At 70.1% G+C, this 57,063-nt stretch carries 53 protein-coding genes and 3 pseudogenes (2 of these 56 only partly in view); 29 read left to right on the top strand and 27 right to left on the bottom strand.

Features of this window, described 5'->3' with window-relative positions:
- Positions 1-676, top strand: partial view of a SpoIIE family protein phosphatase gene (locus ABH940_RS19490; RefSeq protein WP_370072759.1) — the 3' portion only. Its footprint begins 1,469 nt before the window's first position; only the last 676 of its 2,145 coding nucleotides appear in the window; the start codon falls outside the window, past its left edge; the stop codon is at positions 674-676.
- Between the two features lie 64 nt (positions 677-740).
- Here the strand turns inward: ABH940_RS19490 and ABH940_RS19485 are convergent, their stop codons facing one another.
- From ABH940_RS19485 to moaA, 4 genes are all read right to left on the bottom strand, one after another.
- Positions 741-1,724 (bottom strand): DUF2637 domain-containing protein, encoded by a 984-nt coding sequence (locus ABH940_RS19485; protein WP_370072758.1) that lies wholly within the window; start codon positions 1,722-1,724, stop codon positions 741-743.
- Between the two features lie 162 nt (positions 1,725-1,886).
- Positions 1,887-2,669, bottom strand: coding sequence for a hypothetical protein (locus ABH940_RS19480; RefSeq protein WP_370072757.1), 783 nt, complete (start codon positions 2,667-2,669; stop codon positions 1,887-1,889).
- An 89-nt stretch (positions 2,670-2,758) separates the two neighbouring features.
- Positions 2,759-3,547: a hypothetical protein gene (locus tag ABH940_RS19475; protein WP_370072756.1), complete on the bottom strand. Its 789-nt coding sequence runs from the start codon at positions 3,545-3,547 to the stop codon at positions 2,759-2,761.
- Positions 3,548-3,781: 234 nt separating this feature from the next.
- Complete coding sequence (gene moaA, locus ABH940_RS19470) at positions 3,782-4,810, bottom strand: GTP 3',8-cyclase MoaA (RefSeq protein ID WP_370105842.1); 1,029 nt, start codon at positions 4,808-4,810, stop codon at positions 3,782-3,784.
- Positions 4,811-4,940: 130 nt separating this feature from the next.
- Here moaA and ABH940_RS19465 point away from each other — a divergent pair, with 130 nt between their 5' ends.
- On the top strand, positions 4,941-5,567 hold the full coding sequence (locus tag ABH940_RS19465) for an NTP transferase domain-containing protein (RefSeq protein ID WP_370072754.1): 627 nt from the start codon (positions 4,941-4,943) through the stop codon (positions 5,565-5,567).
- 33 nt (positions 5,568-5,600) lie between these two features.
- Here ABH940_RS19465 and ABH940_RS19460 read toward each other — a convergent pair whose 3' ends face one another.
- Complete coding sequence (locus ABH940_RS19460; RefSeq protein ID WP_370072753.1) at positions 5,601-6,416, bottom strand: IclR family transcriptional regulator; 816 nt, start codon at positions 6,414-6,416, stop codon at positions 5,601-5,603.
- A gap of 157 nt (positions 6,417-6,573) precedes the next feature.
- Between ABH940_RS19460 and aceB the strand changes: the two genes are divergently transcribed.
- Positions 6,574-8,217, top strand: coding sequence for a malate synthase A (gene aceB / locus ABH940_RS19455; RefSeq protein ID WP_370105840.1), 1,644 nt, complete (start codon positions 6,574-6,576; stop codon positions 8,215-8,217).
- Positions 8,218-8,330: 113 nt separating this feature from the next.
- On the opposite strand, the gene ABH940_RS19450 is transcribed toward aceB, so the two are convergent.
- From ABH940_RS19450 to ABH940_RS19415, 8 genes are all read right to left on the bottom strand, one after another.
- Positions 8,331-9,284: a zinc-binding alcohol dehydrogenase family protein gene (locus tag ABH940_RS19450; protein WP_370105838.1), complete on the bottom strand. Its 954-nt coding sequence runs from the start codon at positions 9,282-9,284 to the stop codon at positions 8,331-8,333.
- A 94-nt stretch (positions 9,285-9,378) separates the two neighbouring features.
- Complete coding sequence (locus tag ABH940_RS19445) at positions 9,379-10,869, bottom strand: hypothetical protein (RefSeq protein ID WP_370072750.1); 1,491 nt, start codon at positions 10,867-10,869, stop codon at positions 9,379-9,381.
- 252 nt (positions 10,870-11,121) lie between these two features.
- On the bottom strand, positions 11,122-12,507 hold the full coding sequence (locus tag ABH940_RS19440) for an 8-oxoguanine deaminase (RefSeq protein WP_370105837.1): 1,386 nt from the start codon (positions 12,505-12,507) through the stop codon (positions 11,122-11,124).
- Between the two features lie 164 nt (positions 12,508-12,671).
- A complete protein-coding gene (pucL, locus tag ABH940_RS19435; protein WP_370105836.1) occupies positions 12,672-13,586 on the bottom strand; it encodes a factor-independent urate hydroxylase in 915 nt (304 codons plus the stop codon).
- Between the two features lie 4 nt (positions 13,587-13,590).
- On the bottom strand, positions 13,591-13,905 hold the full coding sequence (gene uraH / locus ABH940_RS19430; protein WP_370072746.1) for a hydroxyisourate hydrolase: 315 nt from the start codon (positions 13,903-13,905) through the stop codon (positions 13,591-13,593).
- Positions 13,906-14,003: 98 nt separating this feature from the next.
- Complete coding sequence (uraD, locus tag ABH940_RS19425; RefSeq protein ID WP_370072745.1) at positions 14,004-14,519, bottom strand: 2-oxo-4-hydroxy-4-carboxy-5-ureidoimidazoline decarboxylase; 516 nt, start codon at positions 14,517-14,519, stop codon at positions 14,004-14,006.
- A 136-nt stretch (positions 14,520-14,655) separates the two neighbouring features.
- Positions 14,656-15,036 (bottom strand): helix-turn-helix domain-containing protein, encoded by a 381-nt coding sequence (locus ABH940_RS19420; protein WP_370072744.1) that lies wholly within the window; start codon positions 15,034-15,036, stop codon positions 14,656-14,658.
- A complete protein-coding gene (locus ABH940_RS19415) occupies positions 15,033-15,341 on the bottom strand; it encodes a thiamine-binding protein (protein WP_370072743.1) in 309 nt (102 codons plus the stop codon). The genes ABH940_RS19420 and ABH940_RS19415 overlap by 4 nt, the downstream gene beginning before the upstream one ends.
- Before the next feature lie 146 nt (positions 15,342-15,487).
- Here ABH940_RS19415 and ABH940_RS19410 point away from each other — a divergent pair, with 146 nt between their 5' ends.
- From ABH940_RS19410 to ABH940_RS19370, 9 genes and pseudogenes are all read left to right on the top strand, one after another.
- Positions 15,488-16,342: a TIM barrel protein gene (locus ABH940_RS19410; protein WP_370072742.1), complete on the top strand. Its 855-nt coding sequence runs from the start codon at positions 15,488-15,490 to the stop codon at positions 16,340-16,342.
- Between the two features lie 46 nt (positions 16,343-16,388).
- Positions 16,389-17,309 (top strand): annotated as a pseudogene (locus tag ABH940_RS19405) (2-hydroxy-3-oxopropionate reductase); the annotation flags it as partial.
- A gap of 1 nt (position 17,310) precedes the next feature.
- Positions 17,311-19,086, top strand: a complete 1,776-nt coding sequence (gcl, locus tag ABH940_RS19400; RefSeq protein WP_370072741.1) for a glyoxylate carboligase — start codon at positions 17,311-17,313, stop codon at positions 19,084-19,086.
- A gap of 102 nt (positions 19,087-19,188) precedes the next feature.
- Complete coding sequence (locus ABH940_RS19395; RefSeq protein ID WP_370072740.1) at positions 19,189-20,343, top strand: glycerate kinase; 1,155 nt, start codon at positions 19,189-19,191, stop codon at positions 20,341-20,343.
- A gap of 278 nt (positions 20,344-20,621) precedes the next feature.
- Positions 20,622-21,965: an allantoinase AllB gene (gene allB, locus ABH940_RS19390; RefSeq protein WP_370105835.1), complete on the top strand. Its 1,344-nt coding sequence runs from the start codon at positions 20,622-20,624 to the stop codon at positions 21,963-21,965.
- A pseudogene (gene alc, locus ABH940_RS19385) lies at positions 21,962-22,987 on the top strand (allantoicase); the annotation flags it as partial. The gene allB and the pseudogene alc, both read left to right, overlap by 4 nt.
- Positions 22,988-23,287: 300 nt before the next feature.
- On the top strand, positions 23,288-24,748 hold the full coding sequence (locus ABH940_RS19380) for a catalase (RefSeq protein WP_370105833.1): 1,461 nt from the start codon (positions 23,288-23,290) through the stop codon (positions 24,746-24,748).
- Positions 24,749-24,892: 144 nt separating this feature from the next.
- Positions 24,893-25,681 (top strand): VOC family protein, encoded by a 789-nt coding sequence (locus tag ABH940_RS19375; protein ID WP_370072737.1) that lies wholly within the window; start codon positions 24,893-24,895, stop codon positions 25,679-25,681.
- A gap of 125 nt (positions 25,682-25,806) precedes the next feature.
- Complete coding sequence (locus tag ABH940_RS19370) at positions 25,807-26,562, top strand: IclR family transcriptional regulator (protein WP_370072736.1); 756 nt, start codon at positions 25,807-25,809, stop codon at positions 26,560-26,562.
- Here ABH940_RS19370 and ABH940_RS19365 read toward each other — a convergent pair.
- Positions 26,552-27,169 carry a TetR/AcrR family transcriptional regulator gene (locus tag ABH940_RS19365; RefSeq protein ID WP_370072735.1) on the bottom strand — a complete coding sequence of 206 codons (618 nt, stop codon included), beginning with the start codon at positions 27,167-27,169 and terminating at the stop codon, positions 26,552-26,554. The two genes, ABH940_RS19370 and ABH940_RS19365, sit on opposite strands and share 11 nt — an antisense overlap.
- 139 nt (positions 27,170-27,308) lie before the next feature.
- On the opposite strand from ABH940_RS19365, the gene ABH940_RS19360 reads away from it, so the two are divergent.
- Positions 27,309-28,823 carry an APC family permease gene (locus ABH940_RS19360; RefSeq protein ID WP_370105832.1) on the top strand — a complete coding sequence of 505 codons (1,515 nt, stop codon included), beginning with the start codon at positions 27,309-27,311 and terminating at the stop codon, positions 28,821-28,823.
- A gap of 71 nt (positions 28,824-28,894) precedes the next feature.
- The gene (locus ABH940_RS19355; RefSeq protein WP_370105831.1) at positions 28,895-29,773 is read left to right on the top strand and encodes a carbon-nitrogen hydrolase family protein; all 879 of its coding nucleotides are present in this window, start codon (positions 28,895-28,897) and stop codon (positions 29,771-29,773) included.
- Positions 29,774-29,776: 3 nt separating this feature from the next.
- Here the strand turns inward: ABH940_RS19355 and ABH940_RS19350 are convergent, their stop codons facing one another.
- Positions 29,777-31,447: a peptide-N4-asparagine amidase gene (locus ABH940_RS19350; protein WP_370072732.1), complete on the bottom strand. Its 1,671-nt coding sequence runs from the start codon at positions 31,445-31,447 to the stop codon at positions 29,777-29,779.
- 84 nt (positions 31,448-31,531) lie between these two features.
- Between ABH940_RS19350 and ABH940_RS19345 the strand changes: the two genes are divergently transcribed.
- Positions 31,532-31,996 carry a hypothetical protein gene (locus tag ABH940_RS19345; protein ID WP_370072731.1) on the top strand — a complete coding sequence of 155 codons (465 nt, stop codon included), beginning with the start codon at positions 31,532-31,534 and terminating at the stop codon, positions 31,994-31,996.
- 37 nt (positions 31,997-32,033) lie between these two features.
- Here the strand turns inward: ABH940_RS19345 and ABH940_RS19340 are convergent, their stop codons facing one another.
- From ABH940_RS19340 to ABH940_RS19315, 6 genes are all read right to left on the bottom strand, one after another.
- Positions 32,034-33,443, bottom strand: a complete 1,410-nt coding sequence (locus ABH940_RS19340) for a sugar porter family MFS transporter (RefSeq protein ID WP_370072730.1) — start codon at positions 33,441-33,443, stop codon at positions 32,034-32,036.
- A 180-nt stretch (positions 33,444-33,623) separates the two neighbouring features.
- Positions 33,624-34,805 (bottom strand): XdhC family protein, encoded by a 1,182-nt coding sequence (locus tag ABH940_RS19335; RefSeq protein ID WP_370072728.1) that lies wholly within the window; start codon positions 34,803-34,805, stop codon positions 33,624-33,626.
- Positions 34,806-34,905: 100 nt separating this feature from the next.
- On the bottom strand, positions 34,906-36,387 hold the full coding sequence (locus ABH940_RS19330; protein ID WP_370070385.1) for an NCS2 family permease: 1,482 nt from the start codon (positions 36,385-36,387) through the stop codon (positions 34,906-34,908).
- A 341-nt stretch (positions 36,388-36,728) separates the two neighbouring features.
- Positions 36,729-39,074 carry a xanthine dehydrogenase subunit D gene (pucD, locus tag ABH940_RS19325; RefSeq protein WP_370070397.1) on the bottom strand — a complete coding sequence of 782 codons (2,346 nt, stop codon included), beginning with the start codon at positions 39,072-39,074 and terminating at the stop codon, positions 36,729-36,731.
- A gap of 11 nt (positions 39,075-39,085) precedes the next feature.
- Positions 39,086-39,586 (bottom strand): (2Fe-2S)-binding protein, encoded by a 501-nt coding sequence (locus tag ABH940_RS19320; RefSeq protein WP_370070383.1) that lies wholly within the window; start codon positions 39,584-39,586, stop codon positions 39,086-39,088.
- Positions 39,583-40,503, bottom strand: a complete 921-nt coding sequence (locus tag ABH940_RS19315) for a xanthine dehydrogenase family protein subunit M (RefSeq protein WP_370105830.1) — start codon at positions 40,501-40,503, stop codon at positions 39,583-39,585. Before ABH940_RS19315 ends, ABH940_RS19320 begins: the two co-directional genes overlap by 4 nt.
- Before the next feature lie 267 nt (positions 40,504-40,770).
- Here ABH940_RS19315 and ABH940_RS19310 point away from each other — a divergent pair, with 267 nt between their 5' ends.
- The 9 genes from ABH940_RS19310 (at position 40,771) to ABH940_RS19270 (ending at position 49,105) form a co-directional block, all read left to right on the top strand.
- Positions 40,771-42,882, top strand: a complete 2,112-nt coding sequence (locus tag ABH940_RS19310; RefSeq protein ID WP_370070379.1) for a M3 family metallopeptidase — start codon at positions 40,771-40,773, stop codon at positions 42,880-42,882.
- 226 nt (positions 42,883-43,108) lie between these two features.
- Positions 43,109-44,686: a PucR family transcriptional regulator gene (locus ABH940_RS19305; RefSeq protein WP_370105829.1), complete on the top strand. Its 1,578-nt coding sequence runs from the start codon at positions 43,109-43,111 to the stop codon at positions 44,684-44,686.
- Positions 44,687-44,806: 120 nt separating this feature from the next.
- A complete protein-coding gene (locus ABH940_RS19300; protein ID WP_370070395.1) occupies positions 44,807-45,865 on the top strand; it encodes an ROK family glucokinase in 1,059 nt (352 codons plus the stop codon).
- A 183-nt stretch (positions 45,866-46,048) separates the two neighbouring features.
- Positions 46,049-46,264, top strand: coding sequence for a hypothetical protein (locus ABH940_RS19295; protein ID WP_370070375.1), 216 nt, complete (start codon positions 46,049-46,051; stop codon positions 46,262-46,264).
- Positions 46,248-46,760, top strand: a complete 513-nt coding sequence (locus ABH940_RS19290) for a DUF6879 family protein (protein WP_370070373.1) — start codon at positions 46,248-46,250, stop codon at positions 46,758-46,760. The genes ABH940_RS19295 and ABH940_RS19290 overlap by 17 nt, the downstream gene beginning before the upstream one ends.
- Positions 46,757-47,587: a helix-turn-helix domain-containing protein gene (locus tag ABH940_RS19285; protein ID WP_370105828.1), complete on the top strand. Its 831-nt coding sequence runs from the start codon at positions 46,757-46,759 to the stop codon at positions 47,585-47,587. Before ABH940_RS19290 ends, ABH940_RS19285 begins: the two co-directional genes overlap by 4 nt.
- A gap of 97 nt (positions 47,588-47,684) precedes the next feature.
- The gene (locus tag ABH940_RS19280; RefSeq protein ID WP_370105827.1) at positions 47,685-47,912 is read left to right on the top strand and encodes a hypothetical protein; all 228 of its coding nucleotides are present in this window, start codon (positions 47,685-47,687) and stop codon (positions 47,910-47,912) included.
- Between the two features lie 306 nt (positions 47,913-48,218).
- Positions 48,219-48,341 carry a hypothetical protein gene (locus ABH940_RS19275; protein ID WP_370105826.1) on the top strand — a complete coding sequence of 41 codons (123 nt, stop codon included), beginning with the start codon at positions 48,219-48,221 and terminating at the stop codon, positions 48,339-48,341.
- 113 nt (positions 48,342-48,454) lie between these two features.
- Positions 48,455-49,105 (top strand): MBL fold metallo-hydrolase, encoded by a 651-nt coding sequence (locus tag ABH940_RS19270; protein WP_370070365.1) that lies wholly within the window; start codon positions 48,455-48,457, stop codon positions 49,103-49,105.
- A gap of 10 nt (positions 49,106-49,115) precedes the next feature.
- On the opposite strand, the gene ABH940_RS19265 is transcribed toward ABH940_RS19270, so the two are convergent.
- Together ABH940_RS19265 and ABH940_RS19260 are read right to left on the bottom strand one after the other, a co-directional pair.
- Complete coding sequence (locus tag ABH940_RS19265) at positions 49,116-49,874, bottom strand: phosphatase PAP2 family protein (protein ID WP_370070363.1); 759 nt, start codon at positions 49,872-49,874, stop codon at positions 49,116-49,118.
- A 7-nt stretch (positions 49,875-49,881) separates the two neighbouring features.
- On the bottom strand, positions 49,882-50,538 hold the full coding sequence (locus ABH940_RS19260) for a DedA family protein (RefSeq protein WP_370070361.1): 657 nt from the start codon (positions 50,536-50,538) through the stop codon (positions 49,882-49,884).
- Positions 50,539-50,782: 244 nt separating this feature from the next.
- On the opposite strand from ABH940_RS19260, the gene ABH940_RS19255 reads away from it, so the two are divergent.
- Positions 50,783-51,169, top strand: a complete 387-nt coding sequence (locus ABH940_RS19255; protein ID WP_370070359.1) for a BlaI/MecI/CopY family transcriptional regulator — start codon at positions 50,783-50,785, stop codon at positions 51,167-51,169.
- A gap of 34 nt (positions 51,170-51,203) precedes the next feature.
- Complete coding sequence (locus ABH940_RS19250; protein ID WP_370105825.1) at positions 51,204-51,638, top strand: secondary thiamine-phosphate synthase enzyme YjbQ; 435 nt, start codon at positions 51,204-51,206, stop codon at positions 51,636-51,638.
- A gap of 201 nt (positions 51,639-51,839) precedes the next feature.
- Here the strand turns inward: ABH940_RS19250 and ABH940_RS19245 are convergent, their stop codons facing one another.
- Entirely contained in the window at positions 51,840-52,700 is an 861-nt protein-coding gene (locus ABH940_RS19245; RefSeq protein ID WP_370105824.1) for a serine hydrolase domain-containing protein, read from the bottom strand.
- An 88-nt stretch (positions 52,701-52,788) separates the two neighbouring features.
- Positions 52,789-53,151, bottom strand: a pseudogene (locus ABH940_RS19240) (serine hydrolase domain-containing protein); the annotation flags it as partial.
- Positions 53,152-53,288: 137 nt separating this feature from the next.
- Here ABH940_RS19240 and ABH940_RS19235 point away from each other — a divergent pair.
- Entirely contained in the window at positions 53,289-53,963 is a 675-nt protein-coding gene (locus ABH940_RS19235; RefSeq protein WP_370105823.1) for a Type 1 glutamine amidotransferase-like domain-containing protein, read from the top strand.
- Between the two features lie 134 nt (positions 53,964-54,097).
- Here ABH940_RS19235 and ABH940_RS19230 read toward each other — a convergent pair whose 3' ends face one another.
- Positions 54,098-55,087, bottom strand: coding sequence for a CehA/McbA family metallohydrolase (locus ABH940_RS19230; protein ID WP_370105821.1), 990 nt, complete (start codon positions 55,085-55,087; stop codon positions 54,098-54,100).
- A 612-nt stretch (positions 55,088-55,699) separates the two neighbouring features.
- Between ABH940_RS19230 and ABH940_RS19225 the strand changes: the two genes are divergently transcribed.
- Together ABH940_RS19225 and ABH940_RS19220 are read left to right on the top strand one after the other, a co-directional pair.
- Positions 55,700-56,527: an SGNH/GDSL hydrolase family protein gene (locus tag ABH940_RS19225; protein ID WP_370070393.1), complete on the top strand. Its 828-nt coding sequence runs from the start codon at positions 55,700-55,702 to the stop codon at positions 56,525-56,527.
- 29 nt (positions 56,528-56,556) lie between these two features.
- Positions 56,557-57,048: a VOC family protein gene (locus ABH940_RS19220; RefSeq protein WP_370105820.1), complete on the top strand. Its 492-nt coding sequence runs from the start codon at positions 56,557-56,559 to the stop codon at positions 57,046-57,048.
- Here the strand turns inward: ABH940_RS19220 and ABH940_RS19215 are convergent.
- Positions 57,012-57,063: the final stretch of a long-chain fatty acid--CoA ligase gene (locus tag ABH940_RS19215; protein WP_370105819.1), read on the bottom strand. Its footprint extends 1,838 nt past the window's final position; only the last 52 of its 1,890 coding nucleotides appear in the window; its start codon lies beyond the right edge, outside the window — the gene reads right to left on this strand; it ends in the stop codon at positions 57,012-57,014. The two genes, ABH940_RS19220 and ABH940_RS19215, sit on opposite strands and share 37 nt — an antisense overlap.

The raw sequence follows: 57,063 nt of genomic DNA, 5'->3' as shown, positions 1-57,063 counted from the left end.
GGGCTACCCGGTCACCCGCTTCGGCCTCGACCCCGGCGAGGTGCTGCTGCTCTGTACCGACGGCCTGGTCGAGACCCGCAGGATCGACCTCGACGAGGGTATGGAGCGCTTGCGGCGGGTGTTCGCCGCACGGGGCGCGGACCTCGGTGCGGGTCTGGACAAGGACCTCGGCGCGCTGGCCGACCGGATCGCCTGCGCGGCAGCGGACAGCCACGAGCGGGACGACGACATCGCCCTCCTGCTGCTCCGCTGGGAGGGCCCCGCGGACACCCGCGCCCGCCGGCAGCTGCGCCGCAGGATCGCCCAGGCCGACCTCGACCAGATCGCGGAGCTCCGCGCGGAGCTCCGCGACGCGGCGCGGCGGTGGGGCGTCGGCGACCTGTCCGACACGGTGGAACTGCTGACCTCGGAGCTGATCACCAACGCCCTCGTCCACACGGACCGCGACGCGATGCTGACGGCCCGTCTCTTCCACGACTCGGAGAGCGGGCGACTGCGCCTCCGGATCGAGGTGGAGGACGAGTCGGACCAGTGGCCCAAGCGCAGGACGCCTGGCGAGCAGGCGTCGTCCGGACGCGGGTTGATGCTGGTCGAGGCGCTGAGCGACGCCTGGGGCGTCGAGCCCAACGGCAGCGGTAAGCGGATGTGGTTCGAACTGCTGAGTGCGGAGCAGTAGTTGCAACCTCCAGGGGCAACTTCCCCACTGCCGAAGACGGACCGTACGCGCCAAGGACTTACCGTCAGCCGTAAAGCTTCTCCAGGTCCTTGAGCTTCTGCTCCAGCGAATCCCACGCGTTCGGGCGCTGCATGGTGACCGTGTCGTCCTCTGCGGTGAGGTCGTAGACCCCGCCGTTCCGGGCCTCGGGAGAGGCCACTATCGCGGGCTCCCCGGGGTTCGACTCCCGCAGCCCTGGCCTGGGCAACTGCGGGACCCGGCCGCGCGGCGCGCCGTTGTTGTTGCCGCTGCCGAGCGCGCGGAGCGGCTCGGCAGCGGCAGCCCCCCTGCGCGCGTCGCGTTCGCGGAGCTTCGTGCGGCGGTCCTCGCGGACCTCGTCGACGGCCTCGTCCAGGCTGCGGACGTTCTCCAGCAGCATCAGCGACCACGCCGCGTACGTCTCGCGCGGGGCGCGCACCCAGCGGACCACGCGGATCTGGGGGAGCGGGCGCGGCACCAGGCCCTGCTCGCGCAGCGCCGCCTTGCGGGTCTGCTTGAGGGCGCGGTCGAAGAGGATCGCCGCCGAGAGCGACATGCCCGCGAAGAACTGCGGTGCGCCGTTGTGGTCGATACCGCGCGGGGCGTGGACCCAGTTGAACCAGGCGGAGGCCGCCGCGAACATCCAGACCAGGCTGCGGGAACCGAGTGCCGCGTCGCCGTGGCTGGCCTCGCGGACCGCGAGCACCGAGCAGAACATGGCCGCGCCGTCCAGACCGAACGGGACCAGGTACTCCCAGCCGCCGGAGAGGCCGAGGTTCTGCACGCCGAAGCCGACCAGGCCGTGGAAGGAGAGCGCCCCGGCCACCGCCGCGCAGCAGAAGAGCAGCAGGTAGGACGCGGATCCGTAAACCGTCTCCTTGCGGAGCCGGCGTTCCTCGCTGCGTTCCCAGCTGTCCTCGGACTTGGCACGGCCGAGCCGGGACCGCAGCACCATCAGCAGCACCGCCACCAGCAGCAGCATGGCTGTGAGCGCGAGGAACCAGCCCAGCGCACTGTCGCTCATTCTCATCGTCGCCTCGTCTCCTCCCACCCCGGTAGGCGTCCGAGGCGGATCCATCCTTACGGAGCCCAAGAGTCGATCGTGTGGTTTTGGGACCGATACACCAGGACGAGTGACGATTGGCAACTGCCGTGTCTGATCGTGCTATTACCGCATTTCTCGACGGCGGGCTCAGTCGAAGGTGAGCCAGACCGGCGTGCCCGAGAAGGCCCGCACCAACCGCTGCGCCTGCGCGCGCAGTTGTGCAGCCTCCGCCGCCGGGGAGACCTCGGCGAGGGTGGCCAGCGCGGGCGCGATGCCGATGGCGAAGCCGGTCTCCTCGCGCAGCCGGAGCGACTCCGCATACCCGTGCCGGGCCCCGGCCGTGTTGCCGTCCTCCTGGGCGATCGCGGCCAGGTGCCGCCAGGTGTAGGAGAGCAGGTGCGCGTCCTGCTGCTGCTCCGCGCCGGCGTGGGCGCGGCGGTAGGCGGTGCGCGCGGAGGTGACGTCCTCCAGCAGGGCGTGGGCGATCAGGCCGCGGCGGAAGTCCAGCAGCGGCCGGGACGGGTCGTCCGGCGGCAGCAGCGCGGAGGAGCGGCCCAGCGCGGCCTTCGCCTCGTCCAGGCGGTCGTGGACCTTCAACAGCGTTGCGCCGTAGGCGAGGAAGCCACGGGCGCAGGCGGCCTCGGCCCGTTCGTGGTTGCTCCGGGCGACGGCCTCGGCGGCCCGCAGCGCGGCCTCCGCCTCGTCCCAGCCGTGTCCGGTGAAGAAGGCCGCCTCGATGAGCAGTTCGGCGCGCTGGATCGCGTCCGCGGGGCCGGTGCCGAGCAGGTCCGCCGCCGCCTCCCAGCAGCCGCGCGACCGCAGCAACCAGATCCGCTCGTCCGTGTCCCCACCCCCGCCGGTCGCCTGCTGATCACCTGTTGTCCGCCGGGCCGTACGCTGCTGGGTCGCTCGCCGTTCGGACAAGGACACGCCATCGCCCCTCACTGCGACCGTCGTCGATCGCCTTTGGTTGCCCTCGGTGACGGTCATTCAACACGCGGGCGGCGAGGCGCACCAGATCACGGGCGCGAGGAGTTGCGTACCAGTTCACGTGCGGCGGTGTTGACCGCCTGCGGCATGCCGGTGAGGTCCAGTTCGAAGAGCGCGACGAGCAACTGGTCGGCCCGGTTGCGGGCCTCCAGCGAGTACCCGGCCAGGGTGAACATGGCCGGCTGCAGCTCGTCCCCGTGGAGGGTGTTGAGCCAGAGGCACTCGACGGCGCGCAGGTCGGCCGGCTCGGTCCAGGTGTCCACCTGGGCCACGATGGTGGTGCCGAGCAGGCAGACGCCCTCGCGGTCCTGGGAGTCGGAGACCTCCAGCTCGCCGAAGCCGAGCCACTCCAGGTACCGGGCCGACGCCACCACGGCGTCGTCGGAGGTCCGCACCGGGTGCGGCAGGAACGGCTTCCGCGCCACCGCGCGCGGGTGCGGGCCGCCCTGCCCGGACTGGACCTGCGCGCCCAGCGACGGCGACGGCCGCCCCGGCGCGATCGGCGGCACCGGCGCCACGGGCGGCACCGCGCCGCTGACCGGCGTCGGCCGCCGCGCGGTGTCGACGGGCAGCCGCACGGTCGCGCCACAGTTGCACGTGAACTCGGGCTGCGGCCACTGCTCGGAGCGTCCGCAGGAGGGGCAGCGCATGCTCAGCCAGGAGTCCTCCCAGGAGCGGAACCGCACCTGGACCGGAACGCCGCCGCGCAGCAGCGGGATCTTCAACGCCGCCCCGCACGGGCACGGGAAGACGGGCGGCTCGTACGCGTGTTCCCGGCGGCAGGACGGACAGCGGACGGGCTTGGGTGTACCTGTCATGAGGGACCGTCCGTTTCGTTCGATGCGCCAACCGGGCGCCGTCACAACAGACTACGCACGGGACGCCGTGGGGGTTCCATGGTCGCCCATCCTCGGCGCGAGCGGAACGCGGAAGCTCGCCAGAATCACCTGACAACGTCATCCGGCATGTTCCAGGGCGCCCTTCGGCTCCGCTCGACCGCCGCGTCCACCACAGATTCGACCGCCGATTCGACCGGCGCTTCCACCCGGGCTTCAACCGCCGATGGCCGACATCGGGCGTGCCGGCTGCCGGAAGTCGGCGCTGTTGATCGCATGTCCCGGTCCCTTGCCCGCGACGCTGGCGCGCCAGGCGGCCTCGACCTCCGCGTCGTCGGCGCCGCCCCGCAGCAGCGCGCGCAGGTCGGACTCCTCGCTCGCGAAGAGGCAGTTGCGCAGCTGCCCGTCGGCGGTGAGCCGCACCCGGTCGCAGCCGCCGCAGAACGGGCGGGTGACGCTGGCGATCACGCCGACGACGGCGTCCGTGCCCTCGATCCGCCACTGCTCGGCGGGCGCGTTGGCGTCCCGGCCCGCGTCGGCGCGCGGCACCGGGCGCAGCGTGAAGACGCGCCCGAGCTCCTGCAGGATCTCGTCCGCGGTGACCATCCGCGCCCGGTCCCAGGCACCCTGCGCGTCCAGCGGCATCGACTCGATGAACCGGAGCCGGTAGCCGTTCTCGACCGCCCAGACGGCGAGGTCGGTGATCTCGTCGTCGTTGACGCCGCGCACCGGCACGGCGTTGACCTTGACCGGATCCAGCCCGGCCGCGTGGGCGGCGGCGAGGCCGTCGAGCACGTCGGCGAGCCGGTCGCGCCGGGTGATCTCACGGAACCGGTCCCGGCGCAGCGTGTCCAGACTGACGTTGACCCGGCTGAGGCCCGCGGCCTGCAGCGCGTGCGCCTGGCGGGCCAGCCCGATGCCGTTGGTGGTCAGCGACAGCTCCGGGGCGTCCGGCAGTGCGGTGAAGCGGCCCACCAACTCCGGCAGTCCGCGCCGCAGCAGCGGCTCGCCGCCGGTGAGACGCAGTGAGCGGATGCCGAGGCGGGACGTGGCGATCCGCACCAGCCGCAGCAGCTCGTCGTCGGTCAGCAGGTCCGGCTTGGGCAGCCAGTCCAGGCCCTCGGCGGGCATGCAGTAGGTGCAGCGCAGGTTGCAGCGGTCGGTCAGGGACACCCGCAGATCGGTGTGGACCCGGCCGAACCGGTCCAGCAGGGGTGCGGCATGGGTGGGGATCGTGCGCTGCATCGGCCCAGTAGAACCGCCGGACCGACCGCCGGTCCAGCGGGTGAAGCCCCGGTGAACGCCGCAGGTGCGCGAGCCCTCCTCGTACGATCATCCAAGCCCGCGCGGCGGTGCGGTTCGCCATGCTTGAGGCATGAGCTCCGGACTTCTCCTGGCGGCGGGCGGCGGTCGCCGCATGGGCAACCGACCCAAGGCGCTGTTGCCCTATCGGGGACGCCCGATGATCGAGCACGCACTGGGCGTGCTGCGGGCGGGCGGCTGCACCCGGCTCCGCGTCGTGCTGGGCGCGTCCGCGCAAGAGGTGTTGCGCACCGCGGAGTTGGGCGACGCGGAGGTCGTCCTCAATCCGGACTGGGCGTCAGGGATGGGTTCGTCGCTGCGGGCAGGCCTGGACGGCTTGGACAGCCTGGGCGGCATGGACGGCTTGGACTGCTTGGACGATGCGGGCATCGACGGGGTTCTGGTCGGCCTGGTCGACACCCCCGGCGTCACGGCGGAGGCGGTCCGCCGAGTCCTCGGCAGCGGCGCGGAGTTGGCCGCGGCGAGCTACGCGGGGGAGCGGGGCCACCCCGTCTACCTCGCCCGCCGCTTCTTCGCGGAGGCGCGGGAGGGCGCGGTCGGCGACGCGGGCGCGCGGCGGCTCCTGCGAGCCCATGCGGGGGAGTTGGTCCTCGTCGAGTGCGGCGACGTGGCAGCCCCGGACGATGTCGACACCCCGGAACAGTTCGCCGCACTCTCCCAGCGGGGCGCGGGGCTCTGAACCAGTGCAACGTCCCCGCGCCTGAAGGCTTGCTCAGCCGCTCGACATGAGCGCAGCGCCGAGGCGCGTAGCGATCTCCTTCATCTCCGGGATCAGCGCCCGCGCTCCCGCTCGGGATTCCAGGGCGCGCACCCGCGCCTCCGGGCCGGAGATGGAGAGGGCTGTCGGTGTCGGCGCGCCCGGGACGACGACGGCGATGCAACGCACGCCGATCTCCTGCTCCTGGTCGTCCACGGCATAGCCGTCCCGCCGGGCCTCCTCGAACTGGTCGAGCAGCGCCACCGGCGAGGTCACGGTGTGCACGGTGTGCGCGGCAAGCGGGCCGGTGCCGAGGACGGCGACGGCCTCGTGCTGGGGGAGCTGCGCCAGCAGCACCTTGCCGACGGCGGTGCAGTGCGGCTGCACCCTGCGGCCGACCTCGGTGAACATCCGCATCGAGTGCCGTGAGGGCACCTGGCCGACGTAGACGACCTCGCCCGCCTCCAGAACCGCCAGGTTCGCCGTCTCGCCGGTGGTCTCCATCAGCTCGCCCAGGAACGGCCGGGCCCAGCTGCCCAGCAGGCGACCCGCCGTCTCGCCGAGACGGATCAGGCGCGGGCCCAAGGTGTAGCGTCGAGCCGTGTCCTGACGGACGTACCCCTGCTGTACGAGCGTGCGGACCAGGCGGTGGATCGTGGGCATGGGCAGGCCCGAGGCCGTGGCCAGGTCGCTGAGCGTGCTGACGCCGCCGGCCTCGGCGAGCACTTCGAGCAGTTGGAAGGCGCGCTCGACCGACTGGACGCCGCCGGCGCGGTCGGCGGCGGTGGCACCCGGTGTGACCTGGGCGTCGAGCGGGGTGGATGACGTCACCACAACAGCCTTCCTGGCAGGGGGCGGCAAGCTAACTCAACAAAGTGTTGAATTTCTGTATCGCGGAAACTAGCCTCCACCTTACAGAAGCGAAGCGCACCGTCAGGGCGCTTTCGATCATCCGCATCTTCTGAGTCTGAACGAGGAGCCCGTGTCCATGGGTGCAGCACAGGAATCCGTCAGCGAACCTCCACTCGCCGGGGTCGAGGTCACCGGCCCGGACGTCGACCGTGGGGACGAGGTGCTGACCCCGGCCGCACTGGCCTTCGTGGCCGATCTGCACCGCCGTTTCAACCCCCGCCGCCGTGAGCTGCTGGCACTGCGGAAGGAGCGTCGCGCCCGGATCGCCGAGACCGGGACGCTCGGCTTCCTTCCGGAGACCGCGGGTGTCCGCGCCGCCGAGTGGCAGGTCGCCCCGGCGCCACGCGCGCTGAACGACCGCCGCGTCGAGATCACCGGTCCGACCGACCGGAAGATGGCGATCAACGCCCTCAACTCCGGTGCCAAGGTCTGGCTTGCCGACTTCGAGGACGCCACCTCGCCGAGCTGGCGCAATGTCGTCGAGGGCCAGATCAACCTCACCGACGCGCTCGCGCGGCAGATCGACTTCACCACTCCCGAGGGCAAGAGCTACGCGCTCAAGCCGGACGCCGAGCTGGCCACCATCGTGGTCCGCCCGCGTGGCTGGCACCTGGAGGAGGCCCACCTCACCGTCGACGGCGAGCCGGTGGCCGGCGCGTTCTTCGACTTCGGCCTGTACTTCTTCCGCAACGCCGCCCGACTGCTGGCCCGTGGCGAGCAGGACCCCAACTCCGGCCCGTACTTCTACCTGCCGAAGACCGAGAGCCACCTGGAGGCGCGCCTCTGGAACGACGTCTTCGCGCACGCCCAGGCGGCGCTCGGGATCCCGCGCGGCACCATCCGCGCGACCGTGCTGATCGAGACGATCACCGCCGCGTTCGAGATGGAGGAGATCCTCTACGAGCTGCGCGAGCACGCCGCCGGCCTCAACGCGGGCCGCTGGGACTACCTGTTCTCCATCGTCAAGAACTTCCGCGACGCCGGTGAGCGCTACGTTCTGCCGGACCGCAACAGCGTGGGCATGACCTCGCCGTTCATGCGCGCGTACACCCAGCTCCTGGTGCAGACGTGCCACCGGCGCGGTGCGCACGCCATCGGCGGCATGGCCGCCTTCATCCCCTCCCGCCGTGACCCCGAGGTCAACGCCGCCGCCCTGACGAAGGTCCAGGCGGACAAGGACCGTGAGGCCGCCAACGGCTTCGACGGCTCCTGGGTGGCCCACCCGGACCTGGTCCCGGTCTGCCGCACGGCGTTCGACGCGGTTCTGGGGGACGCGCCGAACCAGAAGCAGGTCGTGCCCGCGGGCGAGGTGACCGGCGCACAGCTGCTGGACATCGCGGCGGCGGGCGGCAGTTGCACCCGCGTCGGCCTGCACAACGCGGTCCAGGTCGGCATCCGCTACATCGAGGCGTGGCTGCGCGGTCTGGGCGCGGTGGCGATCTTCAACATGATGGAGGACGCCGCCACCGCCGAGATCTCCCGCTCGCAGATCTGGCAGTGGATCCACAACGACGTGGTGCTCGCCGACACCGACGAGAAGGTCACCGAGGAGCTGGTCCGTCAGCTCGTCGCCACCGAACTCGCAGAGCTCCGTGCCGAGTTGGGCGAGGAGACGTTCGCGGCCGGCCGCTGGGCCGACGCGGCGCGGCTCTTCGAGGAGGTCTCGCTCGCGGCCGACTTCGCGGACTTCCTCACGCTTCCGGGATACAGCCTGCTCTAGCCCTGCTGTAGGGGCCCGGCTGTAGTCCCGGTCAAGAACAGCGGCGTCTCGCGCATACCTGGGGAGGTCCTGCGCGAGGCGCCGCTTATATGCATGTCGTGAGACGGAAGCTCTCAGCGGCGCGGGTCGAGCACCAGCTTGCCCGTGGTGGCCCGGGAGCGGAGCGCCTCGTGCACCAGGCGCGCGTCCGACAGCGGGAAGGTGCCGCCGACCTGCGGCTTGAGCTCGCCCGTCGCGACCAGCCGCAGCAGCTCCGCCATCGGCTCCGCGTGCAGGTCGGCGCGGCCGAGCGCGTGCATCAGCCAGAAGCCCACGACGGCGCGCGAGCGGCCCATCAGCGCGGCCGGGCTCAGTGGCTGCGGGTCCTGACGGGACGCCAGGCCGTAGGTGACCAGTCGGCCGAACGGCGCCAGCGCGGCCAGCGAGGCGTCGAAGACCGGGCCGCCGGTCATCTCCAGTACGATGTCGACCTTCTGGCCGCCGTTGGCCTCGACCAGTCGCTCCTTGAGGCCCTCCGGGTCCGCGTCGAGCGCCTCGTCCGCGCCGAGGGAGAGGGCGAGTTCGCGCTTCTCCTTGGTCGACGCGGTCGCGATGATCCGGCCCGCACCGAAGCGGCGGGCCAGCTGGACGGCGAGCGAGCCGGTGCCTCCGGCCGCCGCGTGGACGACGACGGACTCGCCGGGCGCGATCCGCGCCGAGGTGCGCAGCAGGTTCCACGCCGTGAGGCCCTGGACGACCAGGGCGAGCGCGGCGGCGTCGGAGACCTCGTCCGGGACCTCGGTCGCCATCGGCGCCCAGGCGCAGGCGCGTTCGGCGTAGCCGCCGGTGGCGGTGAGCGCGACGACGCGGCGACCGTCCTGGTCCCGGCCGACGACCTCGCCGCCCGGGATCATCGGCAGCGTGCTGCGGGACAGGTAGGAGTCCTCCACGGCGTGGGTGTCCGCGTAGTTGACCCCGGAGCCGTCCACCTCGATCAGCAACTGCCCCGGCTGCGGCTCCGGATCGGGCACCTCGGCCAGGCGCAGGACCTCGGGGCCGCCGAACTCGGTGATCTGGATCGCCTTCATGTGCACAGACTCCCTACCTACCCGCAAGTAACTCAGTGGTGCCCAACATACTCGCTGGTATGTCGCGAGGGAACCGGTCTGTTGCCGAACCCGCTCACGGCAGCCCACAGCGGTCGAGCAGCTCGTGCAGCCTCGGTGCGGGCTGCGCCGGGTTGGCCGCGACACTCTCGGCGCTATCGGGCCGGTCGAGCAGGTCGACCAGCAGGTCCTGCGGCAGCAGCGGATTGGCGGCGAACTCGCGGCGCACCTGCTCGCTGCTGTCGTCGAGGAGGGCGAGCGGCGGCTTCGCCAGGGTGGGATCGGCGGCGGCGAGCGCACGCACCTCGGGGTCGGCGTGGTCGAGCAGGTGGGCCAGCCCGGTGCGCGGCAGCCGGGAGAGCGTGCGAAGGTAGGCGCGCAGGCGCGGCGCGGCGAGGAACGCCTCCAAGACGGTGGACGGCGGCGCGAGCGGATGGTTGCAGGCCAGCAGGATCCGCACGTCCGCGTCGGGGTCCTCGGCCAGGCGCGCGACGACGGCCTCCGGGAGCTGGTGACACGTCGCCGCGACCCGGCGGAGCAGCGGGTGCTCGGATCCGGCGCACGCCTCGTACCAGCTCGGGTCCGGTTCGAAGAACGCCTCGCCGACGTAGCCGACCTGCTCGGCCGAGTGACCGACGACCCGGTCGATGGCGTTCCGCTGCGGCCAGGTGCGCGGCAGCGGGTGTCGGGTCGCCCGGATCCGCACCGCCTCCTCCGGGTCGGCGGCGAGCTCGGCAAGCAGTGCGGGACCGAGATCGGCACGGGCCGCAACCCGCTCCCGCACCTCTGGGTTGGGACAGCGGGCCAGCCGGGCGACTGCGTCGGCGGGGGTGTGCGGGTTGTAGGCGAGCGCCCAAAGGTCCCGTCCCTCGGCGAGACACCGCTCGGCCACTGCGGGGGCGACGGCGTGGTTGGTGAGCAGCCACGACCGGTGGTGGCTGTTCTGCTCCCCGAGATCTGCCGCCATGGCGTCCGGGTCGAGCACGCGACTGTTCTCGTGTGCCGCCTGACGGACCGACGGATCGGGGTCCGCCAGCAGCGCCTCCCGCTGCTTCGGGGTGAGCCAGAGCCAGTGCCCGGTGGCGCGGGCGCGCAGCACGGGGTCCGGGTGGTCGGGCAGCCGACGGCGGAAGGCGTGCGGAATCTGCCCGGAGAACTCCAGGTCATCCCGGATCTCGTCGGCGGTCACCAGCCGGCTCGGGTCGTCGTTCCGCGCGGTGAGAAAGGTGATCAGCACGTCGTCCGGCAGCGGCTCGGCCGGTCCCAGGCGGGGGTGCGGCCCGGCGGCGAGGGATGCGCGGACCAGTGAGTCCAGGTCGTCGACCAGTCGGCCGCGCTGCGCAGCCGGAAGGTGCCGGTTGCGGGCCAGGGCCCGGCGCACGCCGCGGTCCCGGTGGACGACCGCCGCCTCGACGAAGTCCGCGGGCAGTGCGCGTTGCCCGCAGAGCAGGGGCCACACCTCGCGCGCTGCCGGGTCGAGCATCCTCAGCAGCACGTCCGTGGGAGCTGCGGGGTTGGCGGCGGCGCCGCGCAGCCAGAGCTCGGGGAGGGGGTTGGCAGGCGACACCGGCACATCATGACAAGTGATCGTTTCCCGCGCACTCGCGCATCCGGGCGATTTCCCGCAGGTGGGGCCCCTGGAGAACAGGCCCCGCACACGCCGGAGCCCCGGACCCTCGCCGTGGGTCCGGGGCTCCGGTCCTCCGCACGGCGAGCGTGCGGAGGAGCCCGGGCCGCGCACCGTCCCAGCGCGCGCCCGGAGTTCAGAGAGGTGGTGCCAGTTCAGAGGTGGTGCGAAGGGAGAGGCGACGCGGCCGGATCAGCCGCGCGAGGCGAGCTCCTTGGCCGCGTCGGCGCAGGCCTTGGCGATGCGGTCCTCGTTCACCCGGGTGAGCGTGCCGTTCTCGACGACCGGACGGCCGTTGACCAGCAGCAGGGAGAGCGGCGGCAGCGCGCCCATGACCAGCGCGGCGACCGGGTCGGCGATCGACGAGTGCATGATGCCGTCGACCTTCCACAGCGCCAGGTCGGCCAGCTTGCCGACCTCGACGGAGCCGATCTCGGCCTGGCGGCCCAGCACGCGGGCGCCGCCCATGGTGCCGAGGCGCAGCGTCTGGCGCGCGGTGAGCGCGTCGGGGCGGCCGTGGAGGCGGTTGATCAGCAGCGCGTTGCGCAGCTCGGTGCCGAGCTCGCCGGACTCGTTGGAGGCGGTGCCGTCGACGCCCAGGCCGACCGGTACGCCGGCCGCCAGCATGTCGGGGACGCGGGCGATGCCGGCCGCGAGACGGGCGTTGGAGGACGGGCAGTGCGCGACGCCGGTGCCGGTCTCGGCGAACTTCTTGATGTCGGAGTCGTTCATGTGGACGCAGTGCGCCATCCACACGTCCTCACCGAGCCAGCCGACCGACTCGAAGTAGTCGGTCGGGCCCATGCCGAACAGCTCCTTGCAGAACTGCTCCTCCTCGGCCGTCTCCGAGCCGTGGGTGTGCAGTCGGACGCCCTTGCGTCGGGCCAGCTCGGCGGCCTCCTTCATCAGCTCCGTGGTCACCGAGAACGGCGAGCAGGGGGCGATGGCGACGTGCAGCATCGAGCCGAAGGAGGCGTCGTGCCACTTGTCTACGGCCGCCTCGGAGGCGATCAGGATCTCCTCGGTCTTCTCCACCGCGTGGTCCGGCGGCAGGCCGCCGTCGCTCTTGCCGCGGGACATCGAGCCGCGCAGCGCGGTGAAGCGCATGCCGAGCTCGGCGACGCCCTCGATCGAGGCGCCGAGGATGTCACCGCCGTCCTGCGGGAACACGTAGTGGTGGTCCGAGGCGGTGGTACAGCCGGACTTGAGCAGCGCGGCGGCCGAACCCTGGGTGGCGGCGTGGACGAGCTTGGCGTCGATCCGCGACCAGGTCGGGTAGAGCGCGACCAGCCAGTCGAACAGGATGTTGTCCTGGGCGAGGCCGCGGGTGATCCACTGGTAGAAGTGGTGGTGCGTGTTGACCAGACCGGGGGTGACCAGGTGCCCCTCGGCGTTGATCCGGCGGACGACGTTGTCGAGCCATGCGGGGGCGGGGCCCTCGCCCACGGACTCGATCACGTTGTCGGCGATCACGACGTGGCCACGCGTGTACTCGGTGTCCAGCGCGTCCACGGTGGCGATCGCGGCGTTCTCGATGACGATGCGCTCGACCTGGCGGCCTGCGGTGGGATCGGTCATCTGTGGTGCTCCTCGGCGGCTTCGGGAGGCGCAGGGGCGTGGCTTCTCGGTGCCGCTGCCCGCTGCGCTCTCGCCCTTGGAAGGGATACCGCCGTCGGGTGGTGCTGCCCAGGGCGGGACGGCGGGAGAATCCCTGGGGTCGAGCTCTTCGGTTGTCGGGAGGGTCAGGCCACCGGGATGACCGGGGTGACGCCCTCGCGGTGCACGGAGCCCTCGATGAGACCGTACATCCGGTCTGCAGCGTAGTAGACCTCGTTGTCGTTCTCCATACCGAACGGGTCCAGATCCACGAGGAAGTGGTGCTTGTTCGGCAGCTCGAGGCGGACCTCGTCGACCTCGGAGCGGTTGTTCAGCACCCGGGTGCCCATGGAGTACAGGGTCTGCTGCAGCGAGTACGAGTAGGTCTCCGCGAAGGCCTCCAGCATGTGCTTGCGCACCTGCGCGTAGGAGCGGTCCCAGTTGGGCTCCGCCTCGTTGTCGACGCCGGTGAAGCCGAACTTCCAGCGCGCGGTGACCTGGGTGGCCAGGATCCGGTCGTACGCCTCCTTGAGGGTGGTGTACTCGTCCTTGATGTAGCCCCAGAACTCCGAGTTGGTGGAGTTCATCACGACCAGGTCCTTCAGACCGGAGATGATCTGGAAGCCGGTGCCGTCGTAGATGATCTCGGAGGTGCGGACCTCGGTGTTGCGGCGGACGAAGGAGTGGCCGACCTCCTGGCTGCCGATGAACCGGGCGTTGTTGTCCGGGATCGCGATGCGGTCCCAGACGTACTCCTCGACGCGGATCCGGGCGCGGTGGATCGACGGGGTGTCGTCCACGAAGTGGCGGGCCAGGAGTATGCCGAAGTTCTCCGGCGACTGGATGCCGAACTTCTTGGCGTAGGCGAACACGGTGTTCTTGGTCGTGTCCGTGGGCAGGCAGTTCGCGTTCGAGCCGGTCAGGTGGACGTCGTCCAGGTCGCCGGAGAGGGCGACGGAGACGTTCAGGTCCCGGATCTCGTGGCGGTTGCCGTTGCGGGTGATCCGTACGACGCGGTTCTCCGCCTTGCCGTACTGGTTCTGGCCGAGCACGTGGGCCATGGTTTTAGCTCCCTCGGTAGACGGAGTACCCGAACGGATTGAGCAGCAGGGGTACGTGGTAGTGGGCTTGGGCCGGGTCGACGTCGAAGACGATGACGACCTCGGGGAAGAAGGCGCCGGCGGTGGTGAACCGGAGACGCAGCACGGTGCCGGAGGTGAGATCCGGGACCGGAAGGTCCTTGCAGCGGCCGTCGGCGTCGGTGGTGGAGGCCCCGAGGGCCTTCCACGCGCCGTCGACCTGCTGGGCCAGCTCGACCGGGACGCCCTGCGCGGGCTTCCCGGAGCTGGTGTCCAGCACATGGGTGGAGATGGAGGTCATGTCGTCCTCACGGGATGGCCTGGGCGGTGGTGGCCGGTGACAGCCGGGGGCGGCGGCGTCGGGCCGCACGGCCCTGGACCGCCGGGGGTGGCGGACCGTCAGCTCTCGTCGAGCAGGCGGTCGATGCGAATGTCGTTGATCTTGCCGAGCTCGCCCCGGACGATCTCCCGCTCGGTGTCGGGGTCGTTCGGGAAGCGCTCGCCCAGCGCCGCGAGCATGGTCTCGGCGGTGCGACCGGTGGCGCAGATCAGGAAGACGTGGCCGAACTTCTCCTCGTAGGAGGCGTTCGCGGCCGCAAGGGAGTCCAGCAGCTCCTGCTGGGCGCCCTGGACGCCGGCCTGCTCGCGCTCGGAGGTGGCGTCGCCCTGCTTGGGCGTGCCGATCCGGGCGTGGCCGGCCATGGCGTCGTGCAGGTCGCCCGCTCCCAGGGCGGCCATCGCGTTGGCGTTGGCGCTGTGGAAGGCGACCCGGTCACGGAAGGGTCGGGAAAGCCGGACCAGCTTGGCCCAGGTGGGGCTGGAGCAGATCTCCAGCAGCAGAGCGTCCAGCTCGCCGTCCTCGGCCGCGTTGAAGCGGTCGAGGGAGGTTGGTGCCGGGGTGGCGGGTTGGGTCACTCGGGACCTCCAAAAGTGGGTGCCACGAGAAACGTAGGAGCCGCCACCCCTGATCGTCAACAGTTTGTTGAATAAAACCGCCGGGCTGTCGCCCGAAGGGACGTCTCGCGGGGTCCGCGCCCTGCACCGCCCCGGCTCAGTCCTGCTTTCCGTTCGTCTGCTGGCGGTTGAGGTAGTTGTAGACGGTGAACCGGCTGACGCCGAGTGCCGCCGCCACCGTCTCCACGCCGTGCCGGACCGTGAACGCGCCGCGCTCCTCCAGTAGGGCGACCACGCGCTGCTTGCCTGCCCGGTCCAGCTCGGTCAGCTCGCCGCCGCCGAACTGACGCTTGACGTCCGCCAGCAGCCGGTCGAGCGCACTCTCCAGGCCGGGCAGGCGCACCGCCACGGCGGGAGAACCCTCCCACTCCAGCAGCACGTCGTCGGGGCGCGCCTCGGCGACCTCGAACGCGCTGCCGCCCACTGCGTCGAGCAGTGGCTTGATGGCTATCGCCAGCGGGTGCTGCTCTCCGTTCATCCCGCTCCCTCCCCGCTGTCCGTGGAATCCGTCGGGGTCGTCGGGGCGTCCGCAAGCGGCTCGCCGTTCTCGGCAAGAACGCTCACCTGGAGCGAGATCCGGGTGGCCCCGTGGGCCAGGGTCTCGCGCACCAGGCGGTCGATCGCCTCGAGCGTCTGCTCGCGCTCGCCCTCGGCACTGGTGCCGAACGGGCCGACCTCGACGCTGAGCCCGGCGTCGTCGACCACGCGCCGGGCTGTCTTCGCATGTTCCGGAAAGCCGTCCAGCTCGAACGGCTCGGTCGTGAACTCCACCTTCAATCGCACGCCCGAAGCGTATCCGCGAAACGCGAGTTGCGGACCATCCCCTTGACAAAGTGTTGAAGGCTCGTGGCATAGTTTCGTCAAGCAGAAAACATCTTCCGCATAGTGGAATCAGCGGAACTCGTGAACTCGTGGAACCTGGTGATGGCATGACCGCCACTGCGCAGAGCTGGCTGAGCCAGCGCTGGACCGTGAACCTCTCGATCCTCTTCACCGAGCTGCCGCTGGTGGAGCGTCCCGCCGCGGCCAAGGCCGCCGGTTTCGACGCCGCCGAACTGTGGTGGACCCTCGACGGCCCCACCCCGCCTCAGGCCGACCTCGACGCCCTGCGCTCCGCGTTCGTGGACGCCGGCGTCCAGCTGACCGGCCTCAACTTCGACGCCGGCAACATGGCCGGCGGTGACAAGGGCCTGCTGTCGCGTCCCGCCGACTCGCAGCAGTTCCGCGACAACATCGCGGTGGCGGTCGGCCTGGCCGACTCCCTCGGCTGCAAGGCGCTCAACGCGCTCTACGGCAACCGCGTGGACGACGTACCGGTGAGCGTCCAGGACGAACTCGCCCTGGAGAACCTCGCGCTGGCTGCGCAGGCCGCGCACGGCATCGGCGCGGTCCTGCTGGTCGAGGCGCTGAACGCGCCGGAGGCGCCGCAGTACGGGCTGCTGTCGTCGAAGGACGCCGTCGCGGTGGTGGACGCGGTCAACAAGGCCACCGGCCTCGGGAACACGAAGTTCCTCTGCGACCTGTACCACCTGGCGCGCAACGGCGAGGACCTCGCCGCGGTGATCGCGGACTACGCGGACCGCATCGGCCACGTACAGATCGCCGATGTGCCGGGCCGCAACTACCCGGGTTCGGGTGAGCTCGACTTCCCCGGCCTTCTGGGCCAGTTGGACGCCGTTGGTTACGAAGGCTACATCGGCCTGGAGTACAAGCCCGTTGCGGGCGTGGCCTCGGCCGACTCCTTCGAGTGGCTTCCGCGCGAGCTGCGCCGCAGCGCTCGCTGACTTTGCCGGCCGCGCGGCAACCCAGGCGCGGCGCACCACACGACTTGCACCTTCCCCCCGGAGGAGAACTCCAATGAGCACCACCTCGCGCCGGATCGCCTTCATCGGCCTCGGCATCATGGGCAGCCCGATGGCCGCCAACCTCGTCAAGGCCGGCCACAGCGTCACCGGGTACAACCTGGTCCAGGCGCCGATCGACAAGCTGATCGCCGACGGCGGCAAGGGCGCGGCGTCCATCGCCGAGGCCGTCAAGGACGCCGAGATCGTCATCACGATGGTCCCGGCCGACCCACAGGTCGAGGCCGTGTACTTCGGTGAGGACGGCGTGCTCGACAACGCCGCCGCCGGTGCGCTCCTCATCGACATGTCCTCGGTGACCCCGCAGATCTCGCAGCGCGTCGCCGCCGCCGCCAAGGAGAAGGGCCTGCGTTCCATCGACGCCCCCGTCTCCGGTGGCGAGGCCGGCGCCATCGAGGGCGTGCTCTCGATCATGGTCGGTGGCGAGCGCGCCGACTTCGACGAGGCCGAGCCCGTCCTGAAGGTGCTGGGCACCACCGTCGCCCTGGTCGGCCCGTCCGGCTCCGGCCAGACCGTCAAGGTCGCCAACCAGCTGATCGTCGCCGTCAACATCCAGGCGTGCGCCGAGGCCGTGGTCTTCCTGGAGAAGTCCGGCGTGGACCTCGAGGTCGCCCTCGACGTGCTCAACGGCGGCCTGGCCGGCTCGACCGTGCTGACCCGCAAGAAGAACAACTTCCTGAAGCGCGACTTCGCGCCGGGCTTCCGCCTCGACCTGCACCACAAGGACATGGGCAACCTGCTGTCCGCCGCGCGTGCCGTCGAGGTCCCGCTGCCCACCGCGGCGCTGGTCGCCGACTTCATCACCGCGATGCGCAACGCCGGCGACGGCGGGCTGGACCACTCCGCCCTGCTGCGCAACCTGGAGCGCCTGTCCGGAAAGGTCAAGTGACATGGCACGGATGACCGCGGCCGAGGCCGCCGTTGAGATCCTCAAGCGTGAGGGCGCGACCAACCTGTTCGGCCTGCCCGGCGCTGCGATCAACCCCTTCTACTCCGCGATGCGCAAGCGCGGCGGCCTGCACCACACGCTGGCCCGCCACGTCGAGGGCGCGTCCCACATGGCCGAGGGCTACACCCGGGCCGAGGCCGGCAACATCGGTGTCTGCATCGGGACTTCGGGCCCGGCCGGGACCGACATGATCACCGGTCTCTACTCCGCCAGCGCGGACTCGATCCCGATCCTCTGCATCACCGGCCAGGCCCCCGTGGCCAAGCTGCACAAGGAGGACTTCCAGGCGGTCGACATCGCGTCCATCGCGAAGCCGCTGACGAAGATGGCCGTCACCGTGCTGGAGCCGGCCCAGGTGCCGGGTGCCTTCCAGCAGGCCTTCCACCTGATGCGCTCCGGTCGTCCCGGCCCGGTCCTGATCGACCTGCCGATCGACGTGCAGATGGCGGAGATCGAGTTCGACATCGACACCTACGAGCCGCTGCCGGTCTACAAGCCGTCCGCGACCCGTGCCCAGGTGGAGAAGGCGCTCGACCTGCTCCAGGCGAGCGAGCGTCCGCTGATCGTCGCCGGTGGCGGCATCATCAACGCCGACGCGGCCGACCTGCTGGTCGAGTTCGCCGAGCTGACCGGCGTCCCGGTCGTTCCGACCCTGATGGGCTGGGGCACCATTCCGGACGACCACCCGCTCACCGCGGGCATGGTCGGCCTGCAGACCTCGCACCGCTACGGCAATGCGACGCTGCTGGAGTCGGACTTCGTGATCGGCATCGGCAACCGCTGGGCCAACCGCCACACCGGCAACACCGACATCTACACGGCCGGTCGCAAGATCGTCCACGTCGACATCGAGCCGACCCAGATCGGGCGCGTCTTCGCCCCCGACTACGGCATCGTCTCGGACGCCAAGGCCGCCCTGGAGCTGTTCGTCCAGGTCGCCCGGGAGCGCAAGGCGGCGTCGCTGCTCAAGGACTACAGCACCTGGGCCGCGTCCTGCCAGGAGCGCAAGGCGACGCTGCTGCGCAAGACCCACTTCGACAACGTGCCGGTCAAGCCGCAGCGTGTCTACGAGGAGATGAACAAGGCGTTCGGGCGCGACGCCCGCTACGTCACCACCATCGGCCTCTCGCAGATCCAGGCCGCGCAGATGCTCCACGTCTACAAGGAGCGGCACTGGATCAACGCCGGTCAGGCGGGCCCGCTGGGCTGGACCGTCCCGGCCGCGCTCGGTGTCGCCACCGCGGTGCCGGACGAGACCGTCGTCGCGCTCTCGGGTGACTACGACTTCCAGTTCATGATCGAAGAGCTGGCGGTCGGGGCGCAGTTCAACATCGGCTACGTCCACGTGGTCGTGAACAACGCCTACCTGGGCCTGATCCGTCAGGCGCAGCGCAACTTCGACATGGACTACTGCGTCCAGCTGTCCTTCGACAACATCAACGCTCCCGAGGTCAACGGCTACGGCGTGGACCACGTCAAGGTCGCCGAGGGCCTGGGCTGCAAGGCGATCCGGGTCTTCGAGCCCGGCGAGATCGCCGGCGCCCTGGAGCAGGCGAAGAAGCTGGTCGCCGAGTTCAAGGTCCCGGTCATCGTCGAGGTCATCCTGGAGCGGGTCACCAACGTCTCCATGTCCGGTGCCGACATCGACAAGGTCAACGAGTTCGAGGAGCTCGCGACCGAGCCCGGCGACGCGCCCACCGCTCTTCTCGGCGGCTGACGCGCGGTTCTAGTCTCCTCCCGGCGGCGTGATCCATCCGGTCGTGCCCGCGCCGCCGGGAGGTACTCCTCAATGAACACCGAACACGAAGGTGAGGCTGTCATGACGCAGAACCACACGACCCGAGGACAGGGCCACGTGGTGATCGCGCCCGACAAGTTCAAGGGCAGCCTCACCGGGTCCGAGGCGGCGGAGCACATCGCCGCCGGCGTGCGGCGCGCCCGTCCGGACGTCGAGGTGCGCACGCTGCCCGTCGCCGACGGCGGCGAGGGAACGGTCCTGGCGGCGGTCGCGGCGGGTTTCACCGCTGTGCCGACGCTGGTCTCCGGTCCCACCGGCGAGCAGGTCGAGGCGGTCTTCGCGGTCCAGGAGACGACCGCGGTGATCGAGGCGGCCCAGGCCAGCGGCCTGCAGCTGCTCCCTGGCGGGGTCAAGGCCCCGCTCACAGCGGGCAGTTACGGCACCGGCCAACTGATCCGCCGGGCCATCGACCTCGGCTGTACGAAGATCGTGCTCGGGCTGGGCGGCGTCGCCTGCACCGACGGCGGCGCGGGCCTGGCCCAGGCGCTCGGCGTGCGGCTGCTGGACGCCACCGGCCAGGAGCTGCCGCCCGGGGGAGCGGCACTGGCCCGCCTGGACTCGGTCGACCCGGGTCCGCTGGCGGACACTCTCTCCGGCGTCGAGTTCGTCGTCGCCAGCGATGTCGACAACCCCCTCCTCGGGGAGCGCGGCGCGCCCGCGGTCTACGGACCGCAGAAGGGCGCGACGCCGGACGACGTCGCCGAGCTCGACGCTGCACTGGCCCACTGGGCCGACCATGTCGCGAAGCTGACCGGCTCCGACCTGCGGGACGCGCCCGGCGCGGGCGCCGCGGGCGGCCTCGGCTTCGGCGCGCTGGCCCTCTTGGGGGCCTCTCTACGGCCCGGGATCGCGCTTCTGCTCGATCTCCTGGGCTTCGACCGGGCGGTGCGGGGAGCCCGCCTGGTCGTGACCGGCGAAGGTTGCCTGGACGTGCAGACCCTGCACGGAAAGGCGCCCGCCGGGGTCGCCGAGGCGGCGACCGGGGCGGGAGTCCCGGTCGCAGCCGTGGCCGGCCTGCTGGAGCTCAGTGAGGAACAGTGGCGCGCCGCGGGGTTTGTCGCTGCCCTTTCGCTCTCCGAGCTGGCCGGCCCCGGCGGTGACAGTCTCACCCGCGCCGCGGAACTGGCGGAGCTGGCTGGGGAGCGGCTCGCCGTCCAGCTCCTCGGCGCGGGCTGAGACGACCGCCCCTTCGGGGCATATTTCGCAGACTTTTCGTTGCACTGCCTCAGGGGCGCGAGGAACTGCGCGGCAAGCCATCCTGGGTGGTGAGTCGCCGTGCGAGCAGGACCATCCGCACTCGATGGTCGCTCGCGCAGTTCCTCGCGCCCCTGATGGATCCGTAGGTTCGCCCGAATCCGTCCGGAAACAACCCTTCAACAACTCGTTGAAAGAAACCGTTGACGTTTTGTTGAAGGCGACCATAGGCTCACGGCAACCCAATCAGGAGGCCCAAGTTGACCACGGTGTTCCGTTCCCGACACGTCGTCCTGCCGGACGGCGAGAACGCCGCCGACGTCGTCGTCAGCGAGGGACGGATCGTCGAGGTCCTGGCCCACGGTGCAGCCGCTGAAGGCCTGGGCGAGATCGTGGACCTGGGCGACGTCGCCCTCCTCCCGGGTCTCGTCGACACCCACGTGCACGTCAACGAGCCCGGCCGCACCGAGTGGGAAGGCTTCGCCACCGCGACCCGGGCCGCCGCGGCCGGTGGGGTGACGACGATCGTCGACATGCCGCTCAACTCGATCCCGCCGACCACGACGGTCGCGGGCCTCGAGGCGAAGCGCAAGGCCACCGACGGTCAGCTCTACGTCGACACCGGCCTGTGGGGCGGCGCCCTCCCGGACAACACCGGCGACCTGGCCGCGCTGCACGAGGCCGGCGTCTTCGGGTTCAAGAGCTTCCTCGCCCCCTCCGGAGTGGACGAGTTCCCGCACCTCAACGCCGGGCAGCTGGAAGCGGCCCTCGCCGAGCAGGCGCGGCTCGGGGCGCTGGCGATCATCCACGCCGAGGACCCGCGGATCCTCGACGCCGCCCCGCAGACGCCCGGCCCGCAGTACGCGGACTTCCTCGCCTCCCGGCCGGACGACGCCGAGACCGTCGCGGTGAGCGGTCTGCTCGCCGCCGCCAAGCGCACCGGCGCCCGCATCCACATCCTGCACGTGTCGTCCGCCGCCGTTCTGCCGCTCCTGCGCGCCGCCCGCGCCGAGGGCGTACAGGTGACCGCAGAAACGTGCCCGCATTACCTCACCCTGGCCGCCGAGCAGGTCCCGGCCGGTGACACCGCCTTCAAGTGCTGTCCGCCGATCCGCAGCGAGTCCAACCGCGACCAGCTGTGGGAGGCGCTCGCCGCAGGCGAGTTCGTCGGGATCGTCTCCGACCACTCGCCCTCCACGCCGGACCTCAAGCACCTGCCGCGCTTCGGCGGCGACGGCGACTTCGCCGCCGCCTGGGGCGGCATCGCCTCGCTGCAGCTGGGCCTCCCGGCGATCTGGACCGAAGCGCGCCGCCGCGGGCACAGCCTCGCCGACGTCGTCCGCTGGATGTCCGCCGGAACCGCGGCCTTCGTCGGCCTGACGACCAAGGGCGCGATCGCCCCCGGCATGGACGCCGACCTGGTGGCCTTCGACCCCGACGGCGAGTTCACCGTCGACCCGGCCGGACTGCACCACCGCAACCCCGTGACCCCTTACGCAGGCCGTTCGCTTTCCGGCGTCGTGCGCACCACCTGGCTCCGCGGTGAGCCGGTGGACGTCGCCGGCACCCCGACCGGCCGACTGCTGAACCGAGGAGAAGCATGACCGACATTCAGAGCCCCGCCTCTTTCACCGAGTTGGTCAACCTCGCGGCGCGGTCGCTGGGCGCGGGCGTGGTCGCCGCCAACGACGAGCTGTTCGCCGAGCGCGAGAACCTGATCGTCGCGAAGCCGGCCGAGTTCCGCCCGCACACCTTCGGCCACAAGGGCCAGATCATGGACGGCTGGGAGACCCGCCGCCGTCGCGGCATGAGCGCCGACCAGACGCACCCGACCGACGACGACCACGACTGGGCGATCGTCCGCCTGGGCGCCGCCGGCGTGATCCGCGGCGTGATCGTCGACACCGCGCACTTCACCGGCAACTACCCGGAGACCGCCTCGGTCGAGGCCGCCTCCGTGCCGGGCAACCCCTCGCCGGAGGAGCTCGCCGCCGCCGAGTGGACCGAGATCGTGCCGCGCACCGCGCTCAAGGGCGACACCGCCCACGAGTTCGCGGTCTCCGTCGAGCAGCGCTTCACCCACGTCCGCCTCAACATCTGGCCCGACGGCGGCGTGGCCCGCCTCCGGGTCCACGGCGAGGTCGTCGCCGACCCGCGCGACCTGGCCGGGCTCACCTTCGACCTGGCCGCCCAGGAGTTCGGCGGTGTCGCCACCGGCGCGTCCGACCGCTACTTCTCCTCCCCGCACAACCTCAACTCCCTCGGCCGCGCGGCCGTGATGGGCGAGGGCTGGGAGACCCGGCGCCGTCGCAACAAGGACAACGACTGGGTCGAGCTCGACCTGGTCAGCGAGGGCGAGGTGCTCGGCGTCGAGATCGACACCACCCACTTCGTCGGCAACTGCCCCGGCTGGGCCTCGATTTCGGGCAAGGACGCCGCCACCGGCGAGTGGGTCGAGCTGCTGCCGCGCACCCGGCTGCAGCCCGACACCCGACACCAGGTCCGCGTCGAGCCGCGTACGGCCGTGACCGCCGCCCGCCTCGACGTCTACCCCGACGGCGGCGTGGCCCGGCTCCGGCTCACCGGTCGGCTGACCGGGGCCGGTCGTGCCGCGCAAGCGTTGCGCTGGCTCAACCTTCTGTCCGCCACCGAGGCCGAGCAGGCCCTCACCGCGGCGGGCCTCACCACCGGCGAGGCGCAGGCGCTCACCGCCGCGCGTCCGCTGGCCACCGCCGAGGCCGTGCGCGCAGCCGAGTCCGCGCTGCAGCCGGCCGACACCCCCGACGGCGCGGAGAACTCCCGTCGCCGGGCCTCGATCTGGCGGCTGCTGGGCGTTTGACGACGGCCCGCCCAGCAGCCCGCCGCTCACTTCCCCGTACGTTTCCACCTGCGAAGACACCCGTCTGAGCCGATCCGGAGTACCTCCATGTCGAAAATCCTGACCACCGAGTCCGGCGCCCCGGTCGCCGACAACCAGAACTCCGCCCAGGCCGGCATAGGCGGCCCGCTGCTGATCCAGGACCAGCAGCTGATCGAGAAGCTCGCGCGCTTCAACCGCGAGCGCATCCCGGAGCGCATCGTCCACGCCCGCGGCTCCGGCGCGCACGGCTATTTCGAGGTCACCGACGACGTCACCCCCTTCACCAAGGCGGCGTTCCTCAACACGGTCGGCAAGCGCACCGACGTGTTCCTGCGCTTCTCGACGGTGGCCGGCAACCTCGGTGCGGCCGACGCGGTGCGCGACCCGCGCGGCTTCGCGCTGAAGTTCTACACCGAGCAGGGCAACTACGACCTGGTCGGCAACAACACCCCGGTGTTCTTCATCAAGGACCCGATCAAGTTCCCCGACTTCATCCACTCGCAGAAGCGCGACCCCTTCACGGGCGCCGGCGAGGCCGACAACGTCTGGGACTACTGGTCCTACTCGCCCGAGTCGCTGCACCAGGTCACCTGGCTCTTCGGTGACCGCGGCATCCCGGCCTCCTACCGTCACATGAACGGCTACGGCTCCCACACCTACCAGTGGGTGGCCGAGGACGGCAGCGCCTACTGGGTGAAGTACCACTTCAAGACCAACCAGGGCATCCGCTGCCTGGACGCCGACCAGGCCGCCGAGCTGGCGGGTCAGGACCCGGACAGCCACCAGCGCGACCTGCACCAGGCCATCGAGCGCGGCATCTTCCCGACCTGGACCGTCTACGTCCAGCTGATGCCGGTGGCCGAGGCGGCCGAGTACCGCTTCAACCCGTTCGACCTGACCAAGGTCTGGCCGCACAGCGACTACCCGCTGCAGCGCGTCGGCCGCCTGGTGCTCAACCGCAACCCGGAGAACGTCTTCGCCGAGGTCGAGCAGGCCGCCTTCTCGCCGAACAACTTCGTCCCCGGCATCGGCGCGTCCCCGGACAAGATGCTCCAGGGCCGTCTCTTCGCCTACGCCGACGCGCACCGCTACCGTCTGGGCGTCAACCACACCCAGTTGTCGATCAACGCGCCGAAGGCGACCGAGGCGCACAACTACGGCCGTGACGGCTACGCCGCGGTCAACACCGGTGGCCGGGCCAAGAACTACGAGCCGAACTCGTACGACGGCCCGCGTCAGACCGACGCGCCGCTGGCCGCTCCGACCGCCGTCTCCGGCTGGACCGGCACCCACGTCGCCCCGCAGCACGCCAAGGACGACGACTTCTTCCAGGCCGGTGAGCTCTACCGGCTGATGTCGAAGGGCGAGCAGGACCGCCTGATCGCCAACCTGGCCGGTTCGATCGGCTCGGTCACCCGCGACGACGTGGTCGAGCGCGTGCTGCCGTTCTTCCACGCCGCCGACGCCGACTACGGCCGTCGTCTGGAGGCCGCTGTCAAGGCGATCCGTCAGGCCGACGAGGTCTGATCCAGGCCTGATCCAGGCCGAGTACCACAGGTAACGCAGGGTTGGTCACCCTCCGCGCGCGCCGTCACCCGTTCCGGTGGCGGCGCGCGCGTCTTGGTAGAAGAGTGTGCGCGGAGGGGGGATTGACGCTTCCAGAGGAGAAGCATGTCCACGATCAGCGCACCCTACGCACCTGGCACGCCCTGTTGGATCGACCTCATGGCCAAGGACCAGCAGGCCGCACTCGACTTCTACAAGGACGTCTTCGGCTGGGGCGGTGAGCCCGGGCCGGCCGAGTTCGGCGGCTACGCCGTCATGGACCTGGGCGGACGCCCGGTCTGCGGCATCGGCCCGGCGATGGCCCCCGAGGGCGCGCCCGAGCCGCCCCACGTCTGGACCACCTACCTGGCCAGTGACGACGCCGATGCCACCGCCGCGAAGGTCAAGGCGGCCCACGGCACGCTGATCGCCGAGCCGATGGACGTCGGCAGCCTCGGCCGGATGATGATCGCGGTCGACCCGACCGGCGCGGTCTTCGGCGTCTGGCAGCACAAGGAGTTCTTCGGCGCCGTCGCGGTCAACGAGCCGGGCTCGCTCGTCTGGAACGAGTGCAACACCCGTGACGTCCCGGCCGCCGCGGCCTTCTACCAGGCGGCGCTCGGCATCAAGGCCGTGCCCATGAAGGAGATGGCCGGCTACTTCGGCCTGGAAGTCGACGGCAAGGTCGTCGGCGGCATGCAGGACATGGGCGCCAACTTCCCGGCCGAGGTCCCGCCGCACTGGATGGCGTGGTTCGCGGTCGACGACACCGACGCGACGGTCGACGCGGCCGTCAAGCGTGGGGCGAACGTCGTCGTCCCCCCGACTGACGTTCCGCCCGGGCGGATGGCGGGCATCCAGGACCCCTGGGGCGCCGTGTTCTGTGTGCTGAAGCAGCCCGATCCGACGTCCTGACCTGGATCAAGCCCGGCGTACCGGGTGTTGCGGCCGGGTTGTCGCCACCACGGCCGGGGGTCGGTACGAACCGGATTCGAACACCGCACAACCCATGCTCACCGGACCGGCTGACGGCTAGTCTGGTGAGCATGGCTGCGCACAACCACTCCCCTCGGAGCTCGGTCGAACGTGCCCTGCGGCTGCTGGAGGCGGTGGACCGCCGGGGGTTCGGCGCGAGCGCCTCCGAACTGGCCGAGGAGGTCCAGCTCTCCGTCGAGCACGCCCGTCGGCTGCTCCGCTCGCTGGTACGCGAGGGCTACCTGGAACGCCTCGACGACGGCGCGTACGTGCTGGGCGGCGCGCTGGCGATGCTCGGCCAGGCCAACCGGGAGCAGCTGGTCCAGTCCCGGCTGGTGGCCAAACTCGCCTCGCTCCGTGACGAACTGGGCGCGGCGGTCTACTTCTCCCGCTACGCCGACGGCGAGGTCTCCGTGCAGGCCGTGGTGGACGGGCCAATGACGCCCAGCGTCCACGAGTGGGTCGACTTCCGCGCCAGCGGCCACGCCAGCGCGATCGGCAAGTGCCTGCTCTCGCAGCTGGACCACGACTCCCGGCGCGACCACCTCACCCGGCATCCGGCGGCGCGCTTCACCTCGCGCACCACCGTCGACACCGGCGTGCTGCTCCAACGCCTGGACCGCCACCCGGTCACCATGCCGATGCTGGACCTGCAGGAGTACGCCATCGGCACGGTCTGCGCGGCCGTCGCGGTCACCGCGGGGAACGCGGTCGGCTGCCTGGCCTTCTCCCTGCCGGTGGAGGAGGCCTACCGCCTCAGGGAGGCAGCGGAGACCCTCTCCGCCAAGGCCGCGCCGGTGCTGCTGGCGCTCACCGTGTGAGCTCGTCGATGCCGAGGTCGTAGCCGGTCACGTTGCGGGCCTGGCGGTGCAGTGCGGCGATCACCTCGGCGCGGCTGCGTCGCCCGGCCAGCACGTCCATCTGGTAGCCGTCCTCCATCGCCACGAAGTCCGCCGCCAGCAGCCGCGGCGGATCGGTGAGCGTGAAGTGGCCCTGCGCCTGGCCCACGGCCAGAACCGTTGCGTAGACAGTGATCTGACGCTCGGTCAAAGTGCTGTCCAGGGCGGCGGCTTTGGCGTCGCGCAGGCAGCGTGGCCAGAACTCGAAGAGCAGCCGGGTCAGCGTGTCGTCCGGGCCGCTGGCCACGCCGTGCTCGATGCAGGCGCGCAGCTGGTCCCTGGCGTCCTCGAACCGCTCCGCGGCCTGCTCGCGCTCGCTGCTGAACCGGTCGATCGCCTGTTGGTAGGTCTGCTGGACCAGCGCGTCGAGGTCGCCGTAGTAGAGCACGGCCGCCGGGGTGACGCCGGCCTCCTCGGCGATGTCGCGCAGTCGCAGGCCCTCCAGTCCGCGCGCGACCAGGGCCCGCTGCACGGCCTCGCCCAGCTGGGCGCGCCGCGCCTGCTTGCCCGCCTTCTCCTTGGCCGCCACGGTCGCTCCTCAGGTCCTCGGCGTGCTTGATCTCTTAAATCCTCTTTCAATCATAGTGGCCTATCCCTTGACCTGGACTGGTTCAGTCTCTTAAATCTGCGTTTAACAAACGCACTGCACGATCACCCGGGAGGCGACCATGAGAACGCAGCCGATGGCAGGGGACATCGAGGAGAGAGATCCAGGCCCAAGCCCGGCGCGCGAGGGCAAGGGGCTGCGGGAGGGGAGCGTCGGGTTGCTCGCGGCGGTCGCGCTCGGGCTGGCCTCGGTCGCGCCCGCCTACAGCATCGCCGTGACGCTCGGGTTCGTGACCGTGGTTGTCGGCCATCTCGCTCCTGCCGCACTGCTGCTGGGGTTCGTGCCGATCCTGCTGACCGCCTTCGCCTTCCGTGAGCTGAACAAGGAGATGCCCGACTGCGGCACCACCTTCGTGTGGACGACGCGTGCCTTCGGGCCGTGGACCGGCTGGCTCACCGGCGGCTGGGTGGTCCAGGCGGCCACGCTGATCGCCATGGCTGCGCTCGCCCAGGTCGGGGCCGGATACCTGCTGAACGTGGTCGGGCTGGGCGCGCTGGCCGCCAACCAGTTCGCCGTCACGGTGACGGCGCTGCTGCTGCTCGGCATGGTCACCGCGGTCGGCTACCGCGGCGTCCAGATCGCCGCCTCGGTCCAGTACGTGCTGCTGGCGCTGCAGTTGGTCGCGCTGCTCGGCTTCGGCGCGGTCGCGCTGCTGCGGCACGGAGCGGCGACGCCGTCATTCGGCTGGCTCAACCCCTTCGGCTTCGGCGGCTTCGGGCCGTTCGCGGAGGCGGTGCTGCTCTGCCTCTTCATCTACTGGGGCTGGGACGCGCTGATCACGGTCAACGAGGAGACCAAGGACAGCGACAAGGTCCCCGGACAGGCCGTGCTGATCTCCACCTTCGTCCTGCTCGGCACCTACCTCTTCACCGCGGTCGCCGCCATCGCCTACGCGGGCACCGGCACCACCGGGACCGGCCTCGGCAACCCCGCCAACGCCTCCGACATCCTGGCCACGCTCGGCCCGCCGGTGCTGGGCACGGCGCTGGCCACGGTGATGCAGCTGGCCGTCGCCGTCTCGGCCGTCTCCGCGCTGCTCACCTGCGTCGTCGGCAGCTCACGCACCACGCTGTCGATGGCCTCCCACGGGGCGCTGCCGGGCGTGTTCGCCCGGATCCACCCGCGCCACCGGACGCCCGGCTTCGGCACCGTCTTCTTCGGCGTCACCGCCGGGGCGCTGCTGGTGCTGCTGTCGGCGGTCTCCAGCCGGTTCCTGGGCGACGCGATCCTCTCCATCGGCCTGCTGATCGCCTGCTACTACGGCGTCACCGCGCTGGCGTGCGTCTGGCACTTCCGGCGGCAGCTGCGGAACTCCCCGCGTGACCTGCTGCTGAAGGGCGTCATGCCGCTGCTGGGCGGCCTGTTGATGCTGGCCGCCTTCGCGCGCAGCGCGCACGACATGTACAGCCCGACCTACGGCAGCACCTCGTTCCACGGGATCGGCGGCGTCTTCCTGCTCGGTGTCGGCTCGATCGTGCTGGGCGTGCCGGTGATGCTGCTGGTCCGCGCCCGCTTCCGCCCCTTCTTCCACGACGGCCGCACCACCGTCGCCGAACTGACCGTCAGCGACGAGTAGTTCCGGTAGTCCCACAGAACCGAGCAGTCGCACAGAACTGAGCAGTCCCACAGAACCGAGGAGCATCACCCATGCGCACTCTGGCCGTTGCCGCCGTGCAGACCACTCCCGTCCCTTACGACCCCGAGGCGAGCTGGCAGCGCTTCGCCGGCCAGGTGCGGACCGTGCAGGAGCTCTTCCCGCACGTCGAGCTGGTCGTCGTCCCCGAACTGCTGCTCAGCGCGGAGGGGCCGCTGCTGGAGCCCGCGCCCGCCGACTGGATGGAGCGGGTCGCGGAGCCGATCCCCGGACCGCTCACCGACCGCCTTGCGGCGCTGGCCCGGGAGACCGGCCTCTGGCTCGTCCCCGGAACCGTCTTCGAGCGGGCGGCGGACGGGCGTGTCCACAACACCGCGCTGGCGGTCGCGCCGACCGGGGAGATCGCCGCCCGGTACCGCAAGGTCTTCCCCTGGCAGCCGTACGAGAAGGCTGCGCCGGGCGAGGAGTTCACCGTCTTCGAGATCCCCGGCAAGGGCCGGATCGGCCTGGCCATCTGCTACGACGGCTCGTTCCCCGAGACCGTCCGCCAACTCGCCTGGCTCGGCGCGGAGGTGGTGATCCAGCCGACGCTGACCACCACCCGGGACCGGGAGCTGGAACTGGTCTGCGCCCGCGCCAACGCCTGGACCAACCAGGTCTACGTGGTCAACGTCAACGCCGCCGACCCGGCGGGCGTCGGCGCCAGCGCGATCGTCGACCCCGAGGGCGTGGTCCGCCAGCAGGCGGGCCCGGGCGAGGAGGTCCTGGTCGAGGTGCTCGACCTGGACGCCGTCACCCGGGTCCGCCGCTACGGATCCAACGGCCTCAACCGGCCCTGGAGCCAGCTGGCCCGCTACGGCTCGGCCGTTCGGCTGCCCATGTACGGGGGGAGTTTCCGTATCCCGGAGTGGGCGGAGCAGACGGCTGACTAGCCGTCAGCCACAGCCGCTCACCCGGTCCTGGGTGACGTATCCGTGCGCCGCGCGGATCACGTGCTCGTAGCAGGCGCCGGTGTCGGTGGTGCCGATCCAGTGTTCGGAGTCGGTGCCGTCGGCCGCCGTCGTCACGCCGTTGGTGCGGGCCAGCACGCCGGTCGCGTCCACCGTGTCGTCGGTGGCGGCCAGCTGCTGCCAGTGGTCGCCCTGGAGGACGCTGTCGTCCAGCACCCGGCCCTGGTGGACCGTGGCCGACAGGGAGTAGTTGTTCCCGTCGGTGTAGAGCGGGACGTCCGAGTCGACCGTGATCGGGTACGACCAGGCGTGCCGGGTGGCCGTGGCGTGGCCGTGCTCGGGAGCGGTGGTCACCGTGGTGGCGCCGTACTCCTGCTGGTCGACGAGCTGCAGCTGGCCGCCCTGGGAGACGGCGTCGGTGTTGAGGTACCCGGCGTGCTGCGACACCGTCGTCGTCACCCGGCCCGCCGAGGTGGCGAGCCACCCGGAGGTGGACCAGTCACGCGTGGCGCTGACGCGGACGTTCACCGTGTCGCCGGTACCCGGCGTCTCCGTGGTGGCCACCGACGGGGTCAGGGACAGGGTGTCCGTCGTCAGCGCGCCGTAGGTCTGCGCGGCGTGGTGATCCGTCGTCAGGAACAGCGTGCTGTCGACGGTCCAGCCGTCCGCCGCGCCGTAGGGCGTGATGGTGAAGGTGTGCGGCTTGCCGTCGACCAGCAGCCCCGCGAAGGGCGTCAGGTCGATGTCGTAGGCCTGCGTGACGAACTGGTCGATCGCCGGGATCGGCCGCCACAGCGTCGGCACGATGCCGCCGGAGTAGACGACCGGGTACGGCTGCGCCAGCCCCGCCGGGCGTCCGTCGACCGACACCTGCACCTCGCGGTACGGGCCGCCGCCGCAGAGGTAGTTCGGGTACTTGGCGGCCAGGTCGTTCGGCACCGAGTCGAACCACTGCTCGTCGCAGCCGCCGCCGCGGGCGTAGACCTCCATGTCGACGCCGGTCAGGTTGCGCGGCAGGGTGACCGTCTTCGACGAGGACTGTCCGGGGTTGAGGTAGGTCCACCCGGCGTCGGTGGTCGAGGCGGAGAGCGGCAGCACCTGGTCGGCGGTGTGCGCGGGCGGGTACCGGTGGTCGGCCTGGTAGTACGTCAGCGTCAACGTCATGTGGTAGACGCCGGTGTAGGTGCTGTTGACCACGTTGCCGAGCGAGACCGCGATGGGCTGCGGGGTGCGCAGCAGCGGGATGAACTGCGTGACGTCCTTCTGCAGACTCCAGCTGATCCCGGCCGCCGTCGGCTCCGGCGTGCTGGTGCGCAGCACCTCGGCGCCGCCGATCCACACGCCCGCCAGCCGGTCGTACTGCCGCCCCTGCACGCTGCCGGACCAGGTGAGCACCACCTTGTTCCACGGCCCCGGGCAGTCGGCCGGCGGGGTCACCGTTCCCGACCAGGCGGGGGAGGAGATGGTGTTCCCGAAGTCGTTCTGCATCTCGGTCACGGTGCAGTGGTGCGTGTCCGGTTGGCTCACCGGCGGCAGTGCGGTGACCGGGTTCTGATAGTTGGTCTCGATCTGCCCCGCGTCGGCATGGGCCGTTCCCGTGCCGAGCAGGGCAGCACACAGCAGGGCAGCTGTTCCGAGCACGCCCGCGATGCGCATACACTCGCCTCCCGTCGATCTTGACTGGGTGGTACGGGTGGGACCTTGCACCGTTGGCGGTGCGCGCACAAGAGGGCGTGGCAGATGAGCTGGTGGGACGGCGTCACGGTGACGGAGCCCAGCACGGACGGCAGCGCGGCGGCCGTGCACCTCCGGCAGTCCGGAGCCCAGCGCCTGTACTCGATGGGCTTTCTGGCCCTCTGCTTCTCGCCGGGGATCGTGCTGCAGCTGAGCCACGGTGAGCCGCCGCTGGCCCTGTACGCGCTCATACCGGCGTTCCTCGCCCTGGGGACGGCGAACCGCTACGGCGCGGAGCTCACCCGGCAGGCCCTGGTGATGCGCGGACTGCGCACCCGGGAGATCCCCTGGACGTCCATCCGGGCCATCACCGTGCGACGGCAGTTGGGCGTGAAGCGGGTGACGCTCTGGCTGGTCGACGGATCCGCCCACAACCTGCGGGAGCCGATCGGCGGCTTCCCCCGTGACCCGAACTTCGACCGCAAGCTGCACACCCTCCTCGTCTGGTGGACGCAGCGGCGCGGCTGGTGAGCACACCAGCCGCGCCGGGGTCGAGCAGGGAGGGCGCTCAGCCCATCTCCTCCAGGGACTTGCCCTTGGTCTCGTGGACGAACTTCAGCACGAACGGGATCGACAGCAGCGCGAAGGCCGCGTAGATCACGTACGTCCCCGTCAGGTTCCAGCCCGAGAGGCTCGGGAAGCTGGCGGTGATGGCCCAGTTGGCGATCCACTGGGCCGCAGCCGCGACGCCCAGGGCAGCCGCACGGATGTGGTTGGGGAACATCTCGCCCAGCATCACCCAGACCACCACGCCCCACGACATCGCAAAGAAGAAGACGAAGGCGTGCGCCGCGATGAGTGCCACCACGCCCTGCGTGTGCGGCAGCGTGCCGCCGTGCAGGGCGGAGAAGGCCCAGGCTTCGAAGGCCAGCGAGACCGTCATGCCCACCGAGCCGATCAGGGCCAGCGGCTTGCGACCGATCCGGTCGACCAGGACGATCGCCACGACCGTGCCGATGATGTTGATGATCGACGTGGTGAACGAGTAGAAGAACGACGAGCTCGGGTCGACGCCGACCGACTGCCACAGCGTCGAGCTGTAGTAGAAGGCCACGTTGATGCCGACCAACTGCTGGAAGACCGAGAGCCCGATGCCCACCCAGACGATCGGCAGCAGGCCGAACCGGCCGCCGAGCAGGTCCTTGAAGGTGGACCGGTGTTCGCTGCGCATCGCCTCGTCGATCTCGGCGACGCGGGCGTCCGGGTCGGTGCTGTTGCCCTCGACCTCGGCGATGACCGCCTTGGCGCGGTCGATCCGGCCCGCGGAGATCAGGAAGCGCGGCGACTCGGGGATCGCGAAGGACAGCAGGCCGTAGAGGACGGCCGGGACCACCATCACGCCGAGCATGACCTGCCACGCCTCGACGCCGAGCAGGTGTCCGCGCTGGTTGCCGTGCGCGGCCTGCAGGATGCCCCAGTTGACGAGCTGGGATATCGCGATGCCGATGACGATGGCGGCCTGCTGGAACGAGCCGAGCCGGCCGCGGTACGCGGGCGGGGCCACCTCGGCGATGTAGGCGGGGCCGATCACCGAGGCCATGCCGATGCCGATGCCGCCCAGGGTCCGCCACAGGACCAGGTCCCAGAGCGCGAAGGGCAACGCCGAGCCGATGGCGCTGACGGTGAAGAGTGCGGCGGCGATCTGCATGACCCGGATCCGGCCCAGCCGGTCGGCCATCCGGCCGGCCAGCGCGGCGCCGATGGCGCTGCCGATCAGCGCGACCGCCACGACCTGGGCCAGCTCGGCGGACCCGACCTGGTACTTGTGCTGGATCGCGGTCACGGCCCCGTTGATCACGGAGCTGTCGTAGCCGAAGAGAAAGCCGCCCATGGCGGCGGCAGCGGTGATGAAGACGACGTGGCCCAGGTTGTCGGCCGCTGCTCCGGCCGGCCGCCTGGACCCGGTGGTGGTGGTCACGTTGCGCTCCAGACGCCCGGCTTCGTTACCGGACTCGAAGGATAAGTTCAACGCGACAGAGGTTATTCCTTGAGTTTGTGAAGTCAAATCCGGACAGTTCTTGGTGGATCCGACCGGCTCTGTGTTCAGTTCTTGAAGACAAGAGGGAAGCGCGAGAAGAAGGCGCGGGAGCGGGGCCGGTCAGGCTATCCGGCGCGGCTCCGCCAGCTTCGCGCTGCGCAGGTCGTGGTGGATCGGGCCGTCGTGCGCGCTGAGCGGCAGGCAGCCGCCGCCGCGGCGGTGGGCGACGATCTCGGCGGCGACTGCGACGGCGGTCTCCTCCGGGGTGCGCGCCCCCAGGTCCAGGCCGATGGGGGAGCGGAGCCGGTTCAGCTCCACCTCGGTCAGACCGATCTCGCGCAGCCGCTCCAGCCGGTCGCCGTGGGTGCGGCGCGAGCCCATCGCACCGACGAAGCCGAGCGGCATCCGCAGCGCCCGCTCCAGCAGCGGCACGTCGAACTTGGCGTCATGGGTCAGCACGCACAGCGCGGTTCGGGAGTCCAGCCGACCCGCCTCCGCCTCCGCGTCCAGGTAGCGGTGCGGCCAGTCGACCACCACGCGGTCGGCCTCGGGGAAGCGGCGCTCGGTCGCGAAGACCGGGCGGGCGTCGCAGACGGTCACGTCGTAGCCGAGGAACTTGCCCATCCTGGCGACCGCTCCGGCGAAGTCGATGGCACCGAAGACGATCATGCGCGGCGCGGGCACGTAGGACTCGACGAAGAAGACGGCGGCCTCGCTCGCGCCCGGATCGCACGGGCGGCCGTCCAGCGCCAGCGTCAGCCGTCCGGTGCGGCCCGCGTCCAGCATCGCGCGGGCGTGCACGACGGCGGCGTTCTCCAACTCCGCGGCACCCGCCAACTCCCCTGCGTCGAGGGAGCCGTGGTGCGCGTCGCCGGTGACGGCGAGGGTCCGGCCCAGCAGCCCGTCCGGGCCGCTGACGCAGCGGACCAGGGCCACCGGCGTGCCGGCGTGGACGTAGGCGATGCCCGCGTCCATACCCTCCGAGGTGCCGGGGACGACCGGCTGGACGAAGACGTCGATGATCCCGCCGCAGGTCAGGCCGACCGCGAAGGCGTCCTCGTCGCTGTAGCCGAAGGTCTGCAGTACCGGAGCGCCGGTGGCCAGCGCCTCCTGGCACAGCTCGTACACCGCGCCCTCGACGCAGCCGCCGGAGACCGAGCCGACCGCCTCGCCGTCCGCGTCCACGGCCAACGCGGCGCCCGGGTCGCGCGGCGCGCTCCCGGAGACCGAGACGACGGTGGCCACGGCGAAGGGACGTCCCGCGTGGTGCCAGGCGGCGAGATGCTCGGCGATGTCCTGCATGGGAGGCGCTCCTTCGGTCGACTGGATGTCGGATGGACAGGGGAGGAACGGGTGGTGCCGGGTCGCCGCTCCGGGAGGAGCGGCGACCCGGCGGAAGGGCTCAGTGGACGCCGAGCCATTCCTTGATCGGGTGCAGGGCGAAGTAGACGAGGAAGACCGCGGTCAGTCCCCACATCAGCACGCCCGGCTCACGCCACCGGCCACGGCCGGCCTTGATCGCACAGTAGGCGATCACGCCCGCGCCGACACCGGCGGTGATCGAGTAAGTGAACGGCATCAGCGCGATGGTGAGGAAGGCCGGGATCGCCACCTCACGGTCGCCCCACTCGATGTGGCGCGCCTGGGAGAGCATCATCGAGCCGATGACGACCAGGGCCGCCGCCGCGACCTGACCCGGCACCATGCCGGCGATCGGGGTGAAGAACAGCATCGCGGCGAAGACCAGACCGGTGACGACGCTGGAGAAACCGGTCCGGGCGCCCTCGCCGACGCCGGTGGCCGACTCGATGAAGACCGTCTGACCGGACGCGCCGGACAGACCGCCGATGATGCCGCCGGTGCCGTCGACGAACAGCGCCTTGGACAGACCCGGCATCCGGCCCTGCTCGTCGGCGAGGCCCGCCTCGGTGCCGATGCCGATGATGGTCGCCATCGCGTCGAAGAAGCCGGCCAGCACCAGGGCGAAGACCGCGAAGCCCGCGCTCAGTGCGCCCATGCCCTTGCTGCTGAAGGCGCCGAACAGGTCGATGTGTCCGAAGAGACCGAAGTCCGGTGAGGCGACCGGGTTTCCGGGCCACTTCGGCGCCGACAGGCCCCAGACCGAGGCCGGGATGTTCAGCGTCGCGTTGAGGATCACGGAGATGATCGTGCCGGTGACGATGCCGATCAGGATCGCGCCGGGGACCTTGCGGGTCTGCAGGATGAAGATGGTCAGCAGCGTGATCGCGAAGATCAGCACCGGCCAGCCCTGCAGGTTGTTGTTGATGCCGAGCTGCAGCGGCGTGTCCGTACCGGCGGCGTCCGGGATGCGGGACACGAAGCCCGCGTTGACCAGGCCGATGAGGGCGATGAAGAGACCGATGCCGATGGTGATGGCGTGCTTGAGCGCCATCGGTATGCCGTTCATGATCTTCTCGCGAAGACCGGTCACGACCAGCAGCACGATGGCTGCACCGTAGATGACGCACAGGCCCATGGCCTGTGGCCAGGTGATGTGGGGGACCATCACGGCGGCAAGGGTGTTGGAGACGCTCAGACCAGCAGCCGCAGCGAGCGGTGCGTTGCCGACGACGCCGAGGAGGATGGTGGTCACCGCTGCGGCCAGGGCCGTTGCGGTGGTCACCTGGGCATGGCTCAGATGGTTCCCGTTGACGTCCGCCACCGAGAGGATGATCGGGTTCAACAGAAGGATGTAAGCCATGGCCATGAAGGTGGTCAGACCACCTCGGACCTCTCCGGCGACGGTGGAACCTCTCGCGGAGATTTTGAAGTACGCGTCCAGGGCGCTCTTCGGTTTGGGATCCGGGGACCGGGTGGGGTCGCCGGAAGGGTTGACACTGGGTTCCGTGGATGTCTGGGTCACGGTTCCACTCCCAAGTTTCGTAGGGGGTTGGGGTGGAGCGGCCGGCCTGGGTGACCCTCTTGGCAGGGATTCAGGGGACGGTGCGGCGCGCTACTTTCTACAGCTGCCGTGGTGCACGGGCCTCGGCGAAGGCTGCGTGCTGGCGAGTGCGGGGTACATCGTTTGCTTTCTCTGGTGCTGGGTGGTGCCTGCACTGCAGGGGTGGCGCAGTGGAGCTTCTTGCGGTGGGGTGGTGCTGCCCCGGGGTGAGGCGCGGGAAGACGAGACATGGTTACCTCACCCCGGAGCGGTCTGTGAGCCGTCGTCAGCTCGCCCTGCTGTTCAGCAGGTTGGGCGGGCAGTCACTCCGTGCCGGTGAGGTGTTCGGGCCGGACCGGCACGCGGTCCAGCGCGAGGCCGGTGGCCGCGCGGATGGCCGCGACGACGGCGGGGGTGGACGACAGGGTGGGCGCCTCGCCGACACCGCGCAGCCCGTACGGGGCGTGCTCGTCGGCGAGTTCGAGGACGTCCACCGGCATCGGCGGGGTGTCCAGGATGGTGGGGATGAGGTAGTCGGTGAAGGACGGGTTCCTGACCTTGCCGTCCTTGACGACGATCTCCTCCATGACCGCGAGGCCGAGGCCCTGGGTCGAACCGCCCTGGATCTGGCCGACCACGGAGAGTGGGTTGAGCGCCTTGCCCACGTCCTGGGCGGCGGCCAGCTCGACCACCTTGACCAGGCCCAGCTCCACGTCCACGTCCACCACGGCGCGGTGGGCGCAGAAGGTGTACTGGACGTGGCCGAAGCCCTGGCCGGTCTCCTTGTCGAAGGGGACGGTGGGCCGGTGGTGGTGCTCGCGGGTCAGGTCGATCACGGTGTCGCCGAGCAGGTCGACGATGGTGATCAGCACGCCGGCGGAGGCGGAGACCACCTTGCCGCCGACCAGCGTCAGGTCGTTGTACGTCCAGCCGTACCGCTTGCGGCCCAGCGCCAGCAGCTCGTTGCGGACCGCCTCGGCGGCCAGCTTGACGGCGCCGCCGGTCATGTAGGTCTGACGCGATGCGGAGGTCGAACCGGCCGACCCCACCTCGGTGTTGGCCGGGTGGATGGTGACCCGCTCGACGCCCAGCTCGGTCCGGGCGATCTGGCCGTGGACGGTGACGCCGCCCTGGCCGACCTCGGCCATGGCCGTGTGCACCATGGCGACCGGCTCGCCGCCGATGACCTCCAGGCGGACCCGGGCGGTCGAGTAGTCGTCGAAGCCCTCGGAGAAGCCGACGTTCTTGATGCCGACCGCGTAGCCGACGCCGCGGACGATGCCCTCGCCGTGCGAGGTGTTGGACAGCGCACCGGGGATCTCGCGGATGTCCAGGTGCGTGGTGTCCAGCGCGGGCGGAAGCGGCAGCTCCTTGACCCGGCGCAGCAGGTCCGCGACCGGGGCCGGGGAGTCGATCTCCTGGCCGGTCGGCATGATCGAGCCCTGCGAGACCGCGTTGAGCTGCCGCAGCTCCACCGGGTCGATGTTCAACTCGACGGCCAGCTTGTCCAGTTGCGCCTCGTAGGCGAAGCAGGCCTGGACCGCGCCGAAGCCGCGCATCGCGCCGCAGGACGGGTTGTTGGAGTAGAGCGCGACCGCCAGCATGTTGACGTTCGGCACCTCGTACGGACCCATGCCCAGCGAGGCCGCGTTGCCGACGACGGCCGGGGAGGCGGAGGCGTAGGCGCCGCCGTCCAGCACGATCCGGGCGTCGCAGTAGACCAACTTGCCGTCGCGGGTGGCGCCGTGCTCGTAGGTCAGCTTCGCCGGGTGACGGTGCACGTGCCCGAAGAACGACTCCTCGCGGGAGTACACGATCTTGACGGGCTTTCCGGTGCGCTGCGCCAGCAGGCAGGCGTGGACCTGCATGGACAGGTCCTCGCGGCCGCCGAACGCGCCGCCGACACCGGCCAGGGTGAGCCGCACCTTGTTCTCGGGCAGGCCGAGCACCGGGGCGATCTGCTCGCGGTCCACGTGCAGCCACTGGGTGGCGATGTAGAGGTCGATGCCGCCGTCCTCGGCGGGCACGGCCAGACCGGACTCCGGGCCGAGGAAGGCCTGGTCCTGCATGCCGACCACGTAGTCGCCCTTGACGACCACGTCCGCGAGCGCGCGGACCTCGTCGGTGACGCCCTGGCCGTAGACCACCTTCTGCGAGTGGACGATATTGCCGCTCGCGTGGCCCTTGTACTCCGACGGCTCGTGCACGTACCCGTAGGTCTCCGGGTCGAGGCACTGCTCCTCGGTGGTGATGGTCGGCAGCAGCTCGTACTCGACCTTGATCTTGGCGAGCGCGCGGCGGGCCGTCTCCGGGTGGTCCGCCGCCACGATGGCGATGGCCTCGCCGTGGTAGCGGATCTTGCCGGTGGCCAGCGCGGGCTGGTCCTTGATCTCCAGGCCGTAGAACTTGGTGCCGGGGATGTCGTCGTAGGTCATCACCGCGTACACGCCGGGGTGCTTGACCGCCTCGCTGGTGTCCACGGACAGGATCCGGGCGTGGGCGTGCGGCGAACGCAGCGCCATGCCCCACAGCATGTCCTCGTGCCACATGTCGGACGAGTAGGCGAACTCGCCCTTGACCTTGAGGATGCCGTCCGGACGCAGCGGCGAGCCGCCGATGCCGTCCGGGTGGGCGCTGGTGATGCTCTGGAGGTTCTTCTCGGTACGGATGGCACGCGTGCTCACTTCGACACCTCCGCGTTCGTGTCGCCCTTGGCGCACTTGCGGGCCGACGCGAGCCGGACCGCGTCCATGATCTTCTCGTAGCCGGTGCACCGGCACAGGTTGCCGGAGAGCGCCTCGCGGATGTCGTTGTCGCTCGGCTGCTGCTTGCGCTCCAGCAGGTCGTGGGTCTGCACCAGCAGACCCGGGGTGCAGAAGCCGCACTGCACCGCGCCCGCGTCGACGAAGGCCTGCTGGACGTCGTCCAGGCCCTTCTCCGGGTCGGCCAGGCCCTCGACGGTGCGGACCTCACGGCCCTGCACCTGACCCGCGGCGACCAGACAGGAACAGACCGGGCTGCCGTCCAGGTACACCGTGCAACTGCCGCACTCGCCCTGCTCGCAGGCGTTCTTGGAACCCGGCAGGCCCAGGCGCTCGCGGAGCATGAACAGGAGGCTCTCGCCCTCCCAGACGTCGTCCGCCTCGACCTCGCGGCCGTTGGCGTTGAAGGTCACCCTCATGCTGCGCTCCTCAGGGACTGCGTGTACTCGTTCCAGGTCCAGGTCAGGGTGCGGCGCGCCATGACCGCCAGCGCGTGGCGGCGGTAGGCGGCGGTCCCGCGCACGTCGTCGATGGGCGACGAGGCGGCGGAGACCAGCTCACCGAAACGCTGGATGGCGGCCGGGCCGATCAGGCCGCCGGACTGCCACAGGCCGCGCTCGGCCAGCTCGCCGGCCAGGAACTCCTCGGCCTCGACCGCGCGGCGCGGCGTGGGGGCGGCGGAGCCGATGCCGGTGCCGACCGTGCCGTTCTTGGGGTGCAGCGCGAAGCCGAAGGCGCAGACCGCGATGACCATCGCGTTGCGGGTGCCGATCTTCGAGAACTGCTGCGGGCCGTCCGCGACCGGGATCCGCACAGCGCGGATCAGCTCGTCCGGCTCCAGGCTGTTGCGCTTGACGCCGACGTAGAAGTCGTCGATCGCGATCAGCCGGGTGCCGCGCACGGACTGTGCCTCGACAAAGACGTCGCGTCCTGCGGCGAGCAGCGCCGGGTGGGCGTCACCGGCCGGCGAGGCACCGCCGAGGTTGCCGCCCACGCTGCCGCGGTTGCGGATCTGCGGGGACCCCACGGTGTTGCCGGCGATGGCCAGACCGGGGAGCCGGTCGCTCAGCTCGTTGGTGATGCGGGCGTACGGCACGGCCGCGCCCAGCCGGATCACCTCGCCCTCGACGGCCTGGCCGTCGGGGCCCTCGAACGTGCCGGACTCCCACTCGGTCAGCTCACTGATCCGGTTGAGGTCCAACAGCGCGGCGGGGCGGTGGCGGTCGAAGTTGAGCTCGACCATGACGTCAGTGCCGCCGGAGATCGGCAACGCGGACGGGTTCTCAGCCTTCGCCGCGAGTGCCTCGTCCCAGGTGGCGGGCCGCAGGAACTCCATGCGGGTGACTCCTTCAGTCGGTACAGCGGGTGCGGTACTGCGGGATGCTCGGGGAGCGCGGGGAGGTGTGTGAGCAGTACACAAGTCGCACGCCTTGTGCCGTCAGTCACTGATGGCATGAAGGTGGCGAGGAAGTGCCACCCATAGGGCTGTACGTTTCTCCAACGATTGGCGAACACGTCGGTACGACTCGTTGACCATCAGTTTGTGTTCTCCGGTCGCGAAAAGGGTGGCCACAGCTGTCAACACTGGGCGTAGTGTCAGATCGTGACCGAGCCCACACAGCAGCCAGAGGCGATTTCCTCGCCCAACCCGTTCCTGCAGGCCAGCGAGCTTCCCTTCGAACTGCCGCCGTTCGAGCGGATCGAGGAGGAGCACTACCTCCCGGCCTTCGAGGCCGGCATGGCCGAACAGCTCGCCGAGATCGCGGCGATCACCGCGAACCCGGAGCCCGCCGACTTCGAGAACACGCTCGTGGCCCTGGAGCGCAGCGGCACGCTGCTGCGCCGGGTGGAGCTGGTGTTCTTCAACAAGACCAGCTCCGACTCCACGCCGACCCTCCGGGAGCTGGACGCGGAGATCAGCCCGCGCCTCGCCGCCCACAGCGACGCGATCCGGCTGGACCCGGCCCTCTTCGCCCGGATCGACGCCGTCCACGCCCGTCGCGACGAGCTGGGCCTGGACCCCGAGTCGCTGCGCCTGGTCGAACGCCACCACGCCCGCTTCGTCCGCAGCGGCGCCCGCCTCGACGAGTCCGGCCAGGCCCGGCTGCGCGAACTCAACGCGGAGCTGGCCACGCTCAGCACCACCTTCGAGCGGCACGTCTTCGAGGAGACCCGCGCGGCGGCGTTGGTGCTCGACACGGCGGTGCAGCTGGCCGGTCTCCCCGAGGACAAGATCGCCGCTGCCGCCGAGAACGCCAAGGCCCTGGGCCACGACGGCCGTTATGTCATCAGCCTGAAGAACTTCTCCAACCAGACCGAGCTCGCCTCGCTGACCGACCCGGAGCTGCGCGCCCGCCTGCTGGACGCCTCGCTCCAGCGCGGCATCACCGTCAACGGTCCCCTCGCCGCCCGGATGGCGGCCCTGCGCGCCGAGCGCGCCGAGCTGCTCGGTTTCCCCAGCCACGCGGCCTGGGAGGTCTCCGACCAGACGGCGGGCACCACGGACGCCGTCGAGTCCATGCTGGGCCGCCTGGTCGCCCCCGCCATGGCCAACGCCGACCGTGAGGGCGCGGCGCTGGCGGCTGCGGACGGTGGTTCCGGCGTGGTGTCGGCGTCGGACTGGCAGTTCCTGTCGGAGCGCGTCCGCAAGGAGCAATACGACGTCGACACCGCCGCGATGCGCCCCTACCTGGAGCTGGAGTCCGTGCTCCGGCGCGGTGTCTTCCACGCCGCCGGGCTCGTCTACGGCATCACCTTCACCGACCGCCCAGACCTGGTCGCCTACCACCCCGACGCCCGGGTCTTCGAGGTCCGCGACGCCGACGGCAGCAGCATCGGCCTCTTCGTCGGCGACTTCTTCGCCCGCGAGTCCAAGCGCGGCGGCGCCTGGATGAACGAGCTGGTGATCCAGTCGAAGCTGTTCGGCCAGAAGCCGGTCGTGGTCAACAACCTCAACATCGCCAAGCCCCCGGCGGGCGAGCCGGCCCTGCTCACCTGGGACGAGGTCCGCACCCTCTTCCACGAGTTCGGCCACGCCCTGCACGGCCTCTTCTCCGACGTCCGCTATCCCTCGCTGGCCGGTACCGAGGTCCCGCGCGACTTCGTCGAGTACCCCTCGCAGGTCAACGAGATGTGGCAGGAGTGGCCCGAGGTCCTGGCCAACTACGCCCGCCACGTCGAGACCGGTGAGCCCATGCCCGCCGAGCTGGTCGAGCGGGTGCGGGAGGCGCAGAACTTCGGCGAGGGCTTCCGGACGGTGGAGTACCTGGCGGCGGCGCTGCTCGACTGGGCCTGGCACATCCGCCCCGCCAAGGACCCGATCGCCGAGGACCCGCAGGCGGCCGAGGCCTTCGAGGCGGCGGCGCTCACGCGCTACGGCCTCGCCCACCCGTCGATCCCGCCCCGCTACCGGACGGGCTACTTCGCCCACATCTTCGCGGGCGGCTACGCGGCGGGCTACTACGGCTACATCTGGTCCGAGGTGCTCGACGCCGACACGGTGGAGTGGTTCAAGGCCAACGCGGCGGCGGGCGTCTCCGTCCGCGAGAGCGGCGAGACCTTCCGCCGTGAGCTGCTGGGCCGTGGCGGCAGCGTCGACCCGATGGGTGCGTTCGCCGCCTTCCGTGGCCGCGCCCCGGAGATCGCGCCGCTGCTGGCCCGTCGCGGTCTGGACGGCGCCGACGCCGGGTCCGCCGCATCCGGCTCGGAGGCGTAGCCGGGCGGGAGGGGGGACGCTGGAGGCAGACGGGACCGGGGCCGGTGCGGGCCCGTCTGCCGTCCGGGCGATTCGGCGCGTGTCACCGATCGTCAGGTACGGTGCACCGGAAAACTTCCCTGGGAGGCTGTCGGGGAACCTGGGCCGGGCTGGGCCCACCTGGCACCAGCTGATCCGGCCCAGGTTCCCCGACAGCCTCTGACCCGACAATCCGGAGGTACCCGACGTGCGGATCGGCGCGCTGCTCGCTCCCACGGCACCGCCCATGCGCCTGCTCGCCGGGGAAGGCGAGCTGGATCGGGTGGTCACCGGGGTGATGACGACAGACCTGCGCGACCCGAGCCGGTACCTCCACGGCGGCGAGCTCGTACTCACCGGCATGCTCTGGCGCTACGAGCCCGAGGACTCCGAGCGCTTCGTCCGCTTCCTCGCGGCCGGGGGAGCGGCCGGTCTCGCGGCGGGCGAGGCCGAGGTCGGCCCCGTCCCGCAGGACCTGATCGACGCCTGTGCGCGCCACCGGATGCCGCTCTTCGCCGTCGGTGAGGACATCGCCTTCGGCGCGGTCACCGAGTATGTGGTCAGACAGGTCTCGGCGGACCGCGCCGCCGACCTGTCCGCGCTCGTCGACCGCCACCGGATGCTGGTCTCCGCCGCCGGAGGCGCGGGTCTCGACGCCGTGCTCGACCTCCTCGGCGGCGACGTCGACCTTGACTGCTGGGTGCTCACCCCCACCGGCCGCGTGGTCGCCGGCCCGGCCGGGGGCCTCGACCCCGCCGAGCGCGACCAGTTGGCCCGCGCCCACCTGGAGGCCCAGCGCCGACGTCACGCCCCCTCCACCCGCGCCCGCATCGGCGCGCGCGAGTTCTCGCTGCTGCCGGTCGCGGGCGGTGCGGCGCTGGCGCAGTGGATCCTGGCCATCGAGGGCGACGTCACCGAGTGGACCGTCAAGCGCCAGCAGCTCGCCGAGAACCTGGCCCGCCTGGTCTCCGCCGAACGCGTCCGCCGGGACGAGAGCCGGACCCTCCGCGCCCGCCTCGCCGACGAGATGATCGTGCTGCTCCAGCGCGACGCCGCCCCCGACGAACTGCTGCGCGCCCTCGAGGCCGCGCACGCCATGACGCTGTCCGACGCGAGCGTCGGTCAGCAGCCGCTGCCCACCGGCTGGGTGGTCGTCTCCGTCGAGGGCCAGGGCCTGGGCGAGGGCGACGCCCGCGAGGCCGTCGTCGAGGCGGTCACCGGTCTGGACGACCGCGCCCTGGTGGGCGGCGGTGGACTCGGCGCGATCGTGCTGCTGCCCCAGCCCGCAGGCAAGCGCACCGCAGCCGAGGTGCTCGGCGACCTCTTCGGCCCGCTCGACGCCGGTCTCGGACCCGAGGGCCGCCTCACCATCGGCGTCAGCGCCCCGGCCAGCGGCGTCGGCGGCCTGCGCGGCGCGCTGGAGGAGGCCCGCCACGCCCGCCGCATCGCCGCCGCCCGCGTCGGTCGGATCTGCGTCGCCGGTCCCGAGGAGCTCGCCTCCCACGTGCTGCTGCTCGCCGCCGTCCCGGACGAGGTGCGGCGCGCCTTCCGCTCCCGGCTGCTGGACCGGGTCGTCGGCTACGACCTCGAACACCAGGCGGACCTGGTTCGCACCCTGGAGGCCTTCCTCCGCTACGACGGCTCCTGGACGCGCTGCGCCGCCGCGCTCCACGTCCACGTCAACACCCTGCGCTACCGCATCGGCCGGATCGAGGAACTGACCGGCCGTGACCTGTCCAAGCTGGAGGACCGGGTCGACTTCTTCCTTGCACTCGAGTTGAGCTGACGGTCCGTCGGCGCGCTGCCTCCGGGCCGGTCTGGGACCATGGTCGGGCATGGTCGGTACGACACGAACGGATGCCAGTTGAGCAGCGTGTACGGCGAGTACGGCGAGTACGTCCGCAGGATGGCGCTTCGGCTCCCGGCCGTCGGCATCGACATCGGTGGGACGAAGATCGCTGCCGGTGTGGTCGACGGCGAGGGCACCGTCGTCGAGCAGATCCGCACGGAGACGCCGCACCGCAGCAAGAGTCCGAAGGTCGTCGAGGACGTCATCACGGAGCTCGTGCTGGCCCTGGCCGACCGTCACGACGTCCACGCGGTCGGCATCGGCGCGGCGGGCTTCGTCGACGCGCAGCGGGCCCGGGTCCTCTTCGCCCCGCACCTGAGCTGGCGCAACGAGCCCATTCAGGCCGCGCTGAGCGACCGGCTCAAGCTCCCGGTGGTTGTCGAGAACGACGCCAACGCCGCCGCGTGGGCGGAGTGGCGCTTCGGCGCGGGCGCCGACGAGGAGCGCCTGGTCATGGTCAACCTCGGCACCGGCATCGGCGGCGCGATCGTCCGTTCCGGACGCCTGGACCGGGGCCGCTACGGGATGGCCGGCGAGTTCGGCCACATGACCGTGGTCCCCGGCGGCCACCGCTGTCCCTGCGGCAACCGGGGCTGCTGGGAGCAGTACTCATCCGGCAACGCCCTGGTCCGCGAGGCGCGCGAACTGGCCGCCGCCGAGTCCCCGGTCGCCCAACCGCTGCTCGACCGCGTCGACGGCGACGTGGGCGCGATCACCGGCCCGCTGGTCACGGAGGCCGCGAGGGACGGCGACCCGTGCGCCGTCGAACTGTTGCAGGAGATCGGCAACTGGCTGGGCCTCGGCCTGGCCAATCTGGCCGCCGCACTGGACCCCGGCCGGTTCGTCATCGGCGGCGGCGTCTCGGCAGCGGGCGAACTGCTGCTCGGCCCGGCCCGGGAGGCCTACCGGCGCAATCTGACGGGCCGTGGGTTCCGCCCCGAGTGCGACGTGGTCGGCGCACGACTGGGCAACACGGCGGGCATGATCGGCGCCGCCGACCTGGCCCGCGGGCGCGCACGCCGCTTCCGCACGGTCAAGCGCAGCCGCGTCGAGCGCACGGCGGCCCGGCGGCGCGGGCAGTGGTGGACGGCGGGGAATTCGTCGTCCGATCAGTGAATTCACCTGTGAGTGACGGTTGTGACCGGGGGTCCGACCCGAAGGAGGGCCAGACCGAAGACTGGCTCCTTGATCGACTATTCCAAGACGCGAATACGCCCGTTGCGGCATAGACGCTCCCGTGTGAGGCCGCCTACCTTCGTGCTCGGGGCACGTTGGGTGCCCGGCGGGAAGGGGCTCATCGTGACGGAGAAGGTCGGGCTTACGCGGCTCACCGGAAGCGGGGAAGGCTCCGGGGAGTGCGGGCAGGGGGACTGCCCGAACGTCTATAAGACGGATCGCGGCACGCTCGTGGTCCAGGGCGACAACTTCACCGGGTTCCAGCCACCGGACGGAGAGGGACTTGTTGAGATTCCCGAGGCGATTTTGCGGGAGGCTTTTCGTGCTCTTGGCTGGTGAAGAGTGGGCGGCGAAATTCCGTGACTTCAAGCGCGAGGCATGGCGTTTGGAGACGCTTCCTCAGTATCTTGTGCCACAGGAAGCTGATGAACTGGCCAGGTTCCGCGCGGGTGAGATCTTTCCGGAGATTCAAGAGGATGGCTGGACTGCCCAGATTCGGCGGCATCGGGCCGAGGGGCGATCGATGGGACGAGTCCATGTTCTGTGCCGTCCGCTGAGTGACTACTTGCGCTTTGAATTCTCCAGGTATTACCGTCATAGCGCCCGCGCGGGCGAGGATATCAGAATTCTCGATGTGACTGAGCGGGAGAATCCCGTTCGGGGTATCCAAGATTTCTGGATGTTTGATCACTCTACGGTCGTGCTCATGAACTACGAACCGGACGGCACCCAGATAAACCGCGTGCTCCATGCGGGAGATATTGAGCCATTTCTTGAGGCTCAGCGGATTGCTGTTGCTGAGTCCATCCCCTTTGGGGAGTACGTGACCGCGTGACGCTCGACCCGGAACAGCTGGGTCAAAGCAAAGCCGACCTGGCAGAAACACTGAGAACGCTGCGGCAGCGAGCCGGACTCTCTGGGGTCCGGCTCGCTCAGCGTTGCAATATGTCGCAGTCGAAGATCTCAAAGATGGAGACCGGGAAGACTGTTCCCACGCTGGTTGACGTTGAGCGTATCCTTCGAGCACTCGATGCCCCGCCTTCACTGATCGCCGAGGTCACAGCCCTCGCTCGGATTGCGAATACCGAGTGGCAGGACTTTCGCTCAATGCGCCGCAAGGGACTGGAGAAGAAGCAGATCGAGCTTGCTGACCTTGAGCAGTCGTCGGCCGAGTTCCGATTCTTTCTGCCGACCATGGTCACCTCGCTGCTGTCGACCCCTGAATATATTCGCGCTACCTTGGCCAGTGTTCCGGGAGATCACACAAAGGCCATTGCTCGGAAGCTCGACAGGCAATCCGTCCTCTATGATCCCGTCAAGCAATTCACGTTTATCCTCACGGAGCAGGCGGTGAGATGGCCGCTTCTATCGGCGCCGGCGATGAGCATGCAAATCGACCGGCTCGTATCTGTGAGTCGCCTTCCCGGCGTGCGCCTCGGGGTGCTCCCGCTTGCTGGCTATATTCCGTTGACACCCCTGAATGTCTTCACCATTTATGACCGCAGCATGGCCACGGTGGAAACATCAACGGGGGTCATGGTGTTCAAGGACTCCAGGGACGTTGACAGCTACCTCGAGGAGTTCTCATCATATGAAGAACATGCCCTCTGGGGAGGCGACGCGCGTATTCGCCTTGAGGAATGGGCGCAGCTCTTCCGGTGATCTTTAGTCCACAACGAGAATGATACTGGAACCGCTTCGCCGGCTGGCCGATCATCAATTGCAAGAGATCCCGCAAACGGCCACAGGGAGCGGCACTGTGACGACGACTCAGCGACATGTCAGCACCGACCCGTATCGGATTGCCATCGTGGCAGCAGAACGACTCAGGAAAGCCCTCACTGCGCACTGCATCGTGATTCCGTCGCTCCACGGGTCGCACCCAGTGAGGGATACGCCGTTCGTGGAGTTGGGCGGTTGTACGGCCGAGGTGGCGGAGGCGCTGGCAACCGTGCTGGAGAGGATCCAGCCGGAGGCGACCGCGTGAGCACCCCAGTTGAGGGCTGCTTTTGGTGCGCCTCGTTCGAACGCGAGCAGCGCCAAGCGGCAGAGCTCGACATGCCCCGGACCGCTGTCCACCACGGGGAAATGCTCGCTGGGCACATCGAGGAAGACCACCGGGGCCGGGGACATCCGGTTTTCCTCGCTTCGCCCGCTGAGGCGGTTCGCTACTGAGTCCCGCGTTCCGGGACGGATCAAAGACGACGCGGGGCCGCGACCCCGCACAACACCATGGACCGCCCTGCCGGATGCCGTGGGGCACCCTTGCGCCCGGATCACGGACAGCACGCGGATGGTCGGCATCTCCGACGACAAGGCGGATCAAGCCCTTGCCGAAGCCGAAGCCGAAGCCGAAGCCGAAGCCCGCGCCCCGGCTGCGGGTGAGGCGGCGTGGGTTCCCCTGTTCGTCGACTGAGACGGACCATCCCGAGACGGCCCCCGTCTGAGCCTTTGTCCCCCTGAGGGGCCGAGCGGGCGGGTCGAGAAAGTCGGTCACACTTTGGATCTTTGCGAGGCAGGATGGCAGGTATGCGACTCACCAAACTCGGCCATGCCTGCGTCCGTCTGGAGCGGGACGGACAGACGCTCGTGCTCGATCCCGGCGCGTACAGCGAACCCACGGCGATCGACGGCGCGGACGCCGTGCTCGTCACGCACGAGCACGCGGACCACTTCGTGGAGGCGACGCTGCGGGCGGCGGTGGAGGCCAACCCGGCGCTGCAGATCTGGACCAACAAGGCCGTCGCGGCTCAGTTGGCGGGGCTCGGCGCGGGGCGGGTGCACGTCGTGGGACATGGCGACGCGTTCACCGCCGCCGGGTTCGAGGTGCAGGTGCACGGCGAGTGGCACGCCGTCATCCACCCGGATCTGCCGGTGATCCGGAACAACGGATACCTGGTCGAGGGGGTCTTCCACCCCGGGGACTCGCTGACCGTCCCCGAGGCGGCCGTCGACACGCTGCTGCTGCCACTGCACGCGCCCTGGTCGAAGACCGGCGAGGTGATCGACTACACCCGCGCGGTCGGCGCGAAGCGCAGCCTTGCCGTCCACGACGCGTTGCTCTCGGTCTTCGGGCTGGAGGTGGAAGAGCGCCTGGTCGGTGGAAATGTCACCGAGCAGACGCTCTTCACCCGGGTGGAACCGGGAACCTCGTTCGACCTCTCAGCTGGGCCGAGCTGAGCTCGCGAGCTCAGCTCGCGGTGAGGAGCGGTCGCAGCACGCCGCTCTGCATCCGGGCGACGAGCGGAGGCGCGTACCTGCGCGCCAGCAGCATCGTCGGGAGGGCGACGGCGGTGCCGACCAAGAGGCCGACGACGACGTCGTGCGGGTAGTGGGCGCCGACCCAGACCCGGGCGAAGGCCATCACCAGGGCCAGCGCGGCGGCGATGATGCCCAGGTAGCGGTTGACCAGCCACAGCGCGGCGGCCGAGGCGGCGGCGATGGTGGCGTGGTTGCTCGGGAAGGACCAGTCGCCGACGCCCGGGCAGGGCTGCAGCGTCACTGTGCCGGGAATCGCCTGGCACGGTCGGACCTCGGTGACGAGGCTCTTGATGACGTCGTTCACCACGAAGGCGACGACCACCGCGACCGGCACGGCCAGCGCCGTCGTCATGGCGCGGGGGTCGCGCGCCTGCCGGGCCTGCCACCAGCCCCAGACCATCAGCAGGGCGAAGAAGCCGAGGCCGAGGGTGGCGTAGAAGGAGATCAGGTCGTCGAACCAGTGCGGTGCGCTCTGCGCCTGCTGGGTGAACCAGCTGTAGAGGCCGCCGTCGATGGACGGGCCGGACAGCGCGAGGTTGTGCAGGTTGATGCTCTGCGGCGCGATGCTGTGCAGGCCTGCGGCCTGCGCGGCACCGGCCTGCGCCGCGTCGACGTGGACGGCACCGATGTGGATGGCACCGCTCTGGACGGCGCCGTGCGCGACGGCGGTGGGCTGGAGGGCGCTCACGAGGCGATCACTCCGCAGCGGTGCTGCTCTTGCGAGCGCGCAGCAGTTCCAGGGCGATCGGGATCAGGGAGAGGACCACGATCACGCCGATGATCGGCAGCAGGTAGTTGTCGATGTTCGGGATGCTCGACCCGAGCGCGTATCCGGCCAGCGTGACGCCGATGCTCCAGACCACGCCACCGACGATCTGCCAGAGGGTGAAGACCTTGACCGGGACGTTCAGGGCGCCGGCCATCGGGTTGAGCACGGTGCGCACCACCGGGATGAAGCGGGCCAGCACGATCGCCTTGGCGTACCCGTACTTGGCCAGGATCTCCTCGGCCCGCTCCGCGCCCCGCTGCAGGTGCTTGTTCTTGCTGCGGGCCAGCAGCGCCTGGCCGCCCTTGCGGCCGATCAGGTAGCCGACCTGGGCGCCGATCAGTGCGCCGGCGACGGCGCAGACCAGCACGGACGGCAGGTTCAGGTGCACGCCGTTCTTGGTGGTGGTGCAGAGCAGACCGGCGGTGAACAGCAGCGAGTCGCCCGGCAGGAAGAAGCCGACCAGCAGGCCGGTCTCGGCGAAGAGGATCACCGCGATGCCCAGTGCGCCGAAAGCGGCGAGCACCGAGTTGGCATCGAGGAGGTTCACCGCGAGGTTGTGCACGGCCGAGGGGTCCGGGGCCATCGGAATGATCCTCCTGCAGAGGTGGGCGGGGATTCGGTAAGGTCTGACGAGTCAAACGTCTACATCCATGTAGTCGTTCCGGGTCACTGTAGTGGATGGACGTGAGGATTCCGAAGACGTGAGCGGTGCCCGGGGCGCGAGAGAGCAAGAGGTGCGTGAGAAGGTGCGCCGGGCGCGGATGCACGGAACGACACGCATGGAACGACACGCATGGATCGACACGAGAGTGGGGAGGCCGAGGGGCATGGCGGATGCGGGAGGTTTGGCGGATGCGGGACACCGGCGGAATCCCGGTGAGCTGGAGTCCGGCGTGCTCTCCGTGCTGTGGTCCGCGACGGGACCGTTGACCCCGGGGGAGATCCAGCGCGCTCTCGGCGGGGGGCTGGCGCGCACCACGGTGAACACGATCCTGTCCCGGCTGCACGAGAAGGGCGTGGTGGAGCGCACCCGCAGCGGGCGTGCCTTCGCCTACGCGCCGGCGCGAGAGGTCACCGACGCGCCTGGGCTGGTGGCGCGCCGGATGCGGTCGGAGCTCGACAAGGAACAGGACCGCGAGGCCGTGCTGGCCCGCTTCGTGTCAGGGCTCAGTGACGAGGATGAGGAGCATCTGCGCCGCCTGCTCGGCACGTGAGGGTCACGGACCGTCAGCGAGCCATGATGGGCGGATGACCTCCAGCACGCAGAACTTCCTCACCCGGACCTTCGAGCTCACCACCGGCCACCAGGAGGCGGCCGTCGATCTGACGAGCCGGTGTGAGAGCTTCCTGGCCGAGGTCGCGCCGGGACGGGACGGGCTTCTCAACGTCTTCGTGCCGCACGCGACCGCCGGGATCGCGGTCATCGAGACGGGCGCGGGGAGCGACTCCGACCTGCTGGCCCAGCTGCGCGAACTGCTGCCCGCCGACGACCGCTGGCGGCACCGGCACGGCTCGCCGGGGCACGGTCGGGACCACGTGCTGCCGGCGCTGGTGGCCCCGCACGCGACGCTGCCGGTGATCGACGGACGCCTGGCGCTCGGGACGTGGCAGTCGGTGGTACTGGTCGACACCAACGTTGATAACCCGGTCCGTACCGTGCGCCTCTCGTTCCTCGGGGGCTGATCGTCCGGCTAGGGCACTGCCGTAGCTATTCGCGAACAGGGCCGAGGGGGTAGGGCGCGACGAAGCCCCGGTACGCGTCCCTGCGATCGGAGGGCAGGTCCTTCCAACCGGTGATCCGGCCGCGGCACAAGGCAGTTCCGCACTGACAGTGGGCAGGGAGGTGCTCACTGTCGTAGTTGCGCATGCCGTCGACGATGGCAATCAGCAAACCCTGTGGGCGGCGGCGCCGTTGTGAAGGAAGCGAGCACGACCGTGCTCGTCGGAGCCGATCAGGGACAGGACTTGATGGCCGTCGCATGTGGGTTCGGCGGTGATGATTGCACTGTCGTTGAGGCGGACTACCTCGACGCGATCCTCGTGCTTGCCGAGGAAGGACTTCGCGAGTTCGTTGCGGGGGTGGCGGATGAGGAACGCGCGGTCGTCCTCGACGGTGAGCGTGATGTCGTACAGGGTGCTGCGGTAGGTGCCGCACATGCGGTCCACGTCGAGGAGGGGCGGATGCGCAGGCGGCACTGGCAGTGGCGCCGTCTCGGCGCCGGTGAGATCTCCGAGGACGGTGCTGAATATCTCGTGGGCCAGCGCCTCTGTACCCGAACTGTTGGTCAGCACAGCCACCGCCACACCGGCCGAGGGGACGACGCGCAGAAATGCCTTCTGTCCCTTGGAAACGCCGGTATGACCGACGGTGCCGTCCCCGTACAGCATCCAGCCAAGCCCCCAGCCCCGGACGCCGCCTCCGAAGTCCGGGACGGATTCGAGCTGGGGGTTGCGCAGTTCCGCGAGCGCAGGGTCGGTGAGGTGCAGGTGGACGAACTTCAGCAGATCGCGTGCGCTCATCGCGAGATGAGAGCCACTGGGCGTGGAGAAATAGCGGACCGCCCAGCTCTTCGTGGGCGCGAGCTCTCCGTCGGTCTCGACGTGCCCGATCGCGGCGCGATGCAGGATCGCCTCGTACGTGGTGGTGGCGACGGTCGTCAAGCCCAGTGGGGTCGCGAGGCGTTCGCGGAGCACGTCGTGGAAGGGCTTGCTCCGTAGCAACTCCACGAGCCTGCCGAGCACCACGTACCCGCTGTTGGAGTACGAGAAGAGGGGTGCCCGGCGGGAGCAGGTGGTCCGCGTCGGCGAGCGTGGCGACGAACTTCTCGATCGCGTCGTCGTTGCGACCGGTGTCGGTGAAGTGGTTGCCGTCGATGCCGCCGGTGTGGGTGAGCAGATGACGAGCGGTCAGGACCTCGGTGGCCGCCGGATCGCTGAGCCGAAAGCCGGGCATGTAGTCGCGAACGGGACGGTCGAGGTCCAGCACACCGTCATTCACCAGTTGCTGGACCAGCGTGGCTGTCCAGATCTTGGTGATTGAGCCGATCTTGAACACCGAGTCGGTCGTGGTCTCAACTCGGGTGTGCAGACTCAGCACGCCCGCTGCCTCGTCGTGGATCTCCCCGTCAGCCAGCACGGCGATCTGTGCGCCCGGTACGCCGTACTTCGCGATGAGCTCGCTCAGATGCCATCCCATCCCAACAGCCTAGCTATAGCCGCCGGTCAGCCAAGGTGCCGGAGCCGAGATGGACTACGCAAAGCTGCTCGTCCAGTGGCAGCAGTTAGTACGAGAACGGAGCATCGACCGAACCGCCCTACTACTAGGGTGACCTGATGAAGCTTCTCCTTACCGACTCCGGTGTCAGTAACGCGAGCATTCTGGCGGCGCTGGTCGATCTCCTGGGTAAACCGATCGCCGAGGCCAACGCCCTCTGCATCCCCACCGCGGGGTATGGGGGCCCCTACGGGGATCCGGAGGGACCCTGGCGCTTCATCAGCGGAGAGTCCGACGGTCCCATGACCGAGTTGGGGTGGAAGTCGGTGGGCGTGCTGGAGCTCACCGCACTGCCCGGCATCGACAAGGAACGCTGGATCTCCTGGGTCCGAGAGGCAGACGTCCTGTTGGTGAACGGTGGCGATGCGCTCTACCTGTGCCACTGGATGCGGGAGTCCGGACTGGCCGACCTCTTCCCGTCGCTGCGCGACACGGTCTACGTAGGGATCAGCGCCGGGAGTATGGTGCTGACTCCCCGGATCGGGGATGAGTTCGTCGACTGGCAGCCGCCCAGCGGCGACGACAGCATGCTGGGAGTTGTCGATTTCTCCATCTTCCCGCACCTCGACCTCCCGGATTGTCCGGAGAGGAGCCTGGCCGAGGCGGAACGCTGGGCCGCCAAGATAGCGGGTCCGGCGTACGCCATCGACGCTCAGACCGCAATCAAGGTGACCGACGGCAGCGTCGAGGTCGTCTCCGAGGGCCACTGGAAGCTGCTCAATCCAGCATCTTGAACGCCGACGACCGGGAGTCCGCGATCGAAGCGATCCTCGCCGGCACCAAGACGTCGAGGAGCGGGGCTGCCCGCGCTGTACGAATGTGCGGGCGAGCCATCGCCCAGGGCGCTTCTTCACGATGAAGCGAGCGGTCAGTTGAGGATGATCGGATTGGTGAGCGCGGCGACGTGCCCGCTGGGATGGCGGACCTCGATGCGAACGAACCCCGAGTGTTCCGCCGTCGTGTCCCACTGCACCACGCCCGTCCCGTCAGAAGGGAGAGACGCCCGGTGGACCTTTCCTCGATCGGTGTGGAAGCTGACGGTCCCCGCCGGCACACCTCGCAGTGCTGCCTGGACTTCCACCTGCCCGCCACGAGTCGCGAGTCGTTCTCCCACCCCGACAACGCGACCATCGGCATTGGCGGTGAACGACACGTCCACGTCTGCCGACTCGGCGATCCAGCTGCGGCCGGCCCTGATTCCCGCCAGGACCGCCTCGGTGCTCAGCTCTTCGGCGAAGACCACGGTGTGAGGGATCCCGATCTGGCCTTCCAGGTGGGTATCGCTGTTGCCCATCGCCGGCCGCCACGAGCCCGTGCGGATGTCCGCCGCGAGGCTCCGCCCCCACTCCGCCAGGGCCGCCTCGTTGTCAGCGTTCCAGGGCCGATCCGAAGTCCACAGTCCGTTCCACACCTCCACCACGTCGAAGCCCTGGAAGGGGAACATGAAGTCCCCCGACGGGTAGGGCGCATGCGGGTGCGCGGCCACGCACAGGCCCCCTGCTCGATGGACCTGGTCCAGGCACTTGTCGACCAGTCCATCCCTGACCTGGTGGTTCCAGTCGACGACCTCGCCTGAATTGATGCCGAGCGCGAGCCAGTGCCCGGTCTTCGTGGTCACTTCCTCACCGAGGACGATCAAGAAGTCATCGGCGGCCAGCTGCCCCCATGTACCGGGGGTCGCGGCTGAGTTGTGCTCCGTTGTCGCCATGAAGTCGAGACCGGCGGCGCGCGCTCGAACGGCCAACTCTTCAGGGGTCAGTTCCCCGTCCGAGTGGACAGAGTGGACATGACAGTCTCCGCGGTACCAGGCCGCCCCACGTCCGACCGCCCGCGCCGACGGGAAGCTCAAGCTCGACACGGTTCTCCTTCCAGAGTCCTGACGAGCCAACGCGCGGGCAGTGCAAGCGGTTCCGTGACACCACTGACCACCGTCCAGGGCCTGATTCAGAAGTAGGCCCACGGGTTCCGGTGTGCACTGTCCGGGCGGTAGAGCAGAACTCTGGGGTGTGACTTCGCGCCGGGTGACTGGGAAGCTGCCGCATCAGAAGTGGATCAAGGCCGTGTGGTGATCTCGCCTCCTGACTCGGGGAGATCTGACTGACGCTCAGTGGGCGGCGCTGGATCCGCAGCGTGGTGGCGCTCGGGGTCGTGGTCGGAGCCCGGCCCGGCCGGCTCCGATCGCCGGGTGGGCTGACGGTCGTCTTTGTGGAGGTTGGCGTGACACCAACGTCGACAACCCGGTCCGTACCGCGCGCCTCTCCTTCCTCAGCTGAGATGTAGGCGCGCAGGAGAACTCAGCTGACGCAGCATTACCTGAACGGACGACAAATCTTCAGTCTTTCAGGGTATTTGCTGGCATGCACACTTCCCCGACCAGTTACCCGCTGGTACACATGAGCGTGACGCGCGTCGCACTGTGTCCCACCTCACAGTCGTGTACCACCACGTTGCAGTGGAGGGTTTCATGCGCATGCCCGCATTCCCCAGACCGGCATCCTCCAGACTCGCAGGCCGTCGCCTCGGCGCGGCAGCCGCGGCGTCCGCGGCGCTGCTTGCCGGCAGCCTCGCCCTGGCGCCCGGGGCCAACGCGGCCACCGGCGGGTACGTCGCCCTGGGCGACTCGTACTCCTCCGGCGTCGGCAGCGGCAGTTACATCTCCTCCAGCGGTTCCTGCGAGCGGAGCACGCTGGCCTACCCGTACCTGTGGGCCCAGGCCCACTCGCCGTCGAGCTTCGACTTCGAGGCGTGCAGCGGTGCCACCACCAGCGATGTGCTGAGCAGTCAGCTCTCGACGCTCAGCAGCAGCACCGCCGAGGTCAGCATCACCATCGGCGGCAACGATGCGGGCTTCGCGTCGACCATGGAGACCTGCGTCCTGGACGGCACCAGCTCCTGCCTCTCGGCGGTCTCGTCGGACGAGAACTTCGTCAACACGCAGCTCGCGCCCAAGCTCGACGCCGTCTACTCGGCGATCAAGTCGAAGGCGCCCAACGCCCATGTGGTGGTGCTGGACTACCCCCACCTCTACGAGGTGCCCGGCTCCTGTCTCTTCGGCATCAGCGACACCAGCCGGACCGCCATCAACGGCGCGGCCGACGACCTGGACTCGCTCACCGCCAAGGAGGCCGCCAAGTACGGCTTCACGTTCGCGGACGTGCGCAGCATCTTCGAGGGCCACGAGATCTGCTCCAACGACTCCTGGCTGCACAGCACGACGCTGCCGATAGACGAGTCCTACCACCCCACCTCGGCGGGTCAGGCGGACGGCTTCCTGCCGGTGTTCAGCCAGGAGGCGTGACTGTCGGAGCCGGTGCCTAGTCTTGCCGCATGACTGAACAGACTCCGTCGCACGGGCCGCTGGTCCACCATGTCGAGCTGTGGATGGACGACCTGGCCCTCGCCGAACGCCAGTGGGGGCCGGTGCTCGGGGTGCTCGGCTGCGAGCCGTTCCAGCACTGGGAGAACGGCCGCAGTTGGCAGCGGGACGGCAGTTATGTGGTCATCGAGCAGTCACCGGCGCTCCGGCCCGGAGGGCACGACCGCCTCCGGGCCGGAATCAACCACCTCGCGCTGCGCTGCGCGCCCGGCCGTCCTGACCCCGTGCTCGCCACGGCGCAGGACGCCGGTTGGCAGCTGCGGGTGGACACCGGTCAGGCACTCCACCTGATCGACGGTCAGGGATTCGAGCTGGAGATCGTCTACGACGAGAGTCCTCACGACGACAGCACGGCTCAGGACGACAGCACGGCTCAGGGCGACGTCACAGCTCAGGAGGACGGCCCTCAGGTCGACAGCGCCGCCTGCGCCGAGGACGAGTAGAGCGCCTCGATGTCC

It is taken from the genome of Streptacidiphilus sp. BW17 (genome assembly GCF_041262485.1).
Classification (GTDB): Bacteria; Actinomycetota; Actinomycetes; order Streptomycetales; family Streptomycetaceae; genus Streptacidiphilus.
This window is presented reverse-complemented; position numbering and strand designations above follow the sequence as displayed.

Coding starts and splice junctions, on each gene's coding strand:
- ABH940_RS19420 (WP_370072744.1), bottom strand. CDS start 15,036: ATGAACGGAGAGCAGCACCCGCTGGCGATAGCCATCAAGCCACTGCTC.
- moaA (WP_370105842.1), bottom strand. CDS start 4,810: ATGCAGCGCACGATCCCCACCCATGCCGCACCCCTGCTGGACCGGTTC.
- uraH (WP_370072746.1), bottom strand. CDS start 13,905: ATGACCTCCATCTCCACCCATGTGCTGGACACCAGCTCCGGGAAGCCC.
- gcl (WP_370072741.1), top strand. CDS start 17,311: ATGGCACGGATGACCGCGGCCGAGGCCGCCGTTGAGATCCTCAAGCGT.
- ABH940_RS19485 (WP_370072758.1), bottom strand. CDS start 1,724: ATGAGAATGAGCGACAGTGCGCTGGGCTGGTTCCTCGCGCTCACAGCC.
- ABH940_RS19260 (WP_370070361.1), bottom strand. CDS start 50,538: ATGGCCCCGGACCCCTCGGCCGTGCACAACCTCGCGGTGAACCTCCTC.
- ABH940_RS19465 (WP_370072754.1), top strand. CDS start 4,941: ATGAGCTCCGGACTTCTCCTGGCGGCGGGCGGCGGTCGCCGCATGGGC.
- ABH940_RS19235 (WP_370105823.1), top strand. CDS start 53,289: ATGAAGCTTCTCCTTACCGACTCCGGTGTCAGTAACGCGAGCATTCTG.
- ABH940_RS19225 (WP_370070393.1), top strand. CDS start 55,700: ATGCCCGCATTCCCCAGACCGGCATCCTCCAGACTCGCAGGCCGTCGC.
- ABH940_RS19475 (WP_370072756.1), bottom strand. CDS start 3,547: ATGACAGGTACACCCAAGCCCGTCCGCTGTCCGTCCTGCCGCCGGGAA.
- ABH940_RS19450 (WP_370105838.1), bottom strand. CDS start 9,284: ATGAAGGCGATCCAGATCACCGAGTTCGGCGGCCCCGAGGTCCTGCGC.
- ABH940_RS19395 (WP_370072740.1), top strand. CDS start 19,189: ATGACGCAGAACCACACGACCCGAGGACAGGGCCACGTGGTGATCGCG.
- ABH940_RS19335 (WP_370072728.1), bottom strand. CDS start 34,805: ATGCAGGACATCGCCGAGCATCTCGCCGCCTGGCACCACGCGGGACGT.
- ABH940_RS19275 (WP_370105826.1), top strand. CDS start 48,219: ATGGTCGGCATCTCCGACGACAAGGCGGATCAAGCCCTTGCCGAAGCC.
- ABH940_RS19220 (WP_370105820.1), top strand. CDS start 56,557: ATGACTGAACAGACTCCGTCGCACGGGCCGCTGGTCCACCATGTCGAG.
- ABH940_RS19350 (WP_370072732.1), bottom strand. CDS start 31,447: ATGCGCATCGCGGGCGTGCTCGGAACAGCTGCCCTGCTGTGTGCTGCC.
- ABH940_RS19355 (WP_370105831.1), top strand. CDS start 28,895: ATGCGCACTCTGGCCGTTGCCGCCGTGCAGACCACTCCCGTCCCTTAC.
- ABH940_RS19300 (WP_370070395.1), top strand. CDS start 44,807: ATGGCGCTTCGGCTCCCGGCCGTCGGCATCGACATCGGTGGGACGAAG.
- pucL (WP_370105836.1), bottom strand. CDS start 13,586: ATGGCCCACGTGCTCGGCCAGAACCAGTACGGCAAGGCGGAGAACCGC.
- ABH940_RS19440 (WP_370105837.1), bottom strand. CDS start 12,507: ATGACCGATCCCACCGCAGGCCGCCAGGTCGAGCGCATCGTCATCGAG.
- aceB (WP_370105840.1), top strand. CDS start 6,574: ATGGGTGCAGCACAGGAATCCGTCAGCGAACCTCCACTCGCCGGGGTC.
- ABH940_RS19255 (WP_370070359.1), top strand. CDS start 50,783: ATGGCGGATGCGGGAGGTTTGGCGGATGCGGGACACCGGCGGAATCCC.
- ABH940_RS19250 (WP_370105825.1), top strand. CDS start 51,204: ATGACCTCCAGCACGCAGAACTTCCTCACCCGGACCTTCGAGCTCACC.
- ABH940_RS19345 (WP_370072731.1), top strand. CDS start 31,532: ATGAGCTGGTGGGACGGCGTCACGGTGACGGAGCCCAGCACGGACGGC.
- ABH940_RS19320 (WP_370070383.1), bottom strand. CDS start 39,586: ATGAGGGTGACCTTCAACGCCAACGGCCGCGAGGTCGAGGCGGACGAC.
- ABH940_RS19375 (WP_370072737.1), top strand. CDS start 24,893: ATGTCCACGATCAGCGCACCCTACGCACCTGGCACGCCCTGTTGGATC.
- ABH940_RS19380 (WP_370105833.1), top strand. CDS start 23,288: ATGTCGAAAATCCTGACCACCGAGTCCGGCGCCCCGGTCGCCGACAAC.
- ABH940_RS19270 (WP_370070365.1), top strand. CDS start 48,455: ATGCGACTCACCAAACTCGGCCATGCCTGCGTCCGTCTGGAGCGGGAC.
- ABH940_RS19315 (WP_370105830.1), bottom strand. CDS start 40,503: ATGGAGTTCCTGCGGCCCGCCACCTGGGACGAGGCACTCGCGGCGAAG.
- ABH940_RS19360 (WP_370105832.1), top strand. CDS start 27,309: ATGAGAACGCAGCCGATGGCAGGGGACATCGAGGAGAGAGATCCAGGC.
- ABH940_RS19410 (WP_370072742.1), top strand. CDS start 15,488: ATGACCGCCACTGCGCAGAGCTGGCTGAGCCAGCGCTGGACCGTGAAC.